The organism is Thioalkalivibrio sp. ALE23 (genome assembly GCF_000378545.1).
GTDB lineage: Bacteria > Pseudomonadota > Gammaproteobacteria > Ectothiorhodospirales > Ectothiorhodospiraceae > Thioalkalivibrio.
Genome location: NZ_KB900035.1, coordinates 279,183 through 323,083, shown reverse-complemented (window position 1 = coordinate 323,083; position 43,901 = coordinate 279,183). Strand labels below are relative to the sequence as shown.

The 43,901-nt window shown below is 67.9% G+C and carries 37 protein-coding genes (1 of these 37 only partly in view); 23 read left to right on the top strand and 14 right to left on the bottom strand.

Translation table 11 applies throughout. The annotated features are described in order from the left end of the window. The coding region (locus F573_RS0111865) for an IS30 family transposase (protein ID WP_019022757.1) at positions 1 to 240 on the top strand (240 nt) is incomplete at its 5' end. Between the two features lie 35 nt (positions 241 to 275). Here the strand turns inward: F573_RS0111865 and F573_RS0111860 are convergent. The 4 genes from F573_RS0111860 to F573_RS0111845 form a co-directional block, all read right to left on the bottom strand. Further along, positions 276 to 1,553, bottom strand: a complete 1,278-nt coding sequence (locus F573_RS0111860; RefSeq protein WP_231384414.1) for an O-antigen ligase — start codon at positions 1,551 to 1,553, stop codon at positions 276 to 278. A gap of 2 nt (positions 1,554 to 1,555) precedes the next feature. Further along, entirely contained in the window at positions 1,556 to 2,323 is a 768-nt protein-coding gene (locus F573_RS14890; RefSeq protein WP_081617413.1) for a sulfotransferase family 2 domain-containing protein, read from the bottom strand. Positions 2,324 to 2,394: 71 nt separating this feature from the next. Further along, on the bottom strand, positions 2,395 to 2,844 hold the full coding sequence (locus F573_RS15085) for a hypothetical protein (protein WP_155986657.1): 450 nt from the start codon (positions 2,842 to 2,844) through the stop codon (positions 2,395 to 2,397). Between the two features lie 152 nt (positions 2,845 to 2,996). Then, positions 2,997 to 3,923 (bottom strand): glycosyltransferase family 2 protein, encoded by a 927-nt coding sequence (locus tag F573_RS0111845; RefSeq protein WP_019022754.1) that lies wholly within the window; start codon positions 3,921 to 3,923, stop codon positions 2,997 to 2,999. Between the two features lie 24 nt (positions 3,924 to 3,947). Between F573_RS0111845 and F573_RS0111840 the strand changes: the two genes are divergently transcribed. From F573_RS0111840 to F573_RS0111825, 4 genes are all read left to right on the top strand, one after another. Next, positions 3,948 to 4,757 (top strand): 3-deoxy-D-manno-octulosonic acid kinase, encoded by an 810-nt coding sequence (locus F573_RS0111840; RefSeq protein WP_018869781.1) that lies wholly within the window; start codon positions 3,948 to 3,950, stop codon positions 4,755 to 4,757. Beyond that, entirely contained in the window at positions 4,747 to 5,877 is a 1,131-nt protein-coding gene (locus tag F573_RS0111835; protein WP_019022753.1) for a glycosyltransferase, read from the top strand. The genes F573_RS0111840 and F573_RS0111835 overlap by 11 nt, the downstream gene beginning before the upstream one ends. Positions 5,878 to 5,943: 66 nt before the next feature. Then, on the top strand, positions 5,944 to 6,624 hold the full coding sequence (locus tag F573_RS0111830) for a sulfotransferase family 2 domain-containing protein (RefSeq protein WP_019022752.1): 681 nt from the start codon (positions 5,944 to 5,946) through the stop codon (positions 6,622 to 6,624). Next, complete coding sequence (locus tag F573_RS0111825) at positions 6,599 to 7,891, top strand: hypothetical protein (RefSeq protein WP_026300899.1); 1,293 nt, start codon at positions 6,599 to 6,601, stop codon at positions 7,889 to 7,891. Before F573_RS0111830 ends, F573_RS0111825 begins: the two co-directional genes overlap by 26 nt. A 24-nt stretch (positions 7,892 to 7,915) precedes the next feature. On the opposite strand, the gene F573_RS0111820 is transcribed toward F573_RS0111825, so the two are convergent. The 5 genes from F573_RS0111820 to glnE are packed head-to-tail and all read right to left on the bottom strand — an operon-like array spanning position 7,916 to position 14,400. Further along, complete coding sequence (locus F573_RS0111820; RefSeq protein WP_019592832.1) at positions 7,916 to 8,725, bottom strand: sulfotransferase; 810 nt, start codon at positions 8,723 to 8,725, stop codon at positions 7,916 to 7,918. Between the two features lie 14 nt (positions 8,726 to 8,739). Continuing rightward, positions 8,740 to 10,170, bottom strand: a complete 1,431-nt coding sequence (gene hldE / locus F573_RS0111815) for a bifunctional D-glycero-beta-D-manno-heptose-7-phosphate kinase/D-glycero-beta-D-manno-heptose 1-phosphate adenylyltransferase HldE (protein WP_019022749.1) — start codon at positions 10,168 to 10,170, stop codon at positions 8,740 to 8,742. Positions 10,171 to 10,216: 46 nt separating this feature from the next. Then, positions 10,217 to 10,444, bottom strand: a complete 228-nt coding sequence (locus tag F573_RS0111810; protein ID WP_018869775.1) for a zinc-finger domain-containing protein — start codon at positions 10,442 to 10,444, stop codon at positions 10,217 to 10,219. A 39-nt stretch (positions 10,445 to 10,483) separates the two neighbouring features. After that, on the bottom strand, positions 10,484 to 11,404 hold the full coding sequence (locus tag F573_RS0111805) for a branched-chain amino acid transaminase (protein ID WP_019022748.1): 921 nt from the start codon (positions 11,402 to 11,404) through the stop codon (positions 10,484 to 10,486). Between the two features lie 35 nt (positions 11,405 to 11,439). Continuing rightward, the gene (gene glnE, locus F573_RS0111800) at positions 11,440 to 14,400 is read right to left on the bottom strand and encodes a bifunctional [glutamate--ammonia ligase]-adenylyl-L-tyrosine phosphorylase/[glutamate--ammonia-ligase] adenylyltransferase (RefSeq protein WP_019022747.1); all 2,961 of its coding nucleotides are present in this window, start codon (positions 14,398 to 14,400) and stop codon (positions 11,440 to 11,442) included. A gap of 168 nt (positions 14,401 to 14,568) precedes the next feature. Between glnE and F573_RS0111795 the strand changes: the two genes are divergently transcribed. The 6 genes from F573_RS0111795 to F573_RS0111770 all read left to right on the top strand — a co-directional run bounded on the left by F573_RS0111795 (position 14,569) and on the right by F573_RS0111770 (position 27,041). Continuing rightward, positions 14,569 to 15,624, top strand: a complete 1,056-nt coding sequence (locus tag F573_RS0111795; protein WP_019022746.1) for a Fe(3+) ABC transporter substrate-binding protein — start codon at positions 14,569 to 14,571, stop codon at positions 15,622 to 15,624. 154 nt (positions 15,625 to 15,778) lie between these two features. Next, positions 15,779 to 17,581: an iron ABC transporter permease gene (locus tag F573_RS0111790; protein ID WP_019022745.1), complete on the top strand. Its 1,803-nt coding sequence runs from the start codon at positions 15,779 to 15,781 to the stop codon at positions 17,579 to 17,581. After that, positions 17,581 to 18,666 carry an ABC transporter ATP-binding protein gene (locus F573_RS0111785; protein ID WP_019022744.1) on the top strand — a complete coding sequence of 362 codons (1,086 nt, stop codon included), beginning with the start codon at positions 17,581 to 17,583 and terminating at the stop codon, positions 18,664 to 18,666. The genes F573_RS0111790 and F573_RS0111785 overlap by 1 nt, the downstream gene beginning before the upstream one ends. A gap of 120 nt (positions 18,667 to 18,786) precedes the next feature. Then, on the top strand, positions 18,787 to 20,547 hold the full coding sequence (locus F573_RS0111780) for an autotransporter assembly complex family protein (protein ID WP_369773217.1): 1,761 nt from the start codon (positions 18,787 to 18,789) through the stop codon (positions 20,545 to 20,547). After that, positions 20,544 to 24,731: a translocation/assembly module TamB domain-containing protein gene (locus F573_RS0111775; RefSeq protein ID WP_019022742.1), complete on the top strand. Its 4,188-nt coding sequence runs from the start codon at positions 20,544 to 20,546 to the stop codon at positions 24,729 to 24,731. The genes F573_RS0111780 and F573_RS0111775 overlap by 4 nt, the downstream gene beginning before the upstream one ends. Positions 24,732 to 24,827: 96 nt before the next feature. Then, positions 24,828 to 27,041 (top strand): EAL domain-containing protein, encoded by a 2,214-nt coding sequence (locus F573_RS0111770; RefSeq protein WP_019022741.1) that lies wholly within the window; start codon positions 24,828 to 24,830, stop codon positions 27,039 to 27,041. Here the strand turns inward: F573_RS0111770 and F573_RS0111765 are convergent. The 5 genes from F573_RS0111765 to F573_RS0111745 all read right to left on the bottom strand — a co-directional run bounded on the left by F573_RS0111765 (position 26,998) and on the right by F573_RS0111745 (position 33,167). Next, positions 26,998 to 29,439, bottom strand: coding sequence for a transporter substrate-binding domain-containing protein (locus F573_RS0111765; protein WP_019022740.1), 2,442 nt, complete (start codon positions 29,437 to 29,439; stop codon positions 26,998 to 27,000). The genes F573_RS0111770 and F573_RS0111765 overlap by 44 nt on opposite strands. Positions 29,440 to 29,569: 130 nt before the next feature. Then, a complete protein-coding gene (locus F573_RS0111760) occupies positions 29,570 to 30,217 on the bottom strand; it encodes an OmpA family protein (protein ID WP_019022739.1) in 648 nt (215 codons plus the stop codon). 285 nt (positions 30,218 to 30,502) lie between these two features. Beyond that, positions 30,503 to 32,170 carry a chaperonin GroEL gene (gene groL, locus F573_RS0111755; protein WP_019022738.1) on the bottom strand — a complete coding sequence of 556 codons (1,668 nt, stop codon included), beginning with the start codon at positions 32,168 to 32,170 and terminating at the stop codon, positions 30,503 to 30,505. A 51-nt stretch (positions 32,171 to 32,221) separates the two neighbouring features. Then, a complete protein-coding gene (gene groES / locus F573_RS0111750; protein WP_018869763.1) occupies positions 32,222 to 32,512 on the bottom strand; it encodes a co-chaperone GroES in 291 nt (96 codons plus the stop codon). A 154-nt stretch (positions 32,513 to 32,666) separates the two neighbouring features. After that, positions 32,667 to 33,167, bottom strand: a complete 501-nt coding sequence (locus tag F573_RS0111745; protein ID WP_019022737.1) for an FxsA family protein — start codon at positions 33,165 to 33,167, stop codon at positions 32,667 to 32,669. 151 nt (positions 33,168 to 33,318) lie between these two features. On the opposite strand from F573_RS0111745, the gene F573_RS0111740 reads away from it, so the two are divergent. From F573_RS0111740 to dusB, 12 genes are all read left to right on the top strand, one after another. Continuing rightward, on the top strand, positions 33,319 to 33,873 hold the full coding sequence (locus tag F573_RS0111740; RefSeq protein ID WP_018869761.1) for a thioredoxin family protein: 555 nt from the start codon (positions 33,319 to 33,321) through the stop codon (positions 33,871 to 33,873). Between the two features lie 76 nt (positions 33,874 to 33,949). Beyond that, positions 33,950 to 35,254, top strand: a complete 1,305-nt coding sequence (locus tag F573_RS0111735) for a TolC family protein (protein WP_019022736.1) — start codon at positions 33,950 to 33,952, stop codon at positions 35,252 to 35,254. Then, a complete protein-coding gene (locus F573_RS0111730; protein ID WP_026300898.1) occupies positions 35,251 to 36,054 on the top strand; it encodes an efflux RND transporter periplasmic adaptor subunit in 804 nt (267 codons plus the stop codon). The genes F573_RS0111735 and F573_RS0111730 overlap by 4 nt, the downstream gene beginning before the upstream one ends. 34 nt (positions 36,055 to 36,088) lie before the next feature. After that, on the top strand, positions 36,089 to 36,421 hold the full coding sequence (gene cutA, locus F573_RS0111725) for a divalent-cation tolerance protein CutA (protein ID WP_019022734.1): 333 nt from the start codon (positions 36,089 to 36,091) through the stop codon (positions 36,419 to 36,421). Next, a complete protein-coding gene (dsbD, locus tag F573_RS0111720; RefSeq protein ID WP_019022733.1) occupies positions 36,409 to 38,718 on the top strand; it encodes a protein-disulfide reductase DsbD in 2,310 nt (769 codons plus the stop codon). The genes cutA and dsbD overlap by 13 nt, the downstream gene beginning before the upstream one ends. After that, complete coding sequence (locus F573_RS0111715) at positions 38,715 to 39,287, top strand: redoxin domain-containing protein (protein WP_019022732.1); 573 nt, start codon at positions 38,715 to 38,717, stop codon at positions 39,285 to 39,287. The genes dsbD and F573_RS0111715 overlap by 4 nt, the downstream gene beginning before the upstream one ends. A 139-nt stretch (positions 39,288 to 39,426) precedes the next feature. Next, positions 39,427 to 39,870, top strand: coding sequence for a type II 3-dehydroquinate dehydratase (gene aroQ / locus F573_RS0111710; RefSeq protein ID WP_018869755.1), 444 nt, complete (start codon positions 39,427 to 39,429; stop codon positions 39,868 to 39,870). 6 nt (positions 39,871 to 39,876) lie between these two features. Further along, a complete protein-coding gene (accB, locus tag F573_RS0111705; RefSeq protein WP_019022731.1) occupies positions 39,877 to 40,335 on the top strand; it encodes an acetyl-CoA carboxylase biotin carboxyl carrier protein in 459 nt (152 codons plus the stop codon). Positions 40,336 to 40,369: 34 nt separating this feature from the next. Next, positions 40,370 to 41,713, top strand: a complete 1,344-nt coding sequence (gene accC / locus F573_RS0111700) for an acetyl-CoA carboxylase biotin carboxylase subunit (RefSeq protein ID WP_019022730.1) — start codon at positions 40,370 to 40,372, stop codon at positions 41,711 to 41,713. A gap of 7 nt (positions 41,714 to 41,720) precedes the next feature. Next, positions 41,721 to 42,602, top strand: a complete 882-nt coding sequence (gene prmA, locus F573_RS0111695; protein WP_019022729.1) for a 50S ribosomal protein L11 methyltransferase — start codon at positions 41,721 to 41,723, stop codon at positions 42,600 to 42,602. 27 nt (positions 42,603 to 42,629) lie between these two features. Then, positions 42,630 to 43,505 (top strand): zinc-ribbon and DUF3426 domain-containing protein, encoded by an 876-nt coding sequence (locus tag F573_RS0111690; protein WP_026300897.1) that lies wholly within the window; start codon positions 42,630 to 42,632, stop codon positions 43,503 to 43,505. A 43-nt stretch (positions 43,506 to 43,548) separates the two neighbouring features. After that, a protein-coding gene (gene dusB / locus F573_RS0111685) for a tRNA dihydrouridine synthase DusB (protein WP_019022728.1) crosses the window boundary here: on the top strand, positions 43,549 to 43,901 show its start. It continues 658 nt past the right edge of the window; 353 of the gene's 1,011 nt are visible here — the first part of the coding sequence; it begins with the start codon at positions 43,549 to 43,551; its stop codon lies off the right edge, out of view.

Here is a 43,901-nt window from a genome sequence, read left to right as displayed (position 1 = left end):
AAGCTCGCCTGCCCCGTGTACTTCGCCCGGCCGTATCACAGCTGGGAACGCGGCTCGAACGAGAACACCAACGGCCTGATCCGGGAGTACTTCCCGAAGGGCACCGACTTCGCTCAGGTCAGCGAAGAACGAATCCAGGAGATCGAAGACAAACTCAACCTTCGACCGCGCAAGCGGCTCGGCTACCGGGCCCCGATCGAAGTGCTGGAGCAATCCTTACAGCGGCGACGCGCCGCATGACGTGGCGTTGCACTTATTGGTTGAATTCAGGACAGCTATCTGCTTTTCAAACGGAAAAGTGAATAAAAGTATAACGCGTACAGCGACGTTATCAGAGCCCGCCCCTCACTCTGCCCGATCCTAATCTCGTTCATGAGCATTATCAAAAGCACCACGGTTGCACTAAGTAGCCCCACGAACAGCGCGGGAGAAATCACCGCCCGAAAGTACGACCGCACAACCCCCGCGTAGAGCAATACGTGGAACGCCAGAAAAAGCGCCCCGCCAACCACACCGAAACTGGTCAGAATCTCCAGATAGATGTTATGAAAGTGCCCGTAATCCAGGCCCGCAGGATTCAGAATCATCGACCCGCTACCACCTCCCCAACCGAATACGGGCCGATCCAGTATTGCCTCCAAGCCAACCAGCCACATCGCCACACGAGATCCGAAGGACCCCCCGATCTCGGCTGATGTCGACCAGTCCAGGTACAAAAATGCCTGAAGCGCTTCCCATTCTCTGCTGAAGCGCTCAACGAAATATTCCATATTACTAAAAACTACCGCCGCCAGAATCACCAGCGCGAGACCGGAAAGGAATATTGTGGCTTTATTCATTCCACCGACGGCACGGCTCAACAACCCATACAACAGAAGGATCCCGAAACCAGCCGGAAACGCCAGCCAGGCGGTCCGTGAGCCGGACGTGTACAACATCATCACGAGACCCAGAAAGACCCCGGCACCAAGTATCCATTCCCAGCCTCGCAGCCGCCCCTTACGCTCGTAGAGGACCCACGAGAGCAAGCCCAGCATCAGCATACTGCTGAACATACCTAGATAATTCGGCGAATACCCCCAAACGGACCTGTCCCAGATATCTCCATCCAGCAGCGCCCCTACATCACCATCCACCCCCGCCCCAAAGAACAGGCCGACAACAAGGGTCACAAGGAATGGCTTGAGATGACCGGGGAAGCACCAGAGCCACCACCCCAGGAGGACAGACCACAAACCCCCTACCCGAAGCCAATGATTCCAGTTGGGGTTTATCGAATCATCAAGCGCAGGGGCAAACTGGAGATAAACCAGGGAATGCAAAAGAATATAGCCTGTTATGCCGACAGCCAGCCAGAACACTGGCTCGCATTTTATATCTGACCAGATACGCGGAAGAAGGAAAAGACTCCCGACTACCACCAGAAAGAGTCCCACATCGACAAGGGTAGTAGACCACGCCTGCGAGACCGCAAAAAGGTAGACCCCAAGGAAACCAACAACGATACCAACCCCATGAAACGACCGATAACGCCGCGCTTCCACGTCAGCCACCCTCAAGACTCACCCGCCGCAACGGAAGGGCGAAGCGCTCTGGCATACCGATACAGCTCGATATCATATGCACACATCTCGGAAACGCGATCACGAATCTCGGACGAATTTTTGATTTCCCGGGCGTACCGATCCGGAGCCGGGTTTCGCCGCTCGTGGGGGATCTTTATACGCGCGCCAACGAGGGCCTCAATCTGCTCCGCAAACAGCCTGATCTCATCCAGAAAACCAACCCCATCAAGTTCATGAATGGCGGCCTTTGCCTGTTTCACTGCCGCTTCCGTCTCGTACACGCGATCAGCGCATCCCCCTGTGAGGTATCGAACATATGTCGTCGCCTGGGATCGGGCCTCAGGCGACGAAAGATAAGAATCGATATCCAGCGATGTACGCATGTGAGGGGTCGTCTTGAAGCGGTTATAGAGAAAATTCGAGATAAAACGATCCACCGGATCACGAAGACAGGTCAGGACCTGATATCCGGCTTTCTGCAAACTTCTGATGCCACCTGTATACCACACATGCCCCGTGAGGTAGCGGGTCCCTGACTCGGCGGCGTAAAGCAGAAGATCCGAGCGCAGGCCCTGCATACGCTCCTCAAAACCAGGCGCGTTTATATCGTGGGTCCTTGCGGCGGCGTGTCGTGATTCGGCGGCCTTTACGTGATATCGCGACCCCCGATATCGGCGACCCACCGCCTTCGCAATGGAACTCCCGCCGGTTTTGGGAATATGGAGAAAGACGATTGCCTGATCGGGAGAACGAAACATGGGAATCCACCTTGAGGAATCACGAACGACGGAGCACGGACCGTAAAGGCGCCCGGGGCGAAGAACTGGCCCTAGCACCAACAGGGCTGCACCCCGTTCTCCTGCAACTGGTACGCGATCCTTGATCGCATGTCCGCCGGTCCCGGCCCCGATCGCGCGAGAATCCACCTGCGGTGGACAAAACGGACTTCCGCGGTGACCAACGACAGGCCGAGGACGAGGGCTGTATGGAAACGATGATTCCCATTGGGCACCTTGACCCAGCGACCTTCGCGATCGATGGCGAGGCCGATTTCATCTGCGGCAAGGTTTGGGACATAACCACTGGCCTTCATGCTTTGAAAAAGTGCGTGATATTGTCGGATGTAAGCGTCGCCTTCCTCAGCAGCCTTCCGCCTCGCTCGATCGACACTGCGGCCCTTGTCGCGAAAATAGCGAACGAGGGTTTCATGGCTGGCTTCAGGTTCAAACTGGTTATCGGCGAGCTCGCGGATAAGACGATATCCGGGATGCTGGGTCACAGGGATGGTTCGCCGGTCCCAGCTCCCCGAACGAAGCATCTCGGGCTGCCCGAGACCATTCAGACCAAACCGAAGCTTGTCCCAGGAGCTCCGCCTCACGAACGAACGGTCGATCGCAGTGGGGTCGACCGTGACCAGTAATCGGCCCGCGGTCACCTGCCTGCCGTCCGCTGCCATTTGAAACGATCGCCAAGGTAGTTTGGCAGCGCGCGCGGCAACGCGCTGAGCCACTGGACGCGGCTTGGCACCTCGTGCCATTGGGCAGAAAAATGGATGCCGCTGTGCAGAGCGTACCGTATGTACTCCGCATAATGCCGTCTGCGGACCGAACGGCTGAGATACATCTGATGATGGAGTAGGTCCGATTTCCAGTAGAGATACAGACCACGAACATGTCGTTGGCGCCGGGTCGAAGCCGTGCGCGTAAGCCCTCCTTCCTGGAATTCGATTTCCTGAAGGACCTCGTTGATGAAACGGACGCGCCAGCCCGCCGCAGAGAGCTGCTTCCACAGATAGCTGTCACGCATTCGGTCTTCCCCGGGCACTTCGGGATACAGGAAGTCACGGAGCACATCGACGCGCAGGGCGTGCCTCTTTTCTCCCGTCACCCCGTACCGACCGATCATCTCCAGGTAATAACCATCGACGACGTCAGAGGGATAGGCGCTGCCGTGCAGGCGCCCCTCCCCGTCGCGGCACAGGCCCTCGACACCCACAAAGCCCTCTCTCTGGTCCGGGGGAATCGCGGACCACGCCTCATGCACCCGAGCCAGGCATTCCGGAAGCAGAATGTCATCGGAGTCGAGCACCATCAGCAGTTCGCCACACGCCAGTCCAACCGCCCGGTTGTGCGCCCTATGCTTGCCTCCATTGGGCTGACGGTAGTACCGCACGGGAATATCGGAATCCTCCGCCCATTCACTCACGACCGTTTCAGTGTCGTCCTCGGACCCGTCATCGACCACCAGGATCTCGTAGTCCTGCAAGGTCTGCTCGCGTACACTGTCGAGCGCCCGGCGCAGGGTATGTGCACGGTTGTATGCCGGGATGAACACCGTGAAGGCGGGTGAATTTCGCATGAGCACAATACTACCAGAAGGCAAATGGCGCGCGCCCCGGCCAGATGCCTCCCCGCGCTACTGGTGGCGGGCACCAGCTACCCGATGAACGAATTCGCGACCGCCCCGGCCCCCATCGTGGAACGGCTTGAACGGCCAGCCGGCCAGGCCTGCATCTACGACGCCTCACGAATGGATCGCTGCGATCTTGCGCTGTTCGATCCCGTCTCCCCCGAACGACCGGGAGAGTGTTCCATGCTCGGGGACGGTCGCAGGCCGGTCCATCTCGTGCGCAGGGGTGGTCATGACTGGGTGCTACGGCACTACTGGCGCGGGGGGCTCATGGCGCATGTCCTTAGCGACCGGTACCTGAGAACGGGACTGGCCCGCAGCCGCCCCCTGCGGGAGTGGCGACTGTTGTGTACGTTGCATGAGCTCGGACTGGCGGTCCCGCGACCGGTGGCCGCCCGGGTCGAATTTCAAGGACCCTTCTGGAGGGGGGACCTGATCACGGAGTTGATACCCCATACCAGGACTCTTTTTGACGTAATCAAGAGCGAGGAGGACTCGCCCTCCACCTGGCACTCCGTGGGCCGCAGGATCGCGGCATTTCATCGCCACGGCGTCTGGCACGCGGACCTGAATGCACGCAACATACTGATCCAGAGAGGGAACAACGTCTGGCTCATCGACTGGGACAGAGGACGGCAAAATCCCGTCTGGAGCCTTTCGGGCAACCTGAAACGACTGGCGCGATCCCTGGAGAAATGGCCCGAAACCCGGGAACGGGCCCGAGAGGGCTGGACTCACCTGCTACAGGGTTACCACGAGGAAAGGAACCGCCATGGAGGATAAACGCCTGGCGGTTCTGGTCGCCTATACCGGAGACGGCGGCGTCGAAAAAATGATCAACCATCTGCTGCGCGGATTCGTGGATTCCGGCGTAACAGTGGATCTCCTGTTGCTCAAGGCGCGCGGGGGGCACCTGAAGGGCATTCCCGAAGAAGTCAACGTCATCCGGATCAATGCGCTGACCTCCATTCTGGCACTGCCGGCGGTGGTCCGATACCTGCGTCGTGAACGCCCGGCAGCGCTTCTTGCCGCCAAGGATCGGGCCGGTCGCGTGGCGCTCCTGGCACGAGCACTCGCCGGAGTGCCTGTACGTATCGTGCTGCGCATCGGGATGCACCTGTCCGGTTCTCTCCAGGGCAAGTCCCGGTGGCAGAAGCTGGCCCGTCATCTCCCCGTACGGTGGATATTCCCGCACGCGGACGCGATTGTGGCGGTAGCCCGTCCCGTTGCCGAGGACCTGGCCGAGATCGGCCGCCTGCCCCCCGAACGATTCCATGTCATTGCGAACCCCTCGATCCCGGCCGACCTGGAAACACTTGCACGTCAGCCCTTCGTGCATCCATGGCTGCCCCCTCGCCCTCGTGAGGTACCCGTGCTGGTCGCAGTTGGCCGTTTGAGGCCGCAAAAGGGTATGGACCTGCTGCTGAACGCCGTCGCCCGGGTACGGAAGAATCGGCAAGTCCGCCTCCTGGTAGCCGGCGATGGCCCGGATCGCAAACCACTGGAAGACGAAGCGAAGCAACTTGGAATCGATGACGTGGTGCAATTCACCGGCTTCGTGGAAAACCCCTACCCGCTCATGCGGGCTGCAGACGTGTTCGTGCTGCCCTCCCGTTTTGAAGGCTCCCCCAACGTCCTCGTCGAAGCGATGGCCCTGGGCACCCCGGTGGTAGCGACCGATTGCCCCAGCGGTCCCCGGGGCATCCTGCAAGATGGCCTTCTGGGCCCGCTGGTGCCGGTGGAGGACGTCATGGCCCTGGCCAGGGGGATCGAAGAAGCGATTGATCATCCCGCCCCGTCCGAGGACCTGCGCACTGCCGTGCGGCCATTCGAGGCGGAGCGAAGCAGTCGGGAATACCTGAGGGTACTGGACATCGAGCCGAGCTCACTCAACGCCCCGTGAACGGATACGCTTGACCGGAGACATCGCGGTTACAATACCGCCACCGATCCCTAGCAGCCCCGATCCATGCTGATTTCCTATCGCAAGAATTTCCTGTTCGTGCACATCGCCAAGACCGGCGGGACCAGTATCCGGGCGGCGCTGCGGCCGTATCGCTGGGGCGGCTGGTACAGCATCCCGCTGTGGGCGGCCAGCCAGGTCAGTCAGCTGACCCGGCCCCGGCACAAGCTGGGGCTGAAGTTTCCGCGCCACGCGAAGGCGATCGCGGCCAAGGAGATGCTGCCGGAACCGGTCTACCGCGAGCTGTTCAAATGCGCGATCGTGCGCAACCCCTGGGATCTGCAGGTCAGCTCCTGGCACCACATCCGGCGGGAGAAGCCCGAAGTACTGGAGGGCATAAGCACCTTCGGCGATTTCCTGCGGCTGAAGTTCGACCCCGAACGGCCGTACGACTACATGCTGGATACCTCGGCGGAGCTGCAGCACGAATACATCGTCGATCTGCAGGGTCGGGTGATCGTGGATTTCATCGGCCGCTACGAGAACCTGCACGAGGATTTCGCCACGATCTGTCAGCGCATCGGGATCCCGACGCCCGAGCTCCCGCATCTGCGCCGCGCCAGTGAACGCGACGACTACCGCAGCTACTACGACGACACCCTGGCGGAGATGGTGGCGCAGCATTACCGCCGCGACCTGGACTTGCTGGGCTACGAATTCGATGCCCCGACTTCCACAAACCGGTGACCGCCCGGAGATCCCGGGCCTCGGGACCCTCGCGCTGGAGGACTGCCTCCACGAGTACCCGGGCAAGCGGCGGATCTTTCGCGCCCGGTTGCCCGACGATCGGGCGGTGGTCGCCAAGTTCTATCTGGGGCGCATCGCGCAGTGGGCCGAATGGCGCCGTGGCACCCGCGGGGCGCGCCGGCTGGAGGCGGCCGGCGTACCGGCGCCGGCGGTGCACCACGCCGGCTACTGCCCGCAATACCGCGCGTGGCTGCTGGTGCTGGACCTGGTCGAGGCGGATACCCCCTGGCCCCCGCCCGGCGGCGATCCCGGGCACGAGGCCCATGCCCGGCTGCTGGCCACCCTGGCCGAACACCACCGCGCCGGCGTCGTGCAGAACGATCTCAACTGGCTGAACTTCATCCCCCGCGACGGAAAGCTGTACGCGATCGACGGGGACCGGGTACGCCAGCGTGGAGCCGCCCTCGGACGGCGAGCCGCCCTGCGCCACCTGCAGCGGCTGTACGCGTCCAAGACCCGCGTGCCCGAGGCGCGCATCCGCGAGGGCTTCCGGCGCTACCACGAATTGCGCGGCTGGGACGCGAGCGAGGCCGAACTGGAACGTTTCCTGCGGGTACTGCGCCACGCCCGCGTGCGCCATGCCCGCCGCGTTGCGCACCGCGCGGCACGCGGCTGGAAACACTACCCGCGCTTTCGCAGCGACGACCTCGGGATCATCCACGACCGGCGCAGCCTCACGCGCGAGCAGGCCGGCGAGATCGCCCGCCACCTGTACGCGACCGGCGAGCTGCCGGAGACCGTCGCCTCATCGGACACGCCCGAACTCTGCGCCCGGCGGATTGATGCACCCTGGCAGACCCTGCCCGCCCTGCTGCGCCCGGCCCTCACCCGCCGGACCGCGCGTCGGGTCTGGAGCCATGCGCTCACCCTCCGGCGGCTGGGGCTGGCGGCGCCACGGCCGGTGGCCGTGGTCGCCGCGGATCGCGGCATGATCTGGCTGGTCCAGGAAGCAATCGCAGACATGCACCCGCTGACGGACGGCGGCCCTCCGCCCGGACCGGAAGCGGCCGAGACCCTGTGGGCGGGTCTGCGGGACTACGGGATCCGGTTCCGCGGGCGGGACCCGCGCATGCTGGGCAGCGACGGCCAGGCGTTGTGGATCCTCGACCCGCTGCCGCTGGCCTTTGCCCGGCCGGGGGCGCGCGGTCTTCTGCGCGCCGCCCAGCGCGACCGGGAGTGGCTGCGGCAGGTCAGCGAGGCGCGCTGACCCGGCGCTGACGACGCGGGTGCGTCAGTCCAGACCCCAGCGACGCTCCTTGGCGTCGTTGGCCACGCGCCCGGGCCAGGCGATCACGTTCTGGATGCGCTGCATGTACGGCGGAATCACCTGCTTCCAGGCATCGTCCGGCCAGATCACGCTGCCCTCGGTCTTGCGGAAGACATCCGCCGAACCGATGTTGTGATGCGCCATCTCCGCCCAGGAGTCCAGCTGCGGGCGCTCGAACTCCAGCCCCAGGCGCTCCATCAGCTTCGGCAGCTGGTCCTCGGGGTCGTAGGCCAGCTTCTCGTAGTTCACCACGATGTGCGGCTCGTTGCGCAGCAGGCGGTACAGCCGCAGCGAACGGTGGGAATAGGAGAAGGTAGGGAGGTAGTTCTGCTGCTTGCGCTTGCGCAGCGACTGCGCCCGGCCACGCGGGTCGCGCAGCACGTGGATGGGCACCACGTCGATGTCGGGCGCGGCCATCAGCCGGCGCAGGCGCTGCACCGACTTGGAATTGTCGGTCACGAACGGCACCCCGCTGACCTCGGAGACCACCTCGAACAGCGTGCGGTTGTGCTCGTTGAAGCGCGCCGGGTCGCGCGCATGCACGTCCAGGGTCTCCAGATTGCAGCCCAGGCGCTCCTCCAGCCGGGCGTTGACCGCCGACCAGAACTCGCATGCCCAAAAGCTGGGCGCGCCGCAGGGGCAGGGATGCTTGCGCGCGTAATGCGCCAGGCGCCGGACCCCGCCCAGCGCGCGCACCTGGCTGTGCGCGTCCAGCAGGATGTCCAGCAGGGTGGAGCCGCTGCGACCCATGCCCACGAGATAGAGTACTTTCATGTGTCGGTGTTGCCTCAGTAATGGCCCTGCCGGATCCGCTCCATCACCGCGCTGGTCGAACAGCCGTCCACGAAGCCCAGCACCTCGACCCGGCCGCCGGCCGCGGTGACGGTATCATAACCCGCAATGTCTTCCGGCCTGTAGTCGCCGCCCTTCACCAGCACGTCGGGCAGCACCTCGCCGATCAGCGCCGCCGGGGTGTCCTCGGCAAACGGCACCACCCAGTCCACCGCGGCCAGGCCGGCGAGTACGGCCATGCGGCCCTCCAGCGGGGTCACCGGTCGTCCGGGGCCCTTCAGGCGCTGCACCGAGGCGTCATCGTTGACCGCCACCACCAGCCGGTCGCCGCGAGCCCGGGCCTGCTCCAGATAAGCCACGTGCCCGGCATGCAGCAGGTCGAAACAGCCGTTGGTCATCACGATACGCTCACCGGCAGCCCGCGCGCGCTCCAGCACGGCCATCAGCCCGGCGCGGGACACCACGCCGCGATCGGCGCCCTCCGGCTCGTGCCGCGCCGCGCGCAGTTCGTCCGGCGATACCGTCGCGGTGCCCAGCTTGCCGACCACGATCCCGGCGGCGAGGTTGGCCAGATGCATCGCATCCTCCAGCGGCTCGCCGGCCGCCACCGCGGCCGCCAGGGTCGCGATCACGGTGTCGCCGGCACCGGTCACGTCGAACACCTCGCGGGCGCGCGCCGACTGATGCACCGGCGGGCGGTCGGGACGGAACAGGGTCATGCCCTCCGCCCCGCGCGTGACCAGCAACGCCTCGATGCCATGCTCGCGGAGCAGATCGGTGGCCGCGCGTTCCAGCGCCGCCGTGTCCGGACAGGGACCGGCCACGGCCTCCAGTTCCGCGAGATTGGGCGTCACCAGGGTGGCGCCGCGGTAGGCGGAGAAGTCGGTGCCCTTGGGGTCCACCAGCACCGGACGGCCGGCGGCCCGTGCCGCGCGGATCAGCGGCTGCGGGTCGCGCAGCGCGCCCTTGGCGTAGTCGGACAGCACCACCACCTGACAGTCCCGCAGCAACGGTTCGAAATCCGCCAGCAGGTCACCGGCCGTGGCGCCGGGGAAACCGTCCTCGAAATCCAGCCGGATCAGCTGCTGATGGCGACTGATGACCCGCAGCTTGGTGATGGTCGCGCCCCCCGACCGGCGGCGGAACTGGCAGCGCACGCCGGCCTCCTGCAGCAAGGCGGACAGATCGGCCGCGGCGGTGTCGTCCCCGGTCACCCCCACCAGGTCGGGACGCCCGCCCAGAGCGGCCAGGTTCAGGGCGACGTTGCCGGCCCCGCCCGGACGCTGCTCGATGTCGCGCACGTGCACCACGGGCACCGGGGCCTCCGGCGAGATGCGGTCGGTCGCGCCGTGCCAGTAGCGATCCAGCATCAGGTCGCCGGCGACCAGCACGCGGGCCTGGTCCAGGGGGGGCAGGGTCATGGTCATGCGCTCGCGCCGGGGTTCCGCCGAGCGACAGTCCCCGGGCGCGAAATCAGTCGGCGGCGTCTTCGAGGATGTAGATCGTGCCGCAATAGGGACACTGGTAGCGCCCGTCCTCGGTCTCGTCGATCGGGATGTAGACCCGCGGGTGCGAGGCCCACAGCGCCGCCCTGGGGCCCGGGCAGTGCAGCGGAAGGTCCGCACTGGTGACCCGTACGGTCGTCTCGGCGTTGGCGGTCTCGTACTGATCCTGATGTTTGGCGGTTTCGGGATTCACCATGGTTCGGGTCTCGCTCCGGGTCGGGGTCGCGTGAATCAATCAGACGTAGGTCAGCCAGTCCTGATGGCGGGAATCGCGCCCATGGACCACGTCGAAGTAGCGCGACTGCAGCAATTCCGTGATGGGACCGCGGCTGCCGGAGCCGATCGGCCGGTCGTCGACCTCGCGGATCGGGGTGACCTCGGCGGCGGTCCCGGTAAAGAAGGCCTCGTCGGCGATGTAGACCTCGTCGCGAGTGATGCGCTTTTCCACCACGCGGAAGCCTTCCTCGGCCGCCAGCTCGATCACCGTGCGCCGGGTGATGCCGTCCAGCGCCGAGGTCAGGTCGGGGGTGTAGATCACCCCGTCGCGGATGATGAAGATGTTCTCGCCACTGCCCTCGGCGACATAGCCCTCAGTATCCAGCAGCATGGCCTCGTCGTAGCCACAGCGGGTCGCCTCCTGCAGGGCCATCATCGAGTTCATGTAGTTGCCGTTGGCCTTGGCCTTGCACATGGTCACGTTCACGTGGTGCCGGCTGAACGACGAGGTACGGATGCGGATGCCGTTCTCGATGCCGTCATCGCCGAGATAACTGCCCCAGCTCCAGGCGGCCACCATCACGTGCACCTCGAGGTTGTCGGCGCGCAGGCCCATGCCCTCGGAACCGAAGAAGGCCATCGGCCGCAGATAGGCGCTCTCGAGGTTGTTCTCGGTGATCGCCGCCTGCTGCGCGCGGTTCAGGCGCTCGGCGGTGAACGGCAGAGTCATGCCCAGGATCCGGGCCGAGTTGAACAGCCGCCGGGTGTGCTCCTCGAGGCGGAAGATGGCCGGTCCGTGATCGGTAGGATAGGCCCGAACGCCCTCGAACACCCCCATGCCGTAATGCAGGGTATGGGTCAGCACATGGGTCTTCGCATCCCGCCAGGGCACCATCTCGCCATCCAGCCAGATCACCCCGTCCCGGTCGGCCATCGACATCGCTTGTGTCCTCTGTTTCGTGTTGTTTCGTCGGGTCAGGCCCCGGAATCGACCTCGGATTCGCCCCCGGATTCGATATCGGGGCCGGCGTCGCCGAACACGCTCTCCCAGGCACGCATCACCCGCTCGCGCACCGCTTCCAGCTCCGCATCCGGCTGTTCCACGCGGGCGTCGCGCCCGGCCAGAGTCAAACGATGGATGCGGTTGCGCAGGTCGCGATAGGCATCGGCCAGTTCGCTGCTGAACCCGGCATCGATCACCCCACTGGCGCCCAGGGCCTCCAGGGTGCGGATCTTGTCCGGGTATTCGCAGACTGCCGGATGCTCGTGCGCGGCAACCAGAACCCAGTATTGAACCATGAATTCGATGTCGGTGATACCGCCACGGTCGCGCTTGAGATGGAACCCTTCACCCGGTTTCGACGCGTGCTCGGCCAGCATGCGCCGGCGCATCTCCACCACCTCCTGGCGCAGCGCATCGGCGTCGCGCGGGCGGGTCAGCACCTCCCGGCGCAGCGCGGCGAAATCCTCGCCGAGCAGGCGATCTCCGGCCACGAAGCGCGCCCGCACCAGTGCCTGGTGTTCCCAGGTCCAGGCCGACTCGTCCTGATAGCGACGGAACGCCTCCAGCCCGGAAACCAGCAAACCGGCCGTACCCGAGGGGCGCAGCCGCGTGTCTACTTCGTACAGCCGCCCCGAGGCGGTGAACGCCCCCAGCAGGTGCACCACCCGCTGGGCGACCCGGGCGAAGAACTCGCTGTTGTCGATCACCTTCGGCCCGGCGGTGCGCGCGCTGGCGCTGTCGTCGCTGTCGTGCAGGAACACCACGTCGAGATCCGAACCGTAGCCCAGTTCGAAGCCGCCCAGCTTGCCGTAACCGATAACCGCGAAACGCGCCGGACGGCAGGCGCTGGCATCCTCGCCACACTGCGGCGCGCCGAAACGCTCCACCATGTGTTCCCAGGCCAGATGCAGCACCTGTTCCAGCAGCACCTCCGCCAGCCAGGTCAGATGGTCCGAGACCTTCATCAGGGGCAGGTAGCCGGTGATGTCGGCGGCCGCCACGCGCAGGGTCTGCACCTGTTTGAACTGCCGCAGGCGGTCCAGCATCTGCTCGTGGTCCTGCCCCGGGAAGCGCGCCAGCTCGTCTTCCAGTTCCGCCTGCAGGCCCTCGCGGTCGGGCGGGGCATACAGCGCGCGCGGATCCAGCAACTCGTCCAGCAGCAGCGGGTGCCGGGTCAGCTGGTCGCCGATCCACGGGCTCGCACCCACCAGACGCACCAGCTGTGACAGTGCCAGCGGGTTTTCCACCAGCAGCGACAGATACACCGAGCGCCGCGCGATGGTGCGGATCAGCTGCAGCGCCCGCGGCAGGACATCGTCGGGGGCATCCTGCTCGCCGATGGCCCCCAGCAACAGCGGCATCAGGCGGTCGAGGCGCTGGCGCCCGGTGGTGCTCATCGCGCGCACCCCGGGGCTTTCGCGCAGATCATGGATGCCGGCGAAGGCCGACCCGGGATCGTTGAAGCCGAGTCCGGCCAGCGCCTCACGGGCTTCCTCCTCGTTCAGGGTGCCCATCCACAGGCGCTGGATCTGCTGCTCGCGATCGGCCTCCGGCGAGTCCTCCATGCTTTCTTCGCCGGCACGCTGCGGGGCGACGAAGACCTGATCGAAATGGGCATGGACCCGGTGCTGTTCGCGTACCAGGGCGGCCTCGAAACTGCCCTCGTCCTCGAACCCCATGGCCAGCGCCAGGCGCGCGCGGTCATCGCCCTCGCGCGGCAGGCGGTGGGTCTGCTGGTCGTTGAGCATCTGCAGGCGGTTTTCCACCCGCCGCAGGAAGCGATAGCCGCGTTCCAGCTGCTCCACCACGTAGCCCGGCAGCAGCTCGCGCTCGCCCAGCACCCGCAGCACGCCCAGCAGGTCGCCCCGCTGCAGGGCCTGGTCGCGCCCGCCGCGGATCAACTGGAAGGCCTGGCCGATGAACTCGATCTCGCGGATGCCGCCCTCGCCGTGCTTCACGTCCTCGAACCGGCCCTTGCGCGCGGATTCGTCGTTGATCATCTGCTTGAGCTGGCGCAGGTTGGCCAGCGAGCCGTAATCCAGGTAGCGGCGATAGATGAACGGCCGCAGCCGACGCATCAGGCGTGCCCCGGCCTCGCCGTCGCCGGCAATCACCCGCGCCTTGATCAGCGCGTAGCGCTCCCACTCGCGGCCGTGGGCCTGGTAGTAGTCCTCCATCGCGTCGAAATGCATCACCAGCGGCCCGCTGTCGCCGAACGGCCGCAGGCGCATGTCCACGCGATAACAGAAGCCGTCCGCCGTCACCTCCGACAGCGCGGCGATCAGCGCCCGGCCGAGTCGCTGGAAATAGGTCGGGTTGTCCAGCGGCTTCGCGCCGTCGGTCTCGCCGTTGTCCTCGAAGGCAAAGATCAGGTCGATGTCCGAGGAGAAATTGAGCTCGCCGCCGCCCAGCTTGCCCAGCCCCAGCACCACCAGCGACTGCGGCGAACCGTCCTCGGCGCTGCGTGGCTGGCCGTGGCGCGCGCGGTACCGCGCATCCAGCCATCCCAGCGCCGCGCCGATCAGGCCGTCCGCCAGGCGGCTGAGGTCGTGCATCACCTCTTCCAGATCCGCCGCGCCGGCCAGATCCCGCCAGCCGATCCGCAGCAGCTCGCGGTGGCGCGTCTCGCGCAGGGCCCGGCGCAGGCCCTCCTCGTCCTCCGCGGCGTCCACCCGGGCCTGCAGGGCGGCATGAAAGTCCGCGTCGGTGCAGGCCGGCATGCGGCCCTCGGCATCCAGCGCCTCCAGCAGGTAGGCCGGATGGCGCCGCACCGTCTGCGCCAGGTAGTGGCTGAAGGCCAGCGGCCGGTGCTCGGCGGGGGGCGAGTCCGGCGCTATGCCTTCCGCGGGTTCCAACTCCTCCCACAGGCGCCGGATCTCGTCCTCCAGCGCGGCGGGCAGCGGGGCGGGGGTCTGCGGCAGTGGCTTGTCCATGGGTCTCAGATTAGGGAAACACCGATCGATGTGCACGTCCGGGTCGGGCCGCCGCGAGAAACAATCCGGATGATGGGACTTGACCACGGAAGCTAATACAAATAACAATCGTTCTCGCTTTTATGGCGAATCAACTACAGGAACCAACCGTCTCGAGGACCAACAGCCATGCGTACCCGCCCCCTGAACTGGATCATCGGTGCCGCCGCCACGGTGGCCATCACTCTGCCGCTTGCTGGCTGTGGCCCCGACGCCGATAACGGTGCCGCGGACGCCGGTGAGGTCAATCTCTATTCCGCACGTCAGGAACAGCTCATCCAGCCGTTGCTGGAACGCTTCACGGACGAGACCGGGATCGAGGTCAACCTGGTGACCGGGGGTGCCGACGCCCTGCTTCAGCGGCTGCGCCAGGAGGGACGCAATTCGCCCGCCGACGTCTTCATCACCGTGGATGCCGGCCGCCTGCACCAGGCCCATGCGGCCGGGGTTCTCCAGGGCATCGAGAGCACGACCCTCGAGAACAACGTCCCCGAGCGCTACCGCGACCCGGATGGCGAGTGGTTCGGCCTGTCCATGCGCGCCCGCCCGATCATGTACCACACCGACCGGGTCGACCCGTCCGAGCTGTCGACCTACGAGGCCCTGACCGACGAGCAGTGGGAAGGCCGGATCTGCATCCGCTCCTCCGACAACATCTACAACCAGTCGCTGGTCGCCTCCATGATCGCCACCGAGGGCGAGGACGCAGCCCAGCAGTGGGTCAACGGCATCGTGGCCAACATGGCCCGGCGCCCGCAGGGAGGTGACCGCGACCAGATCCGCGCGGTGGCCGACGGCGTGTGCGACATCGCCATCGCCAACACCTACTACCTCGGCATGATGCTGGAAGGCGAAGGGCGTGATCGCGAAGTGGCCGAGCAGATCGGGGTCTTCTGGCCCAATCAGGACGACCGCGGCACGCACGTGAACATCTCCGGCGCCGGGGTCACCGCCCACGCGCCCAACCAGGAGAACGCGGCGCGGCTGATCGAGTACCTGACCTCCGAATCCGCCCAGGAGTGGTACGCCGAGGCCAACCAGGAATACCCGATCCGCGACGACGTTCCCGCCAGCGACATCCTCGCCGGCTTCGGTGATTTCGTCTCCGACGACATCGACCTGTACCTGCTGGGCGAGAACAACGCCGAGGCGGTGCGCATCCTCGACCGGGGTGGCTGGCGCTGATCCCGCCTGACCCGGAGACCCCCGCAGCGCCCCGGCCACCCCGTGGTCGGGGCGCTTGCGTGTGGCCCCCCGGAGCGCAGCAGTGGCCGTACTCCCCGCAGACTGCGGGGTCACCCATGGAATTCGAAACAAGAACCTTTACTATTTGCACTCCATGACCCAAGCCACCACCAGCACCGGGGCCCGCATGCCCGCCTTCCGCCGCCCGCGGCTGCCGCTCAGCCCGTGGTCGCTGGTGGCGGTGATCACCGCGCTGGTCCTCGCCCTGCCGGTGCTGGTGATCTTCGGACACGTGTTCATCCCCGCCGGCGAGGTCTGGGAACACCTGCGCCAGACGGTGCTGGCCGACTATGTCACCAACTCCCTGGTGCTGCTGGTCGGGGTCGGGATCGGCGTACTGCTGATCGGCGTGCCGGTAGCCTGGCTGATCAGCATGTGCGAGTTTCCGGGCCGCTCGGTCTTCCAGTGGGCGCTGATGCTGCCGCTGGCGATGCCCGCCTACATCATCGCCTACACCTACACCGGCATGCTCGACTTTTCCGGGCCGGTGCAGGGGCTGATCCGCGAGCTCACGGGGCTGGGCTACGGTGAGTACTGGTTCCCCGAGATCCGCTCGTTGGGCGGCGCCATGGTCATGCTGCTGCTGGTGCTCTACCCCTACGTCTACCTGCTCAGCCGGGCGGCCTTTCTGGAGCAGTCGGTCTGCGTGCTGGAGGTCTCGCGCACGCTGGGCGCCGGCCCCTGGGAGGGCTTTCGCCGGGTCGCACTGCCCCTGGCCCGTCCGGCGATCATCGCCGGGCTGACCCTGGCACTCATGGAGGTGCTGGCCGACTACGGCACCGTGGCCTATTTCGGTGTCAGCACCTTCACCACCGGCATCTTCCGCACCTGGTACGGCCTCGGCGATCCGGCCGCGGCCGCCCAGCTGGCGGCCGTGCTGCTGAGCTTCGTCTTCATACTGATCCTGCTGGAGCGCTGGTCGCGCGCGAAGGCCCGCTTCCACCACACCAGCCGGCGTTATTCCACGCTGCCGCGCTATCGCCTGCGCGGCTGGAAGGCGACCGGGGCGTTTCTGGCCTGCCTGCTGCCCATCCTGTTCGGCTTCCTGATCCCGACGGCGCAGCTGGCCCTGTGGGCGATACAGACGACCGATCAGTGGATGAATCCGCGGTTCTACGGTCTGGTGTTCAATACCTTCTGGCTGGCGACTGCCGCCGCGATCATCGCCGTCGCCCTGGCTCTGGTGCTGGCCTACGCCCAGCGCATGGAGGGAGGACGGATCACCCGCGTGGCGGTGCGCATCGCCGGCATGGGCTACGCGGTACCGGGCACGGTGATCGCCATCGGCATCATGATCCCGTTCGCGGCCTTCGACAACGCGCTGGACAGCTTCATGCGCGAGACCTTCGGCGTCAGCACCGGACTGCTGCTGTCGGGCACGGTGTTCGCGCTGCTGTTTGCCTACGCCGTGCGCTTCCTCGCGGTGTCGCTGCAGACCGTGGAAGCCGGGCTCGGCAAGATCCAGCCGAGCATGGACGACGCCGCGCGCTCGCTCGGCCTGCATCCGCTCAAGACCCTGTGGCGGGTGCACATGCCGATCATGCGCGGCACCCTGCTGACGGCACTCCTGCTGGTGTTCGTCGACGTCCTCAAGGAACTGCCGGCCACGCTGATCCTGCGGCCGTTCGATTTCAACACCCTGGCGGTGCGCGCCTTCGAGCTGGCCGGGGACGAACGCCTGCGGGAGTCGTCCAGCGCCGCCCTCGCCATCGTGCTGGTGGGGCTGGTTCCGGTTATCCTCCTGTCGATGACCATCGGGCGCTCGCGCCCCGGCCAGGGCGCCGAAACCGCGCAGGCCACCACCGACGACCCCGACCGCCGCCCGCGTTCGCGGCCGCTGGCGATGCCCGCGGGCACGGCTGCGGACCCGCGCGCCGACGACCCACAGGAACGCTGATGCAGGTACCCCATACGCCGCTTCTGGATCTCGACCACGTCGACATCGGCTACGACGGGCAGCCGGTCGTCCACGACGCCTCGCTGCAGCTCCCGGAGGGCCAGATCGGCTGCCTGCTGGGCCCCTCCGGCTGCGGCAAGACCACCCTGCTGCGTGCGATCGCCGGCTTCGAGCCGGTGATGCGCGGCGAGGTCCGCCTGAACGGTCAGGCCATGAGTCACCCGGGGTTCACCCTGCCCCCGGAAAAACGCGGTGTGGGCATGGTGTTCCAGGATTTTGCCCTGTTCCCGCACCTGTCGGTGGGCGACAACCTGCGCTTCGGCATCCGCCACTGGAGCCGCGAAGCCCAGGACGAGCGGGTCCGGCAGCTGCTGCGGCTGGTCGGCCTGATCGGCTATGAACCGGGTTACCCGCACGCCCTGTCGGGCGGGCAGCAGCAGCGCGTGGCGCTGGCCCGCGCGCTGGCGCCGCGGCCGGGCCTGCTGCTGCTGGACGAGCCGTTTTCCAGCATGGACGTCGAGCTGCGCGGCGAACTGGCGCGCGAGGTGCGCGAAATCCTGCGCGCGGAGAACACCACCGCGGTCCTGGTGACCCACGATCAGAACGAAGCATTCGCCTTCGCCGACCGCATCGCCGTCATCCACGAGGGGCGCATCGCCCAGCTGGACAGCGCCTACAACCTCTACCACCGCCCGGCCAACCGCTTCGTCGCGGATTTCATCGGCGAGGGCACCCTGATCCCCGGCATGGTGGAGCCCGGCAATCAGGTCGACACTGCCCTGGGCCACCTGCAGGGCCCGCTGTCGGAGGCGCTGCCCCCGGGGACCGCAGTGGACGTGCTGGTTCGCCCGGACGACATCGCCATCGACAACGAGAACGGGGAGGTCCGCACCGAGGTGCTGGACAAGGCCTTCCGCGGCGCGGATTTCCTCTACACCCTGCGCCTGCCCGATGGCCTCAGCGTGCAGTGCATGGCACCGTCCCACGACAACTTCGTGATCGGGGAGCATGTCCGCCTGCGCCTGGATTTCTCCCATCTGGTGGTATTCTCGCGGGAAAGCGGCGTCGACTGCCCGAGCGGCTGACCCTCGCAGGAAACGAGCGAGCGCGGAACCCGCAGCCCGCGTCCGGACTCGGAAGAGAGACCCGTCAGGCCTGTCGACACCCATTCGGCCCTTCCCCCGTGATCGCGTGACCCGCCATCGATGACTTCCATCCCCGTTCCCGCCCGGTTGTGCCGTCCCTGCCTCGCGGCCCTGCTCGCGCTGCAGCTCCTGCTGGCCGCACCGGCGGCGGGGGACGAACGTCCACGCCTGGCGCTGGAGGGCGGCACTGCCGAACAGCGCGACAACATCGAGGCGACCCTCAACATCGCGCGCCAGCGCTGCGAGCTTCCCGAATTCCGCGAAAGCCGGGTGCTGCGCGACGCCGAAAGCCGCGCCCGCGACGCCCTGCGCGCCATCGGTTACTACCATCCGGAGCTGGAACTGTCGCTGGACCGAGACTCCGGCCCCTGCTGGACCCTGAACCTGGACTTCGACCCCGGCCCGCCGACCACGGTGGAGTGGCTGGACCTGCAGGTGACCGGCGAGGGCCGCATGGACCCCGCATTCGAGGCCATCCTGATGCAGACGCAGATCGCCACCGGCGACGTGCTGCGCCATGACCGCTACGAGGCCCTGCGTTCGCGCTTCACCCGGGTGGCCGCCGAACGCGGTTATTTCGATGCCGAGCTCACCATGCGCCGCCTGGAGGTGGACACCGAAGAGCGTACCGCGTCCATCCGGCTGCACATGGACACCGGACCGCGCTACCAGCTGGGCGAGATCCGCATCGAGCAGGACATCCTGCGCGGGCGTTTCATGCAGCGTCTGCTGCCATTCGAGCCCGGCGAACCCTATGCCTCCGCGCGGATCATCGAACTGCAGCGCAATCTCAACAACAGCGGCTATTTCGAATCGGTGCGCGTGCGCCCGCTGCGTGACGAGGCCGAGGAGCGCCGGGTACCGGTGATGGTTGAACTGGAGCCGCGCAACCGCCTGGCCTTCGAGGCCGGCATCGGCTACTCCACCGACATCGGCCCGCGCACGCGCTTCGGCATGGAAAACCGCTACGCCAACCGCCGCGGTCACCGCTATACCGGCGAGGTGGAGGCCTCGCCCGTGCGTTCCGGCGTGGCCTTCAACTACGAGATCCCGCTGCGCGACCCGCTGCGCGAACGCCTGAACCTGTTCACCTCCTGGCGCACCGAGGACACCAGCACCCAGCAGTTCGACCGCTTCCAGCTGGGCACCAGCCGTGTACTGCAGCGCGAGTCCGGCTGGCAGACCACCGAGATGGTGCGCTACGAATACGAGGATTACACCGTCAGCGATCAGACCGACACCTCCCGACTGCTGATCCCCTCCTACCGCGTCAGCCGGACCGAGGCCGACGACCCGATGACCCCGCGCCGGGGCTACCGCCTGGAGGGCACGGTCCAGGGGGCCGCGGAGGAACTCCTCTCCACCACCAGCTTCGCCCAGGTGCGCGGCAACGCCCGCTACATCCGCGGTCTGGGACCGGGACGCGCGCTGCTGCGCGCCGATGTCGGCTTCACCGAGGTTGATTCGGTGCGGGAACTGCCCAGCTCCCTGCGCTTCTACGCCGGCGGCGACGGTTCCATCCGCGGTTATGGCTACCAGAAACTGGGGCCGAAGAACGAGGACGGCGACATCATCGGCGGACGACACCGCCTGGTGGGCAGTGCCGAATACGAGATCCCGGTGGTGGGTGACTGGAGCGCGGCGATCTTCGTGGACGCCGGCAACGCCTTCGACGACTTCTCCGACTTCGACACGGTCTACGGCGCGGGGGTCGGCGTACGCTGGCGCTCGCCGGTCGGTCCGATCCGCCTGGACATCGCCCACGGACCGGACTCCGACGATGACTTCCGCATCCACTTCTCCATGGGGCCGGACCTGTGAAGCGCTGGCTGCGCATCGGGGTCCGCGGGCTGGGGGTCCTGCTGATCCTGCTTGCGGGGCTGGTGGCCGCCGTGGTCACCCTGCTGGCCACCGAATCCGGCACCCGCTGGCTGGCCGAACAGGGCGAACGCCATGCCCCGGTGGATCTCGCCATCACGGAGGTGGAAGGCACGCTGTTCCGCGGCCTGTCCGTGCGCGGACTGACCCTGGAGCTGCCCGAGGGCCCGAACATCGCGGTGGACGAGGCACGCGTGGCCCTGGACATCGCCGGGCTGCTGGCCCTGGACCTGCGCGTGGCCGAGCTGGGCGCGCGCGGCCTGCGGGTGGATCTGCCGGAGGCCCCCGACGAGGTACCCGAGCCCGAGGAGATGGACGATCCGCCGGTCTTCGAACTGCCCGAGCGCATCGCCATCCCGCTGCTGGGCCTCCATCTCGACCGCCTGTGGCTGGCCGATCTGCGCGTGACCCGGACCGGCGACGATCTGTTCGCCCTCACGCACCTGGAGGCCCGTGCCAGCGCCCGCGAGACGCAACTGCACCTGCACCACCTGGACGCGGCCCTGCCGGACCCGGCGCTGCGGCTGAACCTGCACGCCCGACTGCAGGCCGACGGCGAGTTCCCGCTGGAGGCCGGCGGACGCTGGCGGCTGGGGCTGCCCGAGGCGGCCGGCGAATGGCTGGAGCGCGAGGACGTCGCCGGCGCGCTGAATCTGGAAGGTGATCTGCGGCGCAGCCTGCGCCTGAACCACCGGGTGGAGGCCGGCCCGGCGATGGAGACCCGTGCCACCCTGCACGACCCGTTCGATGCCCCCGCGCTGGAGCTGGAGCACGCCTGGGAGGCGTTCGCGCTGGCGCTGCAACCCGACACCCGGCTGACGCTGGACGCCGGACGACTGCAGGCGGACGCGACCCCGGACGACTGGGATCTGGCGCTGGCCACCGGTGCACGGCTGGACCCGTGGCCCGCGCTGGCCCTCCAGCTCGCGGCCCACGGCGATCCGGAGTCCGCACGCGTGGAAACCCTGGATCTGCGCTCCGCGGCGGGGAATCTCGCCGTCAGCGGCGAGGCGGGCTTCGCCGATGAGCTCACCTGGGACCTGGGACTGGATCTGGACGATCTCGATCTCGCGGCGCTGGGAAAGGCACTGGACGACATGCCGGAGCTGGATGCCGGAATCCGGCGCCTGAGCGCAACCAGCCGGGGACGCCTGCCACCGGGGGCGGAGAACCCGCTGGCCGCGCTGGAGGCCGCGGTCACCCTCACCGAACTGGACGGCCATTTCGAAGACCAGCCACTGTCCGGCGAACTCGACCTGCAGCTGGCCGAAGGCCGGGCCCGCTTCGAGCGGGGAAGTTTCGCGCTGGGCGATGCCCGCCTGACGCTGCAGGGCCATCTCGAAGGACTCCAGGCCGCCGCCGACGACCCCGACACCCGCTGGCCATTCGACCTGCAACTCGAGCTGGAAGACGTCGACGCCTCCGCCTTTCGGGCCGGGGCCGACGCCCGCCTCGAACAACTGAGGCTGGCGCTGGACGGTGCACTGAACCCGGCCGAAGCCGACTTCGACGCCAGGCTCGAGATCGCGGCGCTGGATGCCACCGCGCGGGGCATAGGGGTACTCGGCGACGGCCGCATCGACCTCGACGCCGGCCGTGCCCGTATCCGTGCCCTGAACCTGCACAGCGACCCCGGGGCGCGACTCGCCCTGAGCGGTGAAGTCGGCTACGCCGAGGGACTCGACTGGGCGCTGCAGCTGGCGGCACGGGACCTCGACCCGAGCCTGGCCGCCCCCGAGTTCGCCGGCCGTCTGGCCCTGGATCTGGAAAGCTCCGGGCGCCTGGACCCGGAGACCGGGCCGCAGGTCGATGCCCGCATCGACCGGCTCGACGGGACCCTGCGCGGGCAGCCGGTATCCGGCCAGGGCCGACTGCAGCTGGCGGACGAGGTCCTGCAAATCGACGACCTTGCGCTGGGACTGGGAGACAACCACGCCCGGATCGGGGGGCGCGTGGGCGACACCCTCGACCTCAACATCGCACTGCAGGCGCCGGGGCTGGACGCACTGATGCCGGGACTGGGCGGCGAACTGGAACTGGACGCGCATCTGCAGGGAGAGCGCGCGGCCCCGCGCGTGACCGCCCGCGGCCGCGGCTCGGGGCTGCGCTTCGAGGACTTCGCGCTGCAGCGGCTGGAACTGGAGGCGGACGCCGGGCTCGCGGAGACCGCCCCGGCGGCCATCGACCTGAGCCTGCAGGGAATCGAGGCGGACGACCGGCCACTGATCGAACGCCTGCGGCTGACCGCGGAGGGCACCGCCGGCGAGCATCGCGCCCGCCTGGACCTCGAAACAACCGAATTCGGGCGGCTGGAACTGGGACTGGGCGGCGGGCTGGACACCGAGGCGCTGCACTGGAGCGGCCGCATCGAGCAGCTCGAACTGGATCAGCCGCTCGCCGGACGCTGGTCACTGGCGGAGCCGGTGGCACTGGAAGGCGGCGCGGAATCGGCGCGCCTGGAACGGCTGTGCCTGCGCCGCGATGACGGCGAGATCTGCGCCGAGGGGCGGCGCGACGCGACGGGCGCTGCGAGCTTCGCCGCCCGCCTGGCGGCGATCGACCTTGCCTGGCTGGAACCCCTGCTGCCACCGGAGCTGGCCCTGCAGGGCACCGTGGATGCGCAGGCCGACGGGCGTCTGGACGCCGACGGCCGGCTGGATGCGGATCTCGCCGTCACCCCGAGCGATGGCGTTTTGCAGGTACGCGACGGCGACGACCTCCTGCAGGAGGTCCCGTGGCGGGACACCCGGCTGACGGCCCGGGTGCGCGACCGCGACGTGGATGCAGCCCTGCGCCTGGACTTCCTCGACAACGGCATGGCCCGGGCCGATATCGCCCTGCGCGAGGAAGACGGGGTGACGCGCATTCAGGGCGACCTGGAGGCGCGGCTGGAGGATCTTGCCTGGCTCGCGGCCACCAGCCCGGAGATCGAGAACCTGCGCGGCGCGTTCGAGCTGGCGCTGGGACTGGACGGGCCGCTGCAGGACCCGCTGGTGGAAGGCGGACTGCGCTTCCACGATGGCGGGGTCACGATCCCCGAGGCGGGCATCGACGTGGCGATCCCGGAGCTGCGCGCCGATGTGCTGTCCGCGCGCGAGATGACGATCAGCGGGGCCCTGGAGTCCGGCGAGGGCCGGATCGACCTGGACGGCCGTGCCGATCTCGGCGAGGACGGCCCGCAGGTCCTGCTGCGGGTCGACGGGGAAGACTTCCTCGCGGTCAACCGTGCCGATGCGGAGGCCCTGATCGAACCGGCCCTGCGCATCCGCTTTCGCCCGGACGAGGGCCTGGCGATCCGTGGCGGTATCAGCGTGCCGTGGGCGCGCCTGCGCCCGCCCGACCTGCCGCCGGGCGCGGTGCGGGTATCGGGCGATCAGGTCATTGTCGGTGAGGAAGAGGAGCGTCCGGCGGCGCTCCCCATCGATATCCGCGTGCGCCTGCATCTGGGCGATGACGTACGTTTCGACGGCTTTGGCCTGACGGCCCGCTTTGCCGGCGAAGTGGACGTGGAACAGGTCACCGGGCGCCCGACGCAGATGTTCGGCGAGATCCGCATCCCCGAGGGCGAATACACCTCCTACGGCCAGGACCTGCAGATCGACCGCGGCATCCTGCTGTTCCAGGGACCGCCGGAGGCGCCCGATCTCGACCTGCGCGCGGTACGCCGGGTGCCCGAATACAACGTGACCGTGGGCCTGGAGATCGGCGGCACCCCGGAGGCCCTGCGCAGCCGGATCTTCTCCGAGCCGCCGATGGACGAGACCGAGGCCCTGTCCTACCTGCTGACCGGCCGGCCGCTGTCCGGGGCATCGGAATCCGACGGCAACATGCTGGCCGCGGCCGCCGCCGGCTGGGGCCTGGAACAGGGGGCGATGATCACCCAGCGCATCGGCACCGAGCTGGGCCTGGACGAGGTGGAGCTGGACACCGAGGCCGGCCTCGACCAGAGCGCGCTGACCCTGGGGCTCTACCTGTCGCCGCGACTGCTGCTGCGCTACACGGTCGGGCTGTTCGACAACACCTCGCGGGTGCTGCTGCGCTATGAACTGACCCGTTCGCTGAGCGTGGAGACCTCCTCGGGCAGCGAGGGCCAGGCGATCGACCTGATCTACCGTCACGAGCGCTGACCCCGCCCCGGACCGGGGCTGCGGGCCATGCACCTGTTACGCCGAGATATCCCGTGCGATACTTGCGGGAGTTGCCCCGACATGCCGGAGGGCCCCTTGCCGGATTCCACCGAACCGCCGCTGTTTCGCGACGAGGATCCGCCCGCCGCCGCCACCGAAGAACGTGCCTGGCGGGTGCTGATCATCGACGACGAGCCCGAGGTACACCGCGCGACCCGGTTCGCCCTGGGCGACGTCCGTTTTCAGGGACGCCCGCTCGAGTTCCTCAGCGCCTACTCCGCCGCCGAAGGGCGGCGCGTGCTCCAGCAGCAGGACGACATCGCCCTGGTCTTCCTCGACGTGGTGATGGAAGACGACCACGCCGGGCTGGAACTGGTGCGCAGCATCCGCGAGGAGATCGGCAACCGCGACGTGCGCATCGTGCTGCGCACCGGCTACCCGGGGCTGGCCCCCGAGTACCAGGTCATCGCGGATTACGACATCAACGACTACCGGGTAAAGACCGAACTCAGCGCGGAGCGGCTGTACGCCACCACGCTGGCGGCCCTGCGCGCCTATCGTGACCTGATGATCGTGCATCGCAGCGAAGAAGGCCTGCGCTTCATCGTCGACACCGTGCCGCTGCTGCTGCGCGACCGCGAACGACGCCGCTTTGCCGAAAACATGCTGCAGCAGCTGGCACGCGCGCTGGATGTGGCGCCGCAGGGGGCGGTGGTCGAAGGCACCGATCCCCCGCGGCTGCTGGCGGTCGCCGGTATCGAGGCCGCCCCGGGCGAGGCCCTGGACAGTCAGGGGGCGGGCATGCCGGTGTCGGCGATCCGCCGCTGCCTCGAACGCGGCCTGGGCGATGACGGCAACGGGGATCTGTTCGTGCATCTGGGGTCGGGCGAACACGAGGCGCCAGCGGTCATCTGGCTGCATGTGGGGCGGCCACTGGAATCGGTCGAGCGCCAGCTGCTGCAGGTCTTCGGCATGAACCTCGGGGTGGCGCTGGACAACCTGTCGCTGTACGAGCGCACCCGCCAGCTGGCCTATTTCGACACCCTGACCGGACTGGGCAACCGCGCGCTGTTCGCCCAGCAGCTGGAGGCCATGATCCAGCGCAGCACGACACCGGCGGAATCGCTGAACCTGCAGATCGCGATGGTCAACATCGTGCGCTTTCGCGAGTTCAACTCGGTCCTGGGGCGCGCCGCGGGGGATCGTCTGCTGGTGGCCCTGGGGCAGCGGCTGGTCGAGCATTTCCCCGAGGCCCATGCCGCCGGTCGCATCAGCGGCGACACCTTCGTCCTGCTGCTGCCGGCGGACACCCCGCCGGAACGCCTGTTCCAGGCGACCGCCGATCCCTTCGACATCGTCGACACCCCGCTGCGCCTGGAGATCAGTGCCGGACTCACCCGCTACCCCGAGGACGGCACTGACGCCGAGACCCTGCTGCGCAACGCCGACGTGGCCCTGGGCCTGGCGCGGCGCGACCACCCGGGCGAGATCGCGGCCTATTCGCGTGCCATCGACGAGGGGCTGGCACGTCGCCTGAACCTGCTCCAGGACCTGCGGGGCGCGGTGGAACGCGACGAACTCATGCCGTGGTTCCAGCCCCAGATCGACCTGGCCACCGGCGAGACCGTGGGTGCGGAGGTCCTGCTGCGCTGGCGTCGCCAGGGCGAACTGGTGTCACCTGCGGAGTTCATCCCGATCGCGGAATCCTCCGGTCTGATCCGGCCGATCGGGGAACGGGTGCTGGAACTCGCGCTGGAATACCAGCGTGCGCTGGCCCGTCGCTACGACCGCCCTTGCCGGCTGAGCGTCAACCTGTCCGCGATGCAGCTTGCGGACGAGGAGTTTCCGGCCCGCCTGCGCCGGCTGCTGCGCCGCCACGAGCCGCTGGAAGCCCCGCTGGAGATGGAGATCACCGAAACCGTGCTGATGGAAGACGTGGACTCCAGCATGGCCAGCCTGGACGCCCTGCGCGAGCTGGGCCTGGAGCTGGCGATCGACGACTTCGGCACCGGCTACTCGTCCCTGGCCTATCTGCGGCGCGTGCGTCCCGACCGCCTGAAGATCGACCGCGCCTTCATCACCCCGCTGGAGACCAGCGAGGACGCGCGCAGCATCACCCGCGCGATCATCGAACTGGGGCATCATCTGGGCATGCGGGTGATCGCCGAAGGGGTGGAGACCCCGGCGCAGCGCGACCTGCTGCTGAGCATGGGCTGCGACGAGGGGCAGGGCTTTCTGTGGGCCCCGGCCCTGCCCGCCGACGAATTCAGTTCGTGGCAGGCCCGCCCCGCCGGGGGAGACGCAGGATGAAGCGGGCGCCCTGACCCGGCTCGCTCTCCACTCGCACGCTGCCGCCCAGGCGCCCGGTCACCTGGTTCCAGACGATGTGCAGACCGAGCCCGCTGCCGCCCTGTGAGCGGCGGGTCGTGAATAAGGGTTCGAACACCCGGGAACGCGTCGCGGCGTCCATGCCCTGTCCCTCGTCGGCGCACTCGATCTCCACCCAATCGTTGTCCTGCACCCGGCCACGCAGCCATACCCGGCAGCCCTCGGGACAGGCATGCTCCTCGACGTTGATCAGCAGGTTGGTCAGGATCTGCGACAGGGACCCCGGCCAGGAATCAAGGATCACGCCTTCCGGAATCGCGTTCGCCACCTCGATCCCGGCGCGTGACAGGCGCGGCGACAGCCCGTGCAGCACCTCGTCGACAAAGCCGCGCAGTTCGAATTCGCGCCGTTCGTCGCGCTGGCGGTCCACCGCCACCTGCTTGAAGTCGCGCACCAGACCGGCGGCGCGTTCGAGGTTCCAGGCCACGATGTCGTGGCCTTCACGCGCGCGTTCCAGCAGCCGCTCCAGATCGGAACGGGTCATCTCGCCCGCGGTGTAGCGCCGCTGCAACGTGTCCAGATCCGACTTGAGCTGCGAATCCGCGGTCATCGCCACGCCCAGCGGGGTGTTGATCTCGTGTGCCACGCCGGCCACCAGGGAACCCAGTGCCGCCATCTTCTCCGATTCGACCAGCTGCGCCTGGGCGGCCTCCAGATCGGCATAGGCCCGGCGCAGGCGGCGATTGAAATACAGCACGATGGCAAGGATCACCAGGGCGACCCCGGCGACCAGGGCGGCCAGCCGCAGGGCCCGCCCCCAGTCGATGTCCTCTTCGATGGTGATCGTGGTCCAGCGCTGCTGGATCGCCGCCGCCTCGGCCGGGGTCACGCTGTCCAGTCCCCGGTCGAGGATCTCGCGCAGGCGCTCCTCGCCGGGCTGCACCGCGAGGCGCAGGCGCTCGTCCGCGCCCTCGACGGTGGAAGCGACCTCCAGCAGTCCGGCGTAGCGCGCCCTGACCGGCCCCGCCACCACGAGCAGGTTGTCCAGCGCGACCTCGGCGTCGCCATCGGCCACCGCCCGCAGCACCGCATCGGTGGAGGGGCGCTCGACAATCTCCGCGTCCGGCTGCTCACGCCGCAGATCGGCCAGCATCCCCGAATCGGCCAGCACCGCGACCCGCCGACCCGCCAGATCCGACAGTGAGCCGACGGACGGGCCGTCCACCGTGGTCACCAGCGCCAGCGGGATCTCCAGATAGGGACGGGTGAAGTCCATGAATTCATCGCGTTCCGGGGTTTGCTGCACGCTGGTCAGCAAATCGACCTCGCCGTCCCGGAACAGGCGCACGGCCTCGCTCCAGGATTCCACCGGGACATGCTCGAAGACCAGCCCGGTGCGTTCCGCCACGTGCCGGAGGAAGTCCGCGCTGATCCCCCGATGCTGGCCCTCGGGGCCGAGGTCGTCGAACGGCGGCCAGTCCGGGGTGGCGGCGTAGCGGATTGCGCCGTGCTCGCCCAGCCAGGCGCGCTCCTCGTCGGTCAGCTCGACCAGCCGTCCGGTGCCCCAGGCCGTCACTGCGTCCGCCATCCACGGACGCCGAAGCTCGGCGTGGGTGGGATCATCCATCGCCTCCAGTTCCCGGTCGAGCGTATCCCGCAGCGCCGCATCCTCCGGCCCGGTCACGAAACGCAGCGAACCGGTGGCGAAGGGCAGTGGCCCGCGCACCTGCAGGTTGGCGAGGCCATGGCGTTCCGCGACCCAGGCCATCACCAGCAGGCTGCCGGCCCATGCCTCCACCTCGCCGGTCGCCACGGCCCGCAGCGCGGTCTCGGCGTCCGCAAAACGCTGCAGATCGATCTGCGGATGGGCGTCGGGGATCAGCTGATCCAGGGCGTGACCGCGTTCGACCGCGAGGCTGCGGCCCGCGAGGTCCTCCAGACGGCGCAGGTCCTCCGTGTCCCGCCGGGTGACCAGAACGACGGGATTGTCGACATAGCTTTCGGTGTAGTTCAGCGCTTCGGCGCGGCCCTCGACCCGCGCGAAGGAGCCCGCGACGTCCGCGTCTCCGGTCTCCACCGCCTCCAGGACCGCGTCCCAGTCCGGGACCACCACGGTCTCCAGCTCACGACCCTGGCGCTGGGCGATCAGGCGCAGGTAATCCGAGGTCAGCCCGGACCACTCGCCCCGATGGTCGAGATACTCGAACGGGGGCCAGCCCGTCTCGGCCACGGCCACCCGCCACGGGTCGTCCGCAGCGTGCGCGGGGACGGCCGACAGCAGCAGCCCGGCCAGCAGCCAGGCGAGCGCAAAGAAAGCCGCGACCGACCGGAAGCAGATGGTACGGCGCGAATTCGGACCCCGGCGGAATGCGCTTGGCATGACCCTCCCTGTCGCGGCAGCGGACGACGCGCGCTCGGCGGTCATCGCGATTTTCCGGGAGCGTACACAAAAAAACCCCCGACCGCGAAAGCGGCCGGGGGTCCGGCACTCCGATCCGGAGCGGGGTCGATCAGTCGACCCGGCGCTCCACGTCGGAGGTCACTTCCACGCGACGGTTGGCCTCGCGGCCTTCACGGGTGGAGTTGTCCGCGGTGGGACGGTCTTCGCCATGCCCCATGGACTCGATGTCGCTCTCGCGGATGCCCTCGGAAGCGAGGAAGTCCGCCACGCTCTGCGCGCGACGCTCGGACAGGCCCTGGTTGTAATCGGCCGGACCGATGGTGCAGGTGTGACCCTCGACCAGCACGGAGGTGTACGAGGCACCTTCGGCCGTCAGGTCGGCCACCAGGTCACGCAGCTCGGAACGGCCTTCGGAACGCAGCTCGGCGCTGTCGAATTCGAACAGCACTTCGGCGCTCAGGGTCGTGGTTTCGAATTCCGGCTCGGGGCTCGGGGCCGGAGCGGGTTCCGGATCCGGCTCGGGCGCTTCGGCGGTTTCTTCGATGTAGCCGGCGCACTGCGAATGGCGCACGTACTCGGGCGCCCAGCTCGAGGTGCGCACGCACTCGCCGGAACCGTCAATGACCACGGCACCGGAGGAGTCGGTGACGTTGGCGGCGGGGGTGGAGTGGCTGCCCGCCACGGCCTGGCCGGCCGCGCCGAACATGAGCGAGGCCACCGAGGCGGCCAGCAGGTTCTTGACAAGCTTCTGATTCATTCTTTGCCTCCTTGGAGAAACGATGACGACGGATTGCGGGAATTCAGGAAGCGACGCCTGCACACCGATCCCGGCCCTATCCGGACGGAAGGACGGCTCACGGCCCGGACCCTCCACATCGCCTTGATAGTGGCACACCATTCACGGTTTTGCACGCAATCAAACGTGGATTCTGTCTCGGTGTCACAACGCTGTGCCATACATGAGACATTTTGACGTCGACTCCATCAAAAAGACCCCGCCGAAGCGGGGTCCCGGGGGCTGGCCGGTGAGGCCGGGCCGGCATTACATCATGCCGCCCATGCCTCCCATGCCGCCCATGCCACCCATGGCGCCCATGTCGTCACCGCCGCCACCGCCGGCGTTGTCGTCGCTCTTCGGCAGATCGGCCACCATCGCCTCGGTGGTGATGATCAGGGCCGCGACCGATGCCGCGTTCTGCAGCGCCGAACGGGTCACCTTGGTCGGATCCAGGATGCCCATCTCGATCATGTCGCCGAAGTCGCCGGTTGCGGCGTTGTAGCCGTAGTTGCCTTCGCCTTCCAGCACCTGGTTGAGGACCACGGACGGCTCGTCACCGGTGTTGTAGACGATCTGGCGCAGCGGCTCTTCCATCGCGCGGCGGGCGATGTTGATACCGGCGTTCTGCTCCTCGTTGTCGGTCTTGAGGTCGCGGATGGCATTGCAGGCCCGCAGCAGGGCGGTACCACCGCCGGGCACCACGCCTTCCTCGACCGCCGCACGCGTGGCGTGCAGGGCGTCCTCGACGCGCGCCTTCTTCTCCTTCATCTCGACCTCGGTGGCCGCGCCGACCTTGATCACCGCAACACCGCCGGCCAGCTTGGCCACGCGTTCCTGCAGCTTTTCCTTGTCGTAGTCGGAGGTCGCTTCCTCGATCTGCTTGCGGATCTGGGCGACACGACCCTGAATGTCGTCGTTGTTGCCCATGCCGTCGATGATGGTGGTGTTTTCCTTGGACACCTGCACCTTCTTGGCGCGGCCCAGATCTTCCACCGTGGCCTTCTCCAGCGACAGGCCGACCTCTTCGGAGATCACCTGGCCGCCGGTCAGCACGGCGATGTCCTGCAGCATGGCCTTGCGGCGATCACCGAAGCCCGGGGCCTTCACGGCGGCGACCTTGACGATGCCGCGCATGGCGTTGACCACCAGCGTGGCCAGGGCCTCGCCTTCGATGTCCTCGGCGATGATCAGCAGCGGCTTGCTGTTCTGGGCGACGCCTTCCAGCACCGGCAGCAGTTCGCGGATGTTGGAGATCTTCTTGTCCACCAGCAGGATGTAGGCGTCATCCAGTTCGGCGCTCATGCTCTGCTGGTTGTTGACGAAGTACGGCGAGAGGTAGCCGCGGTCGAACTGCATGCCTTCGACCACGTCCAGTTCGTTCTCCAGCGAGGAGCCTTCCTCGACCGTGATCACGCCTTCCTTGCCGACCTTGTCCATCGCGTCGGCGATGATCTCGCCCACGGCGGTATCCGAGTTGGCGGAGATGGAGCCGACCTGGGCCACGGCCTTGTGCTCGGTGCACGGCTTGGACAGGTTCTTCAGCTCTTCGGTGGCGGAGGTCACGGCCTTCTCGATGCCACGCTTGAGGTCCATCGGGTTCATGCCGGCGGTCACGGCCTTCATGCCTTCGTGCACGATGGACTGGGCCAGCACGGTCGCGGTGGTGGTGCCGTCACCGGCGCTGTCGGAGGTCTGCGAGGAGACTTCCTTGACCAGCTGGGCGCCCATGTTCTCGAACTTGTCTTCCAGCTCGATTTCCTTGGCCACGGACACGCCGTCCTTGGTCACGGTCGGGGCGCCAAAGGCCTTGTCGAGCACCACGTTGCGGCCCTTCGGACCGAGGGTGACCTTCACGGCGTTGGCGAGGGTGTTCACACCCTTGGCCATGCGGGTACGGGCATCGTTGCCAAAGCGGACTTCTTTTGCACTCATGTCGGATTCTGCTCCTGAAATTGAATAAAACTACGTGACGCGAATGCGGGCTCAGCCCTCGATGACGGCCATGATGTCGTCTTCGCGCATCACCAGGACTTCTTCGCCGTCGACCTTGACCTCGGTGCCGGAGTACTTGCCGAACAGCACCTTGTCGCCGGCCTTGATGTCCAGCGCGCGCTTCTCGCCGTTCTCCAGGATCTTGCCGTTGCCCACGGCCACGACTTCACCGCGGATCGGCTTTTCGGCCGCCGAATCCGGGATCACGATGCCGCCGGGCGTGGTGCGTTCTTCTTCCATGCGCTTCACAATCACGCGATCGTGCAAAGGCCGCAGATTCATGGTGGAAACTCCTTTCTGTCTGTCGATAACAGGGGTCTGAGGGAACCGGATGGATGCCCTGTTAGCAGCCACCCGCAACGAGTGCTAATCATAGGGGCGAACGAACACGAGTCAAGAGCACGGAAACGCGTCCGGGAGGGGCCGGGGGTTCCCCTCAGCGACGCCGATCGTCGTCGCCGGAATCGTGGTCGAGCACGTCGCGGCCGCCGGCCTCGTCATCGTGCCGGCGGAACTCGCCCTCGATCGGGCCGCCGGCATCATGGCCGGGCCCCTGGAACGGGCCGCTCCGCGCCCGCACCAGACCGCGGCGCAGGATGCCCGCGGCAATCAACCGGCGCAGTGGTGGCACCAGCAGCACCGCGCCGGCCGCATCGGAGAAGAACCCCGGGACCAGCAGGAGCACCGCGGCCGCCATCAGCAGCCAGCCCTCCAGCAGGCCGCGCGCAGGGACCTCGCCGCGCGCCAGGCTCTGCTGCAGCCGCCGCCAGTGGTAGAAACCCTGCACCCGGAACAGCACGATCCCGCCGGCCGCGGTCGCCACGACCAGCGCCACTGTGGCGAGCGCACCGACGGCATCCCCGACCCAGGCGAACCCGAAGATCTCGAGCAGGATGAAACCGAGAAAGACCAGAAGCGGTAACAGGGGATTGCGCATCGCGAGGAGGATTCGACAAAGAGGGGATCATTGGAGCACGTCACGGGTACGGGTGTCGATTCGGCCGGGTTCCCTTGCCGTGACCCCGGAATTTAGCGACCCTCCCCTGCGTCTCAATGACAGAAGACGCCCACCGGAGAAAGGAGGCCACATGAAACGCAGCCCGCTGTCCCAACGAGTGATTCCGGTCCTGCTGCTGACCCTCGCGTTCATGCTGGCCGGAACGGCCGTCGCCCAGGACGACCCGCGTGATCCGGAAGAACACTTCTTCCAGCCGACCTTCGGCGATTTCCAGGAGGAGCTCGAGCTCGCCCGCGAGGAAGGCAAGAAGGGCATCCTGATCTTCTTCGAGATGGATGCCTGTCCGTTCTGTCATCGGATGAAGAACCAGGTACTCAATCAGCCGCAGGTGCAGGACTACTACCGCGAACACTTCGCCATCTTCAGCGTGGACATCGAAGGCGACGTCGAGATCACCAACTTCGACGGCGAGACCCGGCGGATGGCCGATTTCGCCACGCGCGACTTCCGTGTGCGCGCCACGCCGGTCTTTCAGTTCTTCGACCTGGACGGCGAACCGGTCCACCGCTTTACCGGGGCCACCCGCGATGCGGACGAATTCCTGACCCTGGGGCGCTTTGTCGCCGAGGGGCACCACGAAGAAACCAACTTCAATCGCTTCCGCCGCGAGCAGCGCGGCCGCTGAACGCAAAGGAGCGGACATGACTCCTCGTCTCCCTGTCCGGGGGCGCCGTGCCGGCGCCCTCCTGACGGCGTGCCTCGTGCTGGCCGTCGGCACGCGCGGTCCCGCGTCGGCCGAGGTGGTGCCGGACATCGAGCCGCTGCCCCAGCCCCTGCGGCTGCAGCATGCCATCGAGGCGGTGAATGCGATGCACCCCCGCGTGCAGCAGGCCCGCGCCCGACGCGAAGCGGCCGAAGCGGAGCTGGAAGCCACGCGCGCCGACCGTGACCTGCGCGTGGACGCGCGGCTGGAGGCCCGCTGGATCGAGCCCAACGACAACATCGCCGACGACCGCAACAACGACTCGCGGGCGACCCTGGTCGCGCGCAAGCTGCTGAGCGACTTCGGCCACTCCCGGGCGCGCGAGGAGGCCGGGGCCAGCGCGCTGGAGGCCGCGCGCCAGGAGGAGTGGCTGGCGTTCGCCCGACACCGCCTGGAGGTCCTGGAGCGCTACTTCGACGTGGTCCTCGCCGATCTGGCCTTCGCCCGCGACACCGAAGCGATGACCTCCGCATTCGTAACACTCGAACGCATACAGGAGCGCAACGAGCTGGGCCAGGTCTCCGACATCGACCTGTTCGAGGCGGAAGCGGACTACCAGGAACACTTCACCCAGCGGCAACGCTCGCTGTACCGCCAGCAGCGCAGCCGCGCGGAGCTGGCCGAGGCCCTGCATCACCGCGGACGCCCGCCGGCCGACGTCCTCGGCCCGCCGCTGCCGCTGGACCTGCCCGAGCTTCCGGAGCTGCGCAGCCTGCTGGCGGACCTGGAGTCCGGCAGCCCGGCCCTGGCCGCCGAACGCCAGCGGGTCGAGGCCGCCACCGGCCGCGTGCAGGCGGCCCGCAGTGAAAGCCGCCCCCGGCTGTATGCCGAGGCCGAGACCGGCTACTGGAACCGGGAGTTCGGCGGAGACCGCAACCCCTTCGCCGCCGCACTGGTGCTGGAGGTGCCGCTGTTCGAGGGGCGCCGCGGCGATGCCCGCGTCGGCCGCGCGGTGGCCCAGCGCCGGGAAGCCGAAGCCGAACGCGACCAGGCCATGCTCCGGGCCCGCAACCGGGTGCGTGAACTGGTTCACGAAATCCGGACCCTGGAGGTGCAGCGCGACGAGGCACTGGCACGCATGGACTACCGCGACCTCTACATCAGTCGGGCTCGCTACCTCTACCAGATGGAAGACGAGGCCGACCTCGGCGACTCCATGGTCCAGCAGAGCGCGGCCGCGCATTTCAATGCCCGTACCGAATTCGAGCTGGCCCTGGCCTACGAACGCCTTGCCCTGCTGACCGGCCGCGAGGACCTGAGTCCGTTCGCCGCCGACGCCACCGCCTTTGGAGGGACCCCATGAACACCCGTATTCACCGAATCCCGCCCACCGCCGGGAGGGCGATCGGCGCGAGCCTCGCGCTGTTGTTGCTGAGCCCGGCCGCGGGCGCCCAGACCGTGGACGCGGAGCTCGCCTGGAGCGAGCAGTACCGGATCACCGCACCCGTCGCCGGTCAGGTCCGGGAGATCGGGGTCCGGCCCGGCGACCGGGTGATGGAAGATGACACCCTGTTCCGCATCGACGATCGCCGGGCCCGTGCGGAACTTTCCGCGGCGCAGGCCGAGGTCGAACGCCTGGAGCTGGAGGCCTCGGAAACCGAACGCGAGCTGCGCAAGGCCCGCGACCTGTACGACCAGACCCTGATCGCCGAGCGCGAACTGGAACTGGCCCGAATCGACCACACCGCGGCCGAATCGCGCCTGACGGAGGCCCGCGCCCGGGTCCGCCAGGCCCGCGCGGACGTGCACGACACCGAGATCGCCGCGCCCGGAGAGGGCCGCGTGCTGCGCCTGGACGTCACCCGCAACGAATACGTGAACCCCGCGCTGGTTCCGCCGGTTCTCGCGGTGATCGGACGCGACGATCCGATGCATGCACGCGGCCGCGTGGACGCGGATACCGCCGCACGCCTGGAACCCGGGCACCCGGTCACCGTCATCCTGAACGACACCCGCGTCGACGGCCGGGTGGAGCACGTGGACTGGGAGCGCAGCGGCGAAGAGGACGCCCCCGCCTATCGTCTGCGGGTCGAGTTCACGCCCCCGGAAGGCCTCGCCCCGCGGGCGGGCCAGGCGGCACGGATCGAACTCGGCCTGGAATAAGCATCCGGACTGAACCAGGAGGACGCACATCACCATGAGCGAATCCGACCCCGCACCGGCCTGGCTGGTCATCACCACGCTGGACGATGCCGACGCCGCCGAGCGCCTGGCCGGCCACCTGGTCGAGGCCGGCCGCGCCGCCTGCGTGCACATGCTCCCGCCCGGCCGCTCGATCTATCAGTGGCAGGGCCGCATCGAGGTCGACAGTGAAGTCACCCTGCTGATCAAGACCTCGCGCGAGGCCTGGCCCGAACTTCGGGCCACCCTGCACGATCAACATCCGTACGACACCCCCGAAATCATCGCCCTGCCGATCGAGGACGGACTGCCCGACTACCTGAACTGGATCCGCGAATGCACCCGATGAACCTCCGTTACTGGCTTGCCGCCCTGTTCACCGTGCTGTTGCTGCTGCCCGGAGCGGCCGCGGCGCAGTTCGGCATGGACGACGACCTGCTCGACCCGGATGACGCCTTCGCGATCAGTGCCGAGGCGGTGGATGAATCCACCATCCGTCTGACCTGGGACATCGCGGACGAGTACTACATGTACCGCGAGCAGTTCGAGTTCGAACCGGAAAGCCCCGGCCTGGAACTGGGCGATCCGGCGATCCCGGACGGCGAGATCAAGGAAGACGAGTTCTTCGGGCGGGTCGAGACCTATCGCGGCGAGGTCAGCATCGAGCTTCCGGTACTGGCCGCCGAAAGCGAGACCATCGAGCTGACCGCACGCTCGCAGGGCTGCGCGGATGCCGGCATCTGTTACCCGCCGCATTTCCAGACCGTATCCATCACCCTGCCGGGCCTGCCGGGTGACGCCGAGGCCGACACCACGGCGGCCGGGGAAGGCGCACTGGACGAGCTCGGCCAGATGTCCGGCGAGCTTGCCGGGGACGAGGATCTGCTCGACCCCGAGGAGGCGTTCGCCGCCTCGGCCGAGGCGATCAGCCAGAACGCCGTGGTGCTGCGCTTCGACATCGCCGACGGCTACTATCTCTACCGCGACCAGCTGGACGTGCGCGTCGCCGAAGGTGAAGGCATCGAGCTGGGCAACATCAGCCCGCCGGACGGCGAACTGCACGAAGACGAGTTCTTCGGCGAGACCCGGATCTTCCGCGACGAGGTGGAGATCCTGGTGCCGGTGCAGCGCGATGCCGACGACATCGCCGACATCGTGCTGGCGGTGGACTACCAGGGCTGCGCGGACGCGGGTATCTGCTACCCGCCGCTGACTCAGGAGGTCGCGGTCAGTTTTGCCGCCGATCTGGCCGCGGAGGCCGACCCGGCGGCCCTGCCCGATGAAGGCGAAGCCGCACCCGAGGACGAGGACGCCGTCGCCCCGCCGGCCTCGGAACAGGACCGCATCGCGGCGCAGCTGGCCGACGGGCGCGTGTGGCTGGTGGCCCTGGCGTTCTTCGGCTTCGGGCTGCTGCTGACCTTCACGCCCTGCGTGTTCCCGATGATCCCGATCCTGTCCAACATCATCCTCGGCCAGAAGGAGATGAACACCCGCAAGGCGTTCTTCATCTCGCTGGTGTTCGTGCTCGCGATGGCGCTCACCTATACCGTGGCCGGGGTGCTGGCGGGCATGGCCGGGGCCAACCTGCAGGCCGCCTTCCAGAATCCCTGGATTATCGGCACCTTCGTCGCCATCTTCGTCGCGCTGGCGATGTCGATGTTCGGCTTCTACGACCTGCAGATGCCCGCGGGCGTGCAGAGCAAGCTGTCGAACATCAGCAATCGCCAGGAGGGCGGCACCCTGTTCGGCGCCGGTGTCATGGGCTTCCTCTCGGCCCTGATCGTCGGGCCGTGCGTCACCGCGCCGCTGCTGGGGGCCCTGCTCTACATCAGCCAGACCGGCGACGCCGTGCTGGGCGGGATCGCGCTGTTCTCCCTGAGCATGGGCATGGGCGCCCCCCTGCTGGCGATCGGCACCTCGGCCGGACGCCTGCTGCCGAAGGCCGGCCCGTGGATGGATACCATCAAGGCGGTGTTCGGCGTGGGCCTGCTGGCCATGGGCATCTGGCTGCTGGAACGGGTCATCCCGGGCGAAGTGGCGATGTTCCTGTGGGCCACCCTGTTCATCGTGGTCGCGGTGTACATGGGGGCGCTGCAGAGCCTGCCCGAAGGCAAGTCCGGCTGGCACACCCTGTGGAAGGGGCTCGGCCTGGTGATCCTGATCTACGGCATCCTGCTGATGCTGGGGGCGGCCACCGGCGGCAAGGACATGACCCGCCCGCTGGCCACCCTCAGTCAGCCCGCCGTCACCACCGCGGACGGCGGACCGACGGAGATGGAGTTCACCTACATCGACAGCCTGGAAGACCTCGAACGGGAGGTGGCGGAGGCCGCCTCACGCGGCGAACCGGTGTTCGTGGACTTCTATGCCGACTGGTGCGTGGACTGCGTACGCCTGGAACGCACCACCTTCCAGGACCCGCAGGTCATCCGCGCCACCGCGGATGTCCATCTGCTGAAGGCCGACGTCACCGACAACACCTCGGAGCACCGCGAACTGATGCAGCACTTCGAGCTGTTCGGCCCGCCGGCGATGGTCTTCTACGACCGCGACGGCGAACCGCTGCCGCAGTTTCGCCGCGTCGGTTACCTCAACGCCGAGGCCTTCCTCGAGCACCTGGACAATGCCCTGGGGGTGCGCCCGTGAACGGGAACCGCTGGTGGCTGGCACTGGCCATCGGGCTGTGCGCCCCGGCCCTGACCGCCTGCCTGGATAACGACCGGTCCGGCGACACCGCGACCGGCGGCGACCCGGATGTCGATGCCGCCGACGTCGCGGGGCCGGAGGACACCCCGACCGGCGAGTCGCGCGTCGACTTCACCCTGCCGGACCTGGACGGCGAGGAGCAGGCCTTCAACCAGTGGGACGACGACCTGGTGGTACTCAACTTCTGGGCCACCTGGTGCCCGCCCTGCAAGAAGGAAATGCCGCTCTTTCAGGAAACCTGGGAAGAATACCGGGACGAGGACTTCAACATCGTCGCGGTCGCGGTGGACGAACAGTCGGCCACCGAGCAGTTCGTCGCCACCTACGGCATCGAATTCCCGATCCTGATCGGGCAGGACGAGGCCATGCAGATCCAGACCGAATACGGCAACCGGATCGGGGCCCTGCCCTACACCGTGGTCATCGATCGTGACGGGACCGTGCGCGAGACCCACCGCGGCGAGGTTACCGAAGACGACCTGCACGGCTGGCTGGAGCAATACCTCTGACCCGCGCGGGCACGCTCCGGCGCACGGCGAAGGTGCTGGACACCCCGCGCGCCCTGCGGCAGAATCGCGGCCATGGATTCGCCGGCATGTTCCGGCGCGTTCGCCCCCATTCACGTCCGGATCGCCGCCGATTCCCGTCATGGCCACCATCCTGCTGCTCAACGGCCCCAACCTGAACCTGCTCGGACAGCGGGAGCCGGAGCGCTATGGCCATGCCACGCTGGCGGACATCGAGGCGGATCTGGAGAACCGGGCGCACGAGGCGGGGATCCGCCTGAACTGCTTTCAGAGCAATCACGAGGGCGCCCTGATCGACCGCATCCACGCGGCGCCGGGCGAGGACGTGCGCCGTATCCTGATCAACCCGGGCGGACTGACCCACACCAGCGTCAGCCTGCGTGACGCCCTGCTGGGGGTCGCGATCCCGTTCTACGAGATCCATATCAGCAACGTCCATGCCCGCGAGGCGTTCCGGCAGACATCGCTGCTGGCCGACGTCGCCGCCGCTACCCTGGCCGGTTTCGGCCCCCGGGGGTACCGGCTGGCGCTGGACGCGGCGATTGCAGCCATCAAGGAGTCATAGGCACCCATGGATATCCGCAAGGTCAAGAAACTGATCGACCTGCTCGAGGAGAGCGGGATCCACGAAATCGAGATCAACGAGGGCGAGGAGTCGGTGCGCATCACCCGCTCGCCCGGGGGCGTCCCCCAGGCACAGCCCGCACCGATGCCGGCCGCCGCGCCGCCGCCCGCACCGCCCGCTCCCGCCGCCGCGGCCGAGGAAGCGGGCGCGGATGAACCGGAGGAACTCGAGGGCCACCGCGTGACCGCGCCCATGGTCGGCACCTTCTACCGCGCCCCCAGCCCCGGCGCCACGCCGTTCGTCGAAGTCGGACAGCAGGTGGAGGTGGGCGACACCCTGTGCATCATCGAGGCGATGAAGATGCTCAACCCGCTGGAAGCGGACCAGGCCGGCACCGTCCGCCAGATCCTGGTGGAGAATGGCAATCCGGTGGAATACGGCCAGCCGCTGTTCATCATCGCGTGAGCCTTCACCGTCTTCGCCGAACACAGGTCCGAGCATGTTTGAAAAAATCCTGATCGCCAACCGCGGCGAAATCGCCCTGCGGGTACTGCGCACCTGCCGCGAGATGGGCATCGCCACCGTGGCCGTGCACTCCGACGCCGACCGCGACCTCAAGCACGTGCGCCTGGCCGACGAGTCGGTCTGCATCGGCCCCGCCCCCTCGAACGAAAGCTATCTCAACATCCCGGCGCTGATCGCCGCGGCCGAGGTCACCGACGCCGGCGCCCTTCATCCGGGCTACGGCTTCCTGTCGGAAAACGCCGATTTCGCCGAACGGGTCGAATCCAGCGGCTTCGCCTTCATCGGCCCGCGCGCCGAGACCATCCGCCTGATGGGCGACAAGGTCTCGGCCAAGCAGGCCATGCTGTCCGCCGGGGTGCCCTGTGTGCCGGGCTCCGGTGGCGCGCTGGGCGAGGACCCCGACGCCAACCTGCAGCTGGCCCGCGAGATCGGCTACCCGGTCATCGTGAAGGCCGCCGCCGGCGGCGGTGGCCGCGGGATGCGCGTGGTGCATACCGAGGGCGCGCTGCTCAACGCGATCTCCCTGACCCGCAACGAGGCCCGTCAGGGCTTCGGTGACGACACCCTGTACATGGAGAAATTCCTCGAGCGCCCGCGCCACGTGGAGTTCCAGATCCTCGCGGACACCCACGGCAACGCGGTGTGCCTGGGCGAGCGCGACTGCTCCATGCAGCGGCGCCACCAGAAGGTGATCGAGGAGGCCCCGGCCCCGGAGATCACCGACACACAGCGCCGCGACATGAGCGAACGCCTGATCCGCGCCTGCCAGGAGATCGGCTATCGCGGCGCCGGGACCTTCGAGTTCCTGTACGAGGACGGCCAGTTCTTCTTCATCGAGATGAACACCCGGCTGCAGGTCGAGCACACGGTGACCGAGGAGGTCACCGGCATCGATCTGGTGCGTGAGCAGATCCGCATCGCCGCCGGGGAACCGCTGGGCATTACCCAGGACGACGTCACCATCCACGGCCATGCGATCGAGTGCCGCATCAACGCCGAGGACCCCGCAACCTTCGTCCCCAGCCCCGGCACCATCCAGCAGTATCACGCGCCGGGCGGCCCCGGGATCCGCATGGACACGCATATCTACAACGGCTACGCGGTCCCGCCGCATTACGACTCCATGGTCGGCAAGCTGATTGCCCACGGCACCACGCGCGACATCGCCATCGCGCGCATGCGCGGCGCCCTCGGCGAGATCATCGTCGACGGCATCCGCACCAACATCAGCCTGCACTCCGATCTGATGAACGACGCCAACTTCCAGCGGGGTGCCACCGACATCCACTACCTGGAAAAGAAACTGAAGGCACACTGAGGGCCGCATGAGTCTTGCCGAACTGGAATGCCGGGCCGAACCCGGCGATGCCGAGGCCCTGGAGGAGCTGCTGTTCGAACTGGGTGCGGTCAGCGTGGAACTGTTCGATGCCGCCGACGAACCCCTGTTCGAGCCGCCACCGGGCACGCACCCGCTGTGGTCGGACATCCGCCTGAAGGCCGTGTTCTCCGACCGCACCGCGGCGGAGCTGGCCTCGGCCTCGATGCTCCAGCGCGACCCCGCCCCCTCCGAGCTGCAGGTCACCGACATCACCGACCAGGACTGGGTGCGCGCGGGCCTGGACGGGCTGGAGGCCATCCACTGCGGCGGGCCGCTGTGGATCGTGCCGTCCTGGGAGGAACAACCGGACGTCGAGGACGGGGTCTTCGTGCACCTCGACCCCGGCCTGGCCTTCGGCACCGGCAACCACCCCACCACCGCGATGTGCCTGACCGCCCTGGCCGAGGACCCGCCGCGTGACCTCGAGGTGCTGGACTACGGCTGCGGCTCCGGGATCCTCGCGATCGCCGCGCTCAAGCTGGGGGCGCGCCACGCCCTCGGGATCGACAACGACCCCCAGGCGGTCCAGGCCACCGAATCCAACGCGGCCGCCAACGGCATCGGCAGCGACCGTCTGCAGGCCGGACTCACCGATCACCCGCTGCCCGAAGGCGGCTCCGATCTGGTGCTGGCCAACATCCTCACGCGCCCGCTGATCGAACTGGCCCCGGTGCTCACCGCGGCCACCCGTCCGGGCGGGCGCATCCTGATGGCCGGACTGCTGGATCGTCAGGCGGAAGAGGTCATGGAGGCCTATGCCCATGCATTCGATATCGGTGTCCGCGATTCCCGCGATGGCTGGGCCCTGCTGGACGGCCGCCGCCGCTGACCCACCGGCCGGACGGCCTGCCGCGTAATGCTGGTCCGCTGCCCGCATTGCAGCGTTGCCCATGTGGTGGCCCGCCCGCCCGGCAACGCGCACCACGCACGGGTCCGCTGCGAGGCCTGCGGCCGTGCGTTCGCCTGGTTCCCCGCTCTGGAGATCGCCCCGGCGGGCGAACCCGCAAACGGGGCCGGCCTGCAGCCGGTCCCCGCCGCCGAAAACGCCCCCGCGCAAGCCGCTTCCGGCAGGCCGGACGAAGGAGCGCCCACCCTTTCGCACCCGACCGTCGGATCTCCCGACACCCAGTCCGCGCGCTCCGTGCCGTACCCGGAACCGTCCACGCGCCCCCCCGCAGCCCCCGATCCCGAGCCGGAGCGCGAGCGTCCCGCCCGGGGGGCTCCGGGGCGCCCGGACGGCCCGCAGATACGACCCGCCCGAAGCGCACACCGGACCCGTTTCGGCGGTGCCGCGCTGGCAAGCCTCCTCCTGCTGGGGCTGATCTTCCAGTTGCTGGCCTTCCCGCCACGCGCCATCACGCAAGAACCCGCGCTGGAGACCCTGCGGACCTCGCTGTGCGAGCGCCTGCACTGCCCCGAACGCGCCCATCGCGCGCCCGAGTCCGTTCGTGTCTCCACTCCTTCGCTGCACCCGGCCGGCGCCGGCAGCGGCCGCTGGCTCATCTTCGAGCTCTACAACCGCGAATCCCGCGCTCAGGCCTGGCCGCTGCTGGATATTGCCCTGTCGGACACTCTGGGCCGCACCCATGCCCGCGAGCGCATCCATCCGCGGGTCTATGCCCCGGACGGTGATCCCCCTCCGCAAATGGCCGCCCACCGACCCTGGCCCGTCGCCCTGCGCATACACACCGAGCACCCGCGCCTGAGCGGGGTCCACGTCCGCCCCCGCTGACGCGGATTCCTGCGCCGGGCGTGCGGGCTGCTAAACTGACGGAATGCAGCTCGGCCACCACCATTTCTCCGACCCGCCGGTCTTCCTCGCGCCCATGGCCGGGGTCAGCGACCGGCCTTTCCGCCTGCTCGCGCGCCGCCTGGGGGCCAGCGCGGCGGTCTCGGAGATGGTCACCTCGCAGCAAAACCTGTGGGACAGCGCCAAGAGCCGGCACCGCTTGGATCACGCGGCCGAACCGTCACCGCGCATCGTCCAGCTGCTGGGAAACGAGCCCGGGGCCCTGGCCGACGCAGCGCGTGAAAACGTCGCCCGCGGTGCCGATATCATCGACCTCAACCTGGGCTGCCCGGCCAAGAAGGTCTGCAGCCGCGCCGCCGGTTCAGCGTTGATGGGCGA

Excerpts from the sequence above, each read along its gene's own strand:
- F573_RS14890 (WP_081617413.1), bottom strand. The coding sequence starts at position 2,323 with ATGTTTCGTTCTCCCGATCAGGCAATCGTCTTTCTCCATATTCCCAAA.
- F573_RS0111845 (WP_019022754.1), bottom strand. The coding sequence starts at position 3,923 with ATGCGAAATTCACCCGCCTTCACGGTGTTCATCCCGGCATACAACCGT.
- F573_RS0111840 (WP_018869781.1), top strand. The coding sequence starts at position 3,948 with ATGGCGCGCGCCCCGGCCAGATGCCTCCCCGCGCTACTGGTGGCGGGC.
- F573_RS0111835 (WP_019022753.1), top strand. The coding sequence starts at position 4,747 with ATGGAGGATAAACGCCTGGCGGTTCTGGTCGCCTATACCGGAGACGGC.
- F573_RS0111830 (WP_019022752.1), top strand. The coding sequence starts at position 5,944 with ATGCTGATTTCCTATCGCAAGAATTTCCTGTTCGTGCACATCGCCAAG.
- F573_RS0111825 (WP_026300899.1), top strand. The coding sequence starts at position 6,599 with ATGCCCCGACTTCCACAAACCGGTGACCGCCCGGAGATCCCGGGCCTC.
- F573_RS0111820 (WP_019592832.1), bottom strand. The coding sequence starts at position 8,725 with ATGAAAGTACTCTATCTCGTGGGCATGGGTCGCAGCGGCTCCACCCTG.
- hldE (WP_019022749.1), bottom strand. The coding sequence starts at position 10,170 with ATGACCATGACCCTGCCCCCCCTGGACCAGGCCCGCGTGCTGGTCGCC.
- F573_RS0111810 (WP_018869775.1), bottom strand. The coding sequence starts at position 10,444 with ATGGTGAATCCCGAAACCGCCAAACATCAGGATCAGTACGAGACCGCC.
- F573_RS0111805 (WP_019022748.1), bottom strand. The coding sequence starts at position 11,404 with ATGTCGATGGCCGACCGGGACGGGGTGATCTGGCTGGATGGCGAGATG.
- glnE (WP_019022747.1), bottom strand. The coding sequence starts at position 14,400 with ATGGACAAGCCACTGCCGCAGACCCCCGCCCCGCTGCCCGCCGCGCTG.
- F573_RS0111795 (WP_019022746.1), top strand. The coding sequence starts at position 14,569 with ATGCGTACCCGCCCCCTGAACTGGATCATCGGTGCCGCCGCCACGGTG.
- F573_RS0111790 (WP_019022745.1), top strand. The coding sequence starts at position 15,779 with ATGACCCAAGCCACCACCAGCACCGGGGCCCGCATGCCCGCCTTCCGC.
- F573_RS0111785 (WP_019022744.1), top strand. The coding sequence starts at position 17,581 with ATGCAGGTACCCCATACGCCGCTTCTGGATCTCGACCACGTCGACATC.
- F573_RS0111780 (WP_369773217.1), top strand. The coding sequence starts at position 18,787 with ATGACTTCCATCCCCGTTCCCGCCCGGTTGTGCCGTCCCTGCCTCGCG.
- F573_RS0111765 (WP_019022740.1), bottom strand. The coding sequence starts at position 29,439 with ATGCCAAGCGCATTCCGCCGGGGTCCGAATTCGCGCCGTACCATCTGC.
- F573_RS0111760 (WP_019022739.1), bottom strand. The coding sequence starts at position 30,217 with ATGAATCAGAAGCTTGTCAAGAACCTGCTGGCCGCCTCGGTGGCCTCG.
- groL (WP_019022738.1), bottom strand. The coding sequence starts at position 32,170 with ATGAGTGCAAAAGAAGTCCGCTTTGGCAACGATGCCCGTACCCGCATG.
- groES (WP_018869763.1), bottom strand. The coding sequence starts at position 32,512 with ATGAATCTGCGGCCTTTGCACGATCGCGTGATTGTGAAGCGCATGGAA.
- F573_RS0111745 (WP_019022737.1), bottom strand. The coding sequence starts at position 33,167 with ATGCGCAATCCCCTGTTACCGCTTCTGGTCTTTCTCGGTTTCATCCTG.
- F573_RS0111740 (WP_018869761.1), top strand. The coding sequence starts at position 33,319 with ATGAAACGCAGCCCGCTGTCCCAACGAGTGATTCCGGTCCTGCTGCTG.
- F573_RS0111730 (WP_026300898.1), top strand. The coding sequence starts at position 35,251 with ATGAACACCCGTATTCACCGAATCCCGCCCACCGCCGGGAGGGCGATC.
- cutA (WP_019022734.1), top strand. The coding sequence starts at position 36,089 with ATGAGCGAATCCGACCCCGCACCGGCCTGGCTGGTCATCACCACGCTG.
- dsbD (WP_019022733.1), top strand. The coding sequence starts at position 36,409 with ATGCACCCGATGAACCTCCGTTACTGGCTTGCCGCCCTGTTCACCGTG.
- aroQ (WP_018869755.1), top strand. The coding sequence starts at position 39,427 with ATGGCCACCATCCTGCTGCTCAACGGCCCCAACCTGAACCTGCTCGGA.
- accB (WP_019022731.1), top strand. The coding sequence starts at position 39,877 with ATGGATATCCGCAAGGTCAAGAAACTGATCGACCTGCTCGAGGAGAGC.
- accC (WP_019022730.1), top strand. The coding sequence starts at position 40,370 with ATGTTTGAAAAAATCCTGATCGCCAACCGCGGCGAAATCGCCCTGCGG.
- prmA (WP_019022729.1), top strand. The coding sequence starts at position 41,721 with ATGAGTCTTGCCGAACTGGAATGCCGGGCCGAACCCGGCGATGCCGAG.
- F573_RS0111690 (WP_026300897.1), top strand. The coding sequence starts at position 42,630 with ATGCTGGTCCGCTGCCCGCATTGCAGCGTTGCCCATGTGGTGGCCCGC.